General features: G+C 47.1%; 54 protein-coding genes and 1 riboswitch (1 of these 55 running past the window's edge). Of the genes, 11 read left to right on the top strand and 43 right to left on the bottom strand.

All coding sequences use genetic code 11. The features are described 5' to 3' along the window. Positions 1 to 109: 109 nt before the first annotated feature. From groL to MMB75_RS14695, 7 genes are all read right to left on the bottom strand, one after another. Positions 110 to 1,738 carry a chaperonin GroEL gene (gene groL, locus MMB75_RS14665; protein ID WP_016821196.1) on the bottom strand — a complete coding sequence of 543 codons (1,629 nt, stop codon included), beginning with the start codon at positions 1,736 to 1,738 and terminating at the stop codon, positions 110 to 112. A gap of 73 nt (positions 1,739 to 1,811) precedes the next feature. Beyond that, positions 1,812 to 2,093 (bottom strand): co-chaperone GroES, encoded by a 282-nt coding sequence (gene groES, locus MMB75_RS14670; RefSeq protein WP_007429271.1) that lies wholly within the window; start codon positions 2,091 to 2,093, stop codon positions 1,812 to 1,814. Between the two features lie 288 nt (positions 2,094 to 2,381). Next, positions 2,382 to 3,149: a twin-arginine translocase subunit TatC gene (tatC, locus tag MMB75_RS14675; RefSeq protein ID WP_016821197.1), complete on the bottom strand. Its 768-nt coding sequence runs from the start codon at positions 3,147 to 3,149 to the stop codon at positions 2,382 to 2,384. Between the two features lie 112 nt (positions 3,150 to 3,261). After that, positions 3,262 to 3,510, bottom strand: coding sequence for a twin-arginine translocase TatA/TatE family subunit (locus tag MMB75_RS14680; RefSeq protein ID WP_103042279.1), 249 nt, complete (start codon positions 3,508 to 3,510; stop codon positions 3,262 to 3,264). Positions 3,511 to 3,612: 102 nt separating this feature from the next. Further along, on the bottom strand, positions 3,613 to 4,095 hold the full coding sequence (locus MMB75_RS14685; protein ID WP_013369877.1) for a MogA/MoaB family molybdenum cofactor biosynthesis protein: 483 nt from the start codon (positions 4,093 to 4,095) through the stop codon (positions 3,613 to 3,615). Between the two features lie 113 nt (positions 4,096 to 4,208). Continuing rightward, complete coding sequence (moaC, locus tag MMB75_RS14690) at positions 4,209 to 4,697, bottom strand: cyclic pyranopterin monophosphate synthase MoaC (protein WP_017426496.1); 489 nt, start codon at positions 4,695 to 4,697, stop codon at positions 4,209 to 4,211. Between the two features lie 38 nt (positions 4,698 to 4,735). Continuing rightward, complete coding sequence (locus MMB75_RS14695) at positions 4,736 to 5,389, bottom strand: 5-formyltetrahydrofolate cyclo-ligase (protein ID WP_103042278.1); 654 nt, start codon at positions 5,387 to 5,389, stop codon at positions 4,736 to 4,738. Positions 5,390 to 5,658: 269 nt separating this feature from the next. On the opposite strand from MMB75_RS14695, the gene MMB75_RS14700 reads away from it, so the two are divergent. After that, positions 5,659 to 7,623 (top strand): ABC-F family ATP-binding cassette domain-containing protein, encoded by a 1,965-nt coding sequence (locus MMB75_RS14700; protein WP_153794655.1) that lies wholly within the window; start codon positions 5,659 to 5,661, stop codon positions 7,621 to 7,623. Between the two features lie 544 nt (positions 7,624 to 8,167). On the opposite strand, the gene tsaD is transcribed toward MMB75_RS14700, so the two are convergent. The 4 genes from tsaD to tsaE are packed head-to-tail and all read right to left on the bottom strand — an operon-like array spanning position 8,168 to position 11,080. Next, complete coding sequence (tsaD, locus tag MMB75_RS14705; protein ID WP_090888029.1) at positions 8,168 to 9,232, bottom strand: tRNA (adenosine(37)-N6)-threonylcarbamoyltransferase complex transferase subunit TsaD; 1,065 nt, start codon at positions 9,230 to 9,232, stop codon at positions 8,168 to 8,170. Continuing rightward, entirely contained in the window at positions 9,229 to 9,744 is a 516-nt protein-coding gene (gene rimI / locus MMB75_RS14710) for a ribosomal protein S18-alanine N-acetyltransferase (RefSeq protein WP_103042276.1), read from the bottom strand. Before rimI ends, tsaD begins: the two co-directional genes overlap by 4 nt. A gap of 16 nt (positions 9,745 to 9,760) precedes the next feature. Further along, positions 9,761 to 10,597, bottom strand: coding sequence for a tRNA (adenosine(37)-N6)-threonylcarbamoyltransferase complex dimerization subunit type 1 TsaB (gene tsaB, locus MMB75_RS14715; RefSeq protein WP_044785772.1), 837 nt, complete (start codon positions 10,595 to 10,597; stop codon positions 9,761 to 9,763). 3 nt (positions 10,598 to 10,600) lie between these two features. Continuing rightward, positions 10,601 to 11,080: a tRNA (adenosine(37)-N6)-threonylcarbamoyltransferase complex ATPase subunit type 1 TsaE gene (tsaE, locus tag MMB75_RS14720; protein ID WP_045244068.1), complete on the bottom strand. Its 480-nt coding sequence runs from the start codon at positions 11,078 to 11,080 to the stop codon at positions 10,601 to 10,603. Between the two features lie 135 nt (positions 11,081 to 11,215). Here tsaE and MMB75_RS14725 point away from each other — a divergent pair, with 135 nt between their 5' ends. From MMB75_RS14725 to MMB75_RS14745, 5 genes are all read left to right on the top strand, one after another. After that, positions 11,216 to 11,746 carry a cysteine hydrolase family protein gene (locus tag MMB75_RS14725; RefSeq protein ID WP_016821206.1) on the top strand — a complete coding sequence of 177 codons (531 nt, stop codon included), beginning with the start codon at positions 11,216 to 11,218 and terminating at the stop codon, positions 11,744 to 11,746. A 666-nt stretch (positions 11,747 to 12,412) separates the two neighbouring features. Further along, positions 12,413 to 13,597 (top strand): acetyl-CoA C-acetyltransferase, encoded by a 1,185-nt coding sequence (locus MMB75_RS14730; protein ID WP_016821208.1) that lies wholly within the window; start codon positions 12,413 to 12,415, stop codon positions 13,595 to 13,597. A gap of 55 nt (positions 13,598 to 13,652) precedes the next feature. Beyond that, positions 13,653 to 14,393, top strand: a complete 741-nt coding sequence (locus tag MMB75_RS14735) for an acetoacetate decarboxylase (RefSeq protein ID WP_031463089.1) — start codon at positions 13,653 to 13,655, stop codon at positions 14,391 to 14,393. 38 nt (positions 14,394 to 14,431) lie between these two features. Further along, a complete protein-coding gene (locus MMB75_RS14740) occupies positions 14,432 to 15,100 on the top strand; it encodes a CoA transferase subunit A (RefSeq protein ID WP_016821212.1) in 669 nt (222 codons plus the stop codon). Then, positions 15,093 to 15,749, top strand: a complete 657-nt coding sequence (locus MMB75_RS14745) for a 3-oxoacid CoA-transferase subunit B (protein ID WP_045244069.1) — start codon at positions 15,093 to 15,095, stop codon at positions 15,747 to 15,749. Before MMB75_RS14740 ends, MMB75_RS14745 begins: the two co-directional genes overlap by 8 nt. Before the next feature lie 130 nt (positions 15,750 to 15,879). Here MMB75_RS14745 and MMB75_RS14750 read toward each other — a convergent pair whose 3' ends face one another. Next, entirely contained in the window at positions 15,880 to 16,059 is a 180-nt protein-coding gene (locus MMB75_RS14750) for an H-type small acid-soluble spore protein (RefSeq protein ID WP_045244070.1), read from the bottom strand. Between the two features lie 53 nt (positions 16,060 to 16,112). Next, positions 16,113 to 16,352: a hypothetical protein gene (locus tag MMB75_RS14755; RefSeq protein WP_031463088.1), complete on the bottom strand. Its 240-nt coding sequence runs from the start codon at positions 16,350 to 16,352 to the stop codon at positions 16,113 to 16,115. Positions 16,353 to 16,560: 208 nt separating this feature from the next. Between MMB75_RS14755 and ku the strand changes: the two genes are divergently transcribed. After that, positions 16,561 to 17,475, top strand: coding sequence for a non-homologous end joining protein Ku (ku, locus tag MMB75_RS14760; protein ID WP_019686435.1), 915 nt, complete (start codon positions 16,561 to 16,563; stop codon positions 17,473 to 17,475). A gap of 187 nt (positions 17,476 to 17,662) precedes the next feature. Here ku and MMB75_RS14765 read toward each other — a convergent pair whose 3' ends face one another. The 9 genes from MMB75_RS14765 to MMB75_RS14805 all read right to left on the bottom strand — a co-directional run bounded on the left by MMB75_RS14765 (position 17,663) and on the right by MMB75_RS14805 (position 28,449). After that, positions 17,663 to 18,994: an erythromycin esterase family protein gene (locus tag MMB75_RS14765; protein WP_103042272.1), complete on the bottom strand. Its 1,332-nt coding sequence runs from the start codon at positions 18,992 to 18,994 to the stop codon at positions 17,663 to 17,665. Between the two features lie 659 nt (positions 18,995 to 19,653). Further along, on the bottom strand, positions 19,654 to 21,513 hold the full coding sequence (locus tag MMB75_RS14770) for an ABC transporter ATP-binding protein (RefSeq protein WP_103042270.1): 1,860 nt from the start codon (positions 21,511 to 21,513) through the stop codon (positions 19,654 to 19,656). A gap of 20 nt (positions 21,514 to 21,533) precedes the next feature. Further along, positions 21,534 to 23,060 carry a nucleotidyltransferase family protein gene (locus tag MMB75_RS14775; protein ID WP_277508396.1) on the bottom strand — a complete coding sequence of 509 codons (1,527 nt, stop codon included), beginning with the start codon at positions 23,058 to 23,060 and terminating at the stop codon, positions 21,534 to 21,536. Positions 23,061 to 23,117: 57 nt separating this feature from the next. Beyond that, complete coding sequence (locus MMB75_RS14780; RefSeq protein ID WP_242210626.1) at positions 23,118 to 23,603, bottom strand: lasso peptide biosynthesis B2 protein; 486 nt, start codon at positions 23,601 to 23,603, stop codon at positions 23,118 to 23,120. 1 nt (position 23,604) lies between these two features. Beyond that, the gene (locus MMB75_RS14785) at positions 23,605 to 23,907 is read right to left on the bottom strand and encodes a lasso peptide biosynthesis PqqD family chaperone (protein WP_016821221.1); all 303 of its coding nucleotides are present in this window, start codon (positions 23,905 to 23,907) and stop codon (positions 23,605 to 23,607) included. Then, positions 23,894 to 24,952 carry a dephospho-CoA kinase gene (locus MMB75_RS14790; protein WP_277508401.1) on the bottom strand — a complete coding sequence of 353 codons (1,059 nt, stop codon included), beginning with the start codon at positions 24,950 to 24,952 and terminating at the stop codon, positions 23,894 to 23,896. The genes MMB75_RS14785 and MMB75_RS14790 overlap by 14 nt, the downstream gene beginning before the upstream one ends. A 128-nt stretch (positions 24,953 to 25,080) precedes the next feature. Next, a complete protein-coding gene (locus MMB75_RS14795; RefSeq protein WP_013369856.1) occupies positions 25,081 to 25,209 on the bottom strand; it encodes a paeninodin family lasso peptide in 129 nt (42 codons plus the stop codon). Between the two features lie 53 nt (positions 25,210 to 25,262). Beyond that, positions 25,263 to 27,188, bottom strand: coding sequence for an asparagine synthase-related protein (locus MMB75_RS14800; protein WP_016821223.1), 1,926 nt, complete (start codon positions 27,186 to 27,188; stop codon positions 25,263 to 25,265). Continuing rightward, on the bottom strand, positions 27,163 to 28,449 hold the full coding sequence (locus MMB75_RS14805) for a sulfotransferase family protein (RefSeq protein ID WP_031463081.1): 1,287 nt from the start codon (positions 28,447 to 28,449) through the stop codon (positions 27,163 to 27,165). Before MMB75_RS14805 ends, MMB75_RS14800 begins: the two co-directional genes overlap by 26 nt. A gap of 212 nt (positions 28,450 to 28,661) precedes the next feature. On the opposite strand from MMB75_RS14805, the gene ligD reads away from it, so the two are divergent. Further along, the gene (gene ligD, locus MMB75_RS14810; protein ID WP_016821225.1) at positions 28,662 to 29,564 is read left to right on the top strand and encodes a non-homologous end-joining DNA ligase; all 903 of its coding nucleotides are present in this window, start codon (positions 28,662 to 28,664) and stop codon (positions 29,562 to 29,564) included. Between the two features lie 68 nt (positions 29,565 to 29,632). Here ligD and MMB75_RS14815 read toward each other — a convergent pair whose 3' ends face one another. Together MMB75_RS14815 and cls are read right to left on the bottom strand one after the other, a co-directional pair. Then, positions 29,633 to 30,577 (bottom strand): YitT family protein, encoded by a 945-nt coding sequence (locus MMB75_RS14815; protein ID WP_013369852.1) that lies wholly within the window; start codon positions 30,575 to 30,577, stop codon positions 29,633 to 29,635. 194 nt (positions 30,578 to 30,771) lie between these two features. Further along, complete coding sequence (gene cls / locus MMB75_RS14820) at positions 30,772 to 32,202, bottom strand: cardiolipin synthase (RefSeq protein WP_017426475.1); 1,431 nt, start codon at positions 32,200 to 32,202, stop codon at positions 30,772 to 30,774. A 122-nt stretch (positions 32,203 to 32,324) separates the two neighbouring features. Between cls and MMB75_RS14825 the strand changes: the two genes are divergently transcribed. After that, on the top strand, positions 32,325 to 33,356 hold the full coding sequence (locus MMB75_RS14825; protein ID WP_031463080.1) for a M23 family metallopeptidase: 1,032 nt from the start codon (positions 32,325 to 32,327) through the stop codon (positions 33,354 to 33,356). 45 nt (positions 33,357 to 33,401) lie between these two features. Further along, entirely contained in the window at positions 33,402 to 33,866 is a 465-nt protein-coding gene (locus MMB75_RS14830; protein WP_031463079.1) for a bactofilin family protein, read from the top strand. Positions 33,867 to 33,905: 39 nt separating this feature from the next. On the opposite strand, the gene MMB75_RS14835 is transcribed toward MMB75_RS14830, so the two are convergent. From MMB75_RS14835 to MMB75_RS14910, 16 genes are all read right to left on the bottom strand, one after another. Continuing rightward, positions 33,906 to 34,991, bottom strand: a complete 1,086-nt coding sequence (locus tag MMB75_RS14835; RefSeq protein WP_025364270.1) for an AI-2E family transporter — start codon at positions 34,989 to 34,991, stop codon at positions 33,906 to 33,908. A 260-nt stretch (positions 34,992 to 35,251) separates the two neighbouring features. After that, on the bottom strand, positions 35,252 to 36,034 hold the full coding sequence (locus MMB75_RS14840) for an ABC transporter permease (RefSeq protein WP_031463078.1): 783 nt from the start codon (positions 36,032 to 36,034) through the stop codon (positions 35,252 to 35,254). Further along, complete coding sequence (locus MMB75_RS14845; protein ID WP_103042268.1) at positions 36,027 to 36,947, bottom strand: ABC transporter ATP-binding protein; 921 nt, start codon at positions 36,945 to 36,947, stop codon at positions 36,027 to 36,029. The genes MMB75_RS14840 and MMB75_RS14845 overlap by 8 nt, the downstream gene beginning before the upstream one ends. 115 nt (positions 36,948 to 37,062) lie before the next feature. Continuing rightward, positions 37,063 to 37,560, bottom strand: coding sequence for a hypothetical protein (locus tag MMB75_RS14850; RefSeq protein WP_031463076.1), 498 nt, complete (start codon positions 37,558 to 37,560; stop codon positions 37,063 to 37,065). Between the two features lie 117 nt (positions 37,561 to 37,677). Beyond that, complete coding sequence (locus MMB75_RS14855) at positions 37,678 to 38,655, bottom strand: LCP family glycopolymer transferase (RefSeq protein WP_016821232.1); 978 nt, start codon at positions 38,653 to 38,655, stop codon at positions 37,678 to 37,680. Positions 38,656 to 38,668: 13 nt separating this feature from the next. Beyond that, on the bottom strand, positions 38,669 to 40,009 hold the full coding sequence (locus MMB75_RS14860; RefSeq protein WP_031463075.1) for a UDP-glucose dehydrogenase family protein: 1,341 nt from the start codon (positions 40,007 to 40,009) through the stop codon (positions 38,669 to 38,671). A 52-nt stretch (positions 40,010 to 40,061) separates the two neighbouring features. Next, positions 40,062 to 40,871, bottom strand: a complete 810-nt coding sequence (locus tag MMB75_RS14865) for a WecB/TagA/CpsF family glycosyltransferase (protein ID WP_025364267.1) — start codon at positions 40,869 to 40,871, stop codon at positions 40,062 to 40,064. After that, positions 40,849 to 42,090, bottom strand: a complete 1,242-nt coding sequence (locus MMB75_RS14870; RefSeq protein ID WP_277508419.1) for a glycosyltransferase family 4 protein — start codon at positions 42,088 to 42,090, stop codon at positions 40,849 to 40,851. The genes MMB75_RS14865 and MMB75_RS14870 overlap by 23 nt, the downstream gene beginning before the upstream one ends. Further along, positions 42,087 to 43,301, bottom strand: a complete 1,215-nt coding sequence (locus tag MMB75_RS14875) for a glycosyltransferase family 4 protein (protein WP_045244084.1) — start codon at positions 43,299 to 43,301, stop codon at positions 42,087 to 42,089. Before MMB75_RS14875 ends, MMB75_RS14870 begins: the two co-directional genes overlap by 4 nt. A 743-nt stretch (positions 43,302 to 44,044) precedes the next feature. Continuing rightward, positions 44,045 to 45,313 (bottom strand): zf-TFIIB domain-containing protein, encoded by a 1,269-nt coding sequence (locus MMB75_RS14880; protein WP_045244085.1) that lies wholly within the window; start codon positions 45,311 to 45,313, stop codon positions 44,045 to 44,047. Continuing rightward, complete coding sequence (locus MMB75_RS14885; protein WP_045244086.1) at positions 45,300 to 46,643, bottom strand: flippase; 1,344 nt, start codon at positions 46,641 to 46,643, stop codon at positions 45,300 to 45,302. The genes MMB75_RS14880 and MMB75_RS14885 overlap by 14 nt, the downstream gene beginning before the upstream one ends. A 122-nt stretch (positions 46,644 to 46,765) precedes the next feature. After that, complete coding sequence (gene gmd, locus MMB75_RS14890; protein WP_016821239.1) at positions 46,766 to 47,755, bottom strand: GDP-mannose 4,6-dehydratase; 990 nt, start codon at positions 47,753 to 47,755, stop codon at positions 46,766 to 46,768. Between the two features lie 20 nt (positions 47,756 to 47,775). After that, positions 47,776 to 48,714 carry a GDP-L-fucose synthase family protein gene (locus tag MMB75_RS14895; protein WP_045244087.1) on the bottom strand — a complete coding sequence of 313 codons (939 nt, stop codon included), beginning with the start codon at positions 48,712 to 48,714 and terminating at the stop codon, positions 47,776 to 47,778. Between the two features lie 34 nt (positions 48,715 to 48,748). Continuing rightward, complete coding sequence (locus tag MMB75_RS14900) at positions 48,749 to 49,447, bottom strand: sugar transferase (RefSeq protein ID WP_016821241.1); 699 nt, start codon at positions 49,445 to 49,447, stop codon at positions 48,749 to 48,751. A gap of 84 nt (positions 49,448 to 49,531) precedes the next feature. Next, positions 49,532 to 50,209 (bottom strand): CpsD/CapB family tyrosine-protein kinase, encoded by a 678-nt coding sequence (locus MMB75_RS14905; protein WP_016821242.1) that lies wholly within the window; start codon positions 50,207 to 50,209, stop codon positions 49,532 to 49,534. After that, positions 50,190 to 50,939: a YveK family protein gene (locus tag MMB75_RS14910; RefSeq protein WP_016821243.1), complete on the bottom strand. Its 750-nt coding sequence runs from the start codon at positions 50,937 to 50,939 to the stop codon at positions 50,190 to 50,192. Before MMB75_RS14910 ends, MMB75_RS14905 begins: the two co-directional genes overlap by 20 nt. Positions 50,940 to 51,267: 328 nt before the next feature. Here MMB75_RS14910 and MMB75_RS14915 point away from each other — a divergent pair, with 328 nt between their 5' ends. Further along, the gene (locus MMB75_RS14915) at positions 51,268 to 51,636 is read left to right on the top strand and encodes a helix-turn-helix domain-containing protein (protein ID WP_016821244.1); all 369 of its coding nucleotides are present in this window, start codon (positions 51,268 to 51,270) and stop codon (positions 51,634 to 51,636) included. Positions 51,637 to 52,183: 547 nt separating this feature from the next. On the opposite strand, the gene MMB75_RS14920 is transcribed toward MMB75_RS14915, so the two are convergent. From MMB75_RS14920 to MMB75_RS14930, 3 genes are all read right to left on the bottom strand, one after another. Next, positions 52,184 to 54,478, bottom strand: a complete 2,295-nt coding sequence (locus tag MMB75_RS14920; RefSeq protein WP_031463068.1) for a hypothetical protein — start codon at positions 54,476 to 54,478, stop codon at positions 52,184 to 52,186. 48 nt (positions 54,479 to 54,526) lie between these two features. Beyond that, on the bottom strand, positions 54,527 to 56,128 hold the full coding sequence (locus MMB75_RS14925; RefSeq protein ID WP_031463067.1) for a glycosyl hydrolase: 1,602 nt from the start codon (positions 56,126 to 56,128) through the stop codon (positions 54,527 to 54,529). A gap of 13 nt (positions 56,129 to 56,141) precedes the next feature. Next, positions 56,142 to 56,223, bottom strand: a riboswitch (cyclic di-GMP riboswitch). A gap of 155 nt (positions 56,224 to 56,378) precedes the next feature. Continuing rightward, positions 56,379 to 57,671, bottom strand: the 3' portion of a protein-coding gene (locus MMB75_RS14930) for a sugar phosphate nucleotidyltransferase (protein WP_016821248.1). 84 nt of this gene lie beyond the right edge of the window; the window shows 1,293 of its 1,377 coding nt (coding positions 85-1,377); its start codon lies off the right edge, out of view; the stop codon is at positions 56,379 to 56,381.

The raw sequence follows: 57,671 nt of genomic DNA on the forward strand, positions 1-57,671 counted from the left end.
CAGCGAACTAATGAGAGCCTCAAAAAAATCTGATCAGAGTTAACAAATTGTTAACAAATCAATATAGCAATCACCTAAACCCTTGCTGTAACAAGGGTTTTTGGCTTTATTACATCATGCCGCCCATTCCGCCCATGCCGCCCATGTCAGGCATTGCAGCCTTTTCTGGTTCTGGCTTGTCAGCGATCACTGCTTCAGTAGTCAGGAACATAGCCGCTACGGAAGCAGCGTTTTGCAATGCATAACGAGTTACTTTCGCAGGGTCAACGATACCTGCGTCAATCATGTTTACCCACTCGCCAGTAGCTGCGTTGAAACCAACGCCTACTTCTTCGCGTTTCAGACGCTCAACGATAACAGAGCCTTCTTCGCCTGCATTAGCAGCAATTGTACGGATTGGAGCTTCCAGAGCGCGCAACACGATGTTGACGCCTGTTTGCTCGTCGCCTTGCAGTTCAACAGCAGCAACTGCATTGTATACGTTCAGGAGCGCTACACCACCACCGGATACGATACCTTCTTCAACCGCAGCACGGGTTGCGTTCAGAGCATCTTCGATGCGCAGTTTGCGTTCTTTCAATTCTGTTTCAGTAGCCGCACCGACTTTGATTACTGCTACGCCGCCGGACAATTTAGCCAGACGCTCTTGCAGTTTCTCTTTGTCGAACTCGGAAGTAGTTTCTTCCAGTTGCGTGCGGATTTGGCTAACACGAGCGTCGATGTCGGCTTTGTTTCCAGCACCGTCAACCACAATCGTGTTTTCTTTTGTAATACGCACTTGACGTGCTGTACCCAGTTGGTCCACAGAAGCTGTTTTCAGGTCCAGACCCAGTTCTTCTGTGATTACTTGGCCGCCTGTCAGGGCAGCGATATCTTGCAGCATTGCTTTACGACGGTCACCAAAGCCAGGAGCTTTAACAGCTACAGCATTGAATGTACCACGCAGCTTGTTGACAACGAGCATAGCCAGCGCTTCGCCTTCGATGTCTTCAGCGATCAGAACGAGTGGCTTGCCTTGTTGTACGATTTTTTCAAGCAATGGCAGGATTTCTTGTGTGTTTGTGATTTTCTTGTCAGTAATCAAGATATATGGATTGTCCAGTACAGCTTCCATTTTGTCCGTATCTGTAATCATGTACGGAGAAATGTAGCCACGGTCAAACTGCATACCTTCAACTACTTCCAGTTCTGTTGCAAAACCGCGGGATTCTTCAACAGTGATGACACCGTCTTTGCCCACTTTTTCCATAGCTTCAGCGATCAGTTCGCCTACTTCATCATCAGCAGCGGAAATACCAGCTACTTGAGCAATGGATTGTTTGCTTTCGATTGGTTTGGAGATAGCTTGCAGTTCAGCAACTGCTGCTTTAACCGCTTTGTCGATCCCTTTACGGATACCGATTGGGCTTGCGCCAGCAGTTACGTTTTTCAAACCTTCAGTGATGAGGGCTTGAGCCAAAACAGTAGCCGTAGTCGTACCGTCACCAGCTACATCGTTTGTTTTGGTTGCTACTTCTTTAACCAGTTGAGCGCCCATGTTTTCGAACGCGTCTTCCAGCTCGATTTCTTTTGCAATCGTTACACCGTCATTAGTGATGAGCGGGCTACCGAATTTTTTCTCCAGTACAACGTTACGGCCTTTCGGTCCGAGTGTTACTTTAACAGCGTTAGCCAATGCATCTACCCCGCGCAGCATGGAGCGGCGAGCGTCTTCACTGAATTTAATGTCTTTAGCCATTTGTGATAAACCTCCCTATGGATTATGAATGATTTGTTTCAATTCCTATATTTAGGTCTTGTCCGGGTTCCGGTTAACCGATGATCGCGTGAATATCGCTTTCTTTCATAATCAAATATTCTTTACCTTCATATTTGATTTCCGTTCCAGCGTATTTGGAGAAAATGACACGGTCGCCTTCTTTTACTTCCAGAGGAATACGGGCACCGTCTTTCAATGCGCCTGCGCCAACCGCGATAATTTTGCCTTCTTGCGGCTTTTCCTTGGCAGAGTCAGGAAGTACGATTCCGAAGGAAGTCGTTGTTTCTTGCTCAATTGCTTCCACCAATACGCGTTCACCCAAAGGTTTGATCATGAAAAATAGCCTCCTTATTAAGTGTTTATCCTGTAATTTGGTTGTTATGTTGTATGTATTAGCACTCAACAGTCGTCAGTGCTAACAACCAACTTTATGATACTCAACTTGAGATTGAATTTCAAGTCCCTAATGTATTTTTTATGGGAATTTTTATGGGCAGCCATTCTCGATTATATCCACCTATCCTAAAAATAACCGTTAACTCAAGGCTAATGGTTATTTTTAAGACAGCTATGTTGATCAATTTTAGAGAAATTAGTTATTGAGCCGTTCAGGCCCTGCTTATTATTCCGCAGCTACACGCAATTGGGCCTCCCGTTCCTCCTGTGCACGCAGTTGCTTGCGGTACACGACTGATGACAAATATACACTCGCTTCATACAGCACCAGCAACGGAATCGCCACCAAAAAATCGGATATAAAATCCGGCGGAGTGATAACAACGGCGACAAAAACAAGCAGGAAATAAGAAATCTTCCGCCATTTGCGAAGCCTCATCGGGGTTAATACACGAATCCCTGTCAGAAACATGATTAGCAGGGGGAGTTCAAATAGCAACGCTACAGGCAACACAATATTAAACATAAAGGTGAAATATTGTGCAATACCGTACGTTTCCTGTAACCCCATACTTTTGGTGACGGACGAGGTAAACTGAATCGCCATCGGGAAAATAATGAAATAAGCAAAAGCTGCGCCAATAATGAACAAAAGCAGCACATAAGGCACATATCGCAAAGTTGCACTCCGTTCTTGCGGCCTTAATCCCGGGCTGACAAACTTCCACAATTGGTAGCATGCAAATGGTAACGCCACTGCAATCCCAATGATCATGGCGATCTTCATGTAGATACCGATTCCGTCCCAAAAGGAAAATGCATTTAACTGAAAAGCTTGCGCCGAACCGGAGCGAATAAGCCAGTTATAGACAGAACCAGCCGCGAACAATCCACCAACCAGCGCCAATACAAATACAATCAGCACATAAATTATTCGTCGACGAAGCTCACCCAGATGTTCCATTAGCGGCATTTCATGCTCTGATGGGGTCAAGCCTATTCCTCCTTTCTGAACGGAACGCAGCAGCGCCTCCTAAAAAATAAAGCCCTTCACTGAAGAAGAGGCTCATGTTTGTTATACAAGCAGCAAAAATGAATAACTAAATCTATGACAAGCGTTTATCCTCAGGCTGAGGTTGAACTTCTGACGTCGTCTGTGATGCTTGGACCACACTATCTTTGCTTTCTTTACACCCAGTCCGTTCATCTTCAGATAAAATATCGCGTGCCCCGTTTTTAAATTCACGGAATGTACGCCCTACAGCTCGGCCCAGCTCAGGCAGCTTGTTCGGACCAAATAGCAGCAGCGCCAGAATAATTAACAAAATATAACCCGGTGCTCCAATATTGGGCATGTGTAGTAATCCTCCTTATGTTGACGGACAAAATGAGAACCTCTGTCCATATACGGCCATATAAATTCTTACAGGTATCATACCACACACACGGGCTGCCTTCTACCGGAACTGACCTGTCACCATGAGCAGCGCTTCCGGGAGCTGATCCATAATCGCTGCCAAGTTTTCATGCACGCCTTTGGGCGTTCCTGGCAAATTAACAATCAATGTACGTCCGCGTATCCCCACGATTCCACGAAAAAGCATGGCCGCCGGATTTTTCTGCATCACGATCATTCTCATGGCTTCCGCCATACCTGGCACTTCCCGCTCCACGACCCGTCTGGTCGCCTCAGGTGTCACATCACGGATCGCCAGTTCGGTTCCGCCCGTAGTTAGCACCAAGTCTGCATGAAAATAATCGGTCATTTCGATTAAAGCCGCAATAATCTCATCCGGTTCATCGGGAACGATCCGGTATTCCACAATCTCTCCGCCCAGTTCTTCTTCGACGAGTTCCCGGATGACCTGTGCGCTTGTATCCTCACGCTCTCCCCTTGCCCCTTTATCACTGGCTGTTAGGATCGCCGTTTTCCACACCATAAGATCACCCTTCTCCTATCATGAAAGAATACTTTCTCTTCTGAAAATCAGAAACAGCCACGCTGCATCCTCCATCACATCACAGTACCCTCTCGGCGACAATGTTGTCTATGTCAAGGTTTCCGGTGGTCCTCCCTTTGAAAATCCCCATGCTTGCCACCCGTTTTGGATTGCAGCATGGTAGGGCCGATGATCATATCTTTTTGCAGCGCCTTGCACATATCATACACGGTTAACGCTGCGGCTGAAGCCGCTGTCAAAGCTTCCATTTCTACACCCGTCTTACCCTCGGTCTTCACTTCAACTTCAATATGAAGTACATCATGTCCATTATCGGAAAAAGTAATGTTCACGCCTGTCAGAGCCAGCGGATGACACATCGGTATCCAGTCTGACGTTTTTTTCGCGCCTTGAATCCCCGCGACCTGGGCCACAGCAAGAACATCACCCTTGCCGATTCTGCCTTCTTTTACAGCCGTCAATGTAGCCGGGTTCATCGTAATCTGAGTCACAGCGACTGCTGTACGAACCGTAGACGTTTTGCCCGAAATATCTACCATACGAGCTCGTCCCTGTTCGTTAAAATGAGTAAAGGAATCCACGACTCCCTCACAGCTCCTTTCACATACCCAACTTTACTTCATTCATCATTTGTCGATTTTGCATGGTTACAATCTAAACGTCCTTCAGATGTAAACAGCACGTCCACTCGCAAATCTCCTGGCTCCATGGGTACTTGTGCCAACAATTGTCCCGGCAGCAGCAGCGAGACATAAAGCGGACCTAAAGAGCCGTTTTTACACTTCTCTGCCTCTACCTGTGCGGTAAAGCGATCATAGTAGCCTCCGCCATAGCCGATTCTGCCTCCACGACGATCAAAGGCCAAGCCGGGCACAACAACCCAGTCGATTCCCGTCCACATTTCAGGCAACCATTCCTTGCATGTCAATGCAGGCTCAGGGATGTTCCATACGCCGGGCACCATATTTTCATACTGATCCATCTCCCTCAGCTCCATGGTTCGGGTTACCGAATCCACTCTCGGGGCCAAGACACGATCTCCCTGTGACCAGCAATGCTCAATGAGGGGAGTCGTAGAAATCTCGCTGCCAAAAGAGAGATAACTAAATAATGTTAGCTTATCCCCGTTTCTGTCTATTCTAAGCTGCTCCCATGCCTCGATTGCATGCCGACAGGCCACAGCCGATGCCTTCTGCCTTGTCAGCGGGTCCATGGAGTCACGCGCTTCCCGTTGCTGTACACGCAGCGCGTTCTTCACATTACAGACATCCACACATCCGCCCTCCCGCACAATCGTCGATAATCATCAAAACGTTGCAATTGTCCCATTTGTCAGTAAGTGCTGTACGTTGCAAGTTTTTTTCATTCTTTTTCACTTCTCGTTTAAGTTTATCATTGTTTATACAAATTGACTATACGAGGCTCAAGGGTTTAGGGGGTGAAAGCAGTGCAATAGTGGGTAATTTCATGTAAACTGGAAGGAAGGTACCTGCGAAAAAGGCAGGAAGAACTGTGCAAAATGTAATGGAGGAACGATACGCTATGCTATTGCAAGTAACCGGAATTACTAAATCCTATGGAATTGAGCCCGTTCTGGACGGGATTAACCTTCAAATATTGGAACGTGAACGTATTGGGCTGGTAGGTGTGAACGGTGCAGGCAAATCGACCCTGCTCAAAATCATTGCTGGTGAAATATCCTATGACAGTGGACAAATCTTTAAAGCGAAGGAAACCAGCATCGGTTATTTGGCGCAAAACAGTGGCTTAAATTCTGACCGTTCGATCTGGGATGAAATGATGCTGGTGTTCACACCGCTGATTGAAGCAGAACGGGAACTTCGGCAAATGGAGCAGGAAATCGCCGATCCGGCCAATGCGCAGAACGAAAAGCGTTATGCCGATCTGCTCGAACGCTATGCACGACGCTCAGATTGGTTCAAGGATCACGGTGGTTATGAAATGGAGACCCGTATTCGCAGCGTGCTGCACGGCATGGGCTTTAGTTCATTTGCACCCGAAACGCCTGTAGCCACCCTAAGCGGAGGTCAAAAAACCAGACTTGCGCTAGCGCGCATCCTACTGCTCGCTCCAGATGTCCTTATGCTCGATGAGCCTACCAACTATCTGGATATTCAAACACTGACGTGGCTGGAAGACTATTTGCGCGGCTACTCCGGCTCGCTGCTGGTCGTATCACATGACCGATATTTTCTGGATCGACTGGTGACGACGATTATTGAAATTGAGCGCCATCGCTCCACCCGCTATACAGGCAACTACAGCCGCTATATGGAACTAAAGGCTGCCGAGTATGAAACAAACATCAAGCATTACGAAAAGCAACAAGAGGAAATCGCACGGATGGAGGCATTTATACAACGCAATATCGTGCGAGCCTCTACAACCAAACGTGCCCAGAGCCGCCGCAAGCAGCTGGACAAAATGGAGCGCATGGATCGACCTATGGGCGATTTGAAAAAAGCCCACTTTTCTTTTGAAACTGCCTATATGTCGGGTAAGGAAGTATTAGAGGTGCGTGACCTTTCCGTAGCGTATGAGGGGAAAAAGCCTTTATTTCAGCATGCATCCTTTGACTTAAAACGTGGAGATACGGTGGCACTGATCGGTCCGAACGGGATCGGAAAATCCACTTTGCTCAAATGCCTGACTGGCTCACTTAAACCTGCTGCTGGGTCCATCCACTGGGGTACGAAAATCAAAATCGGTCTGTATGACCAGGAGCAGACAAACCTGAACCCCGCCAATACCGTACTGGAGGAGTTGTGGAGCGAATACCCTCATATGGAAGAAGCACGGATTCGGACAGTGCTGGGTAATTTCCTATTTAGCGGTGACGATGTACTGAAAAAGGTAGCTTCATTAAGCGGAGGAGAAAAAGCCCGCGTATCCCTGGCCAAGCTAATGCTGCGCGAAGCCAACGTATTAATTCTCGATGAGCCTACCAACCATCTGGATCTATTTAGCAAGGAAGTGCTGGAAGCGGCTTTGATGGACTATGACGGTACGCTCTTGTTCATCTCCCATGACCGTTATTTCCTTAACAAAATGGCTGAACGTGTCATTGAGCTTCATCCTGAAGGAATAGAACATTTCCTGGGGAATTATGATGACTATGTAGCCAAGAAACAAGAGTTGGAGGAAATCGCACAGGAAGCGCTCGAGGCAAATCAGAGCAATCGTGGCAAGGCCCCATCTGCCTCTGCGTCCGTAGCAGACGAGACCACTCCCAAATCACGCGCGGCCACCTATGCGGCAGACAAACAAGCCAAAAGCGAGGAACGTAGTCGTCAACGCAAGCTGGAGGCATTGGAAAACAAGATTAAAACGCTGGAAGAACAAATTGTAGGCTTGGAGGAACAAATGACCATGCCTGAAATTTATCAGGATTACACGGCACTTCAGGATATTCAGGCACAACTCGACACCCATAAACAGGAATTGACTGAAACCTATGCATCCTGGGAGGAACTGCTTGAGGCATAAAGCTGCTGCATAAAATCTTAGCCATAAAAATTTCACATTTCCCTCTTCTATTTTTTGTACACAAGAATATCCACAACATTTGTGTATGGACGATATTGAAAAATGGCCTTCTAGGCCATTTTTTTATTGATAAAACGCCACCTTCAAATGAAAACCAAATTTATCCACTCTTTTATCCACATTATCCACAGATTTCACAATCAATATAGCTATGAAATATCCCCCATTCTACTATCACCTAAAAGTCTTAGCCTGCTTGCTTCGAGCCTGTTTATCCACATTTTGAACGGTATATGTGGATAACTTTGTTCACAACTTGACAAATCACATCATTATTCGGGCAGTATAAAATTTTCATGTTTTTTTGGTGGAACATGAAAAATCGTGAACAATTGTGACGAATCATGCGAGGAAATAAGATGCTGGCAATCATTCGCTCAAACTCCTGTATTTTATCCTCTTGAAATTCTATTTATATATATGTATAGCGCGGAATAAAAAAAGACACGACCCTGAATGTGTCGTGTCCTTCCTATTCGCTCAATTAAGTTTGAACAGACCACTCTTCCAGAGACAGCCCTGGATCAGCTTTCATGTCCAATGAGGTGAATTCTCCGCGCTTCCACTTGGCGTATGCCGCGGCACCGATCATCGCTGCGTTATCTGTACAGTATTTCATGGAGGGTACAAGCAGTTCGATGCCTTCACGCTCACAGCGTTCCCGCAATGCTGTACGTAGTCCACGATTAGCAGCAACACCGCCGCAAAGCAGCAGCTGCTTCGCACCGTATTCACGCATAGCACGAATCGCTTTTTCCACCAGCACCTCTACGACCGACTCTTGAAAGCCTCTTGCAATCGCTCCCGCATGAACGGTTTCTCCGCGCATTTTCGTCTGGTTAATTACATTCAGCACCGCCGATTTCAAGCCGCTAAAGCTAAAATCATAAGAATCCGGCTCCAGCCATGCACGCGGCAAAGTAACCACTTCCTCCGATTCATGGGCTACACGATCCACATGCGGACCGCCGGGATATGGAAATCCGATGGCTCGCGCTACTTTGTCGTAGGCTTCTCCAACCGCATCATCCCTTGTACGACCAATAAGTTGAAAATGACCTTCGGACTCCATCAGCACTAGCTCGGTATGCCCTCCTGACACCACGAGAGCAATGCATGGATATACAATATCATGCTCCAACTGATTTGCATAAATATGTCCCGCAATATGATGCGTTCCGATTAACGGTTTGCCGAACGCCATAGCAGCGCTCTTGGCGGCGACTATACCAACCAGCAATGCGCCAACCAGTCCTGGTCCTTGCGTCACGGCAACCGCTGAAATCTCACGGGGGCTGATTCCCGATGTTTGCATAGCCTCGTCCAGCATATAGGTAATGCTTTCTACATGTTTGCGCGACGCTACCTCTGGCACAACACCGCCAAAGGCTTTGTGTGTTTCAATCTGACTGGAGATCAGATTCGAAAGCACCTCTGTGCCATTTTTCACGACAGAAACAGCCGTTTCATCACAACTCGTTTCCACTGCCAGTATATAACAAGGCTCTCCCGAGGCAGAGCCTGTACCTGCTTTTTCCGCTTGCGTCATTGCTCCTGCACGCTTCCTTCCTGTTCACCAGATGCCCTGTGTGCGGGAAGATCCGCCCACATAATCACGGCATCCTCGTTATTATCCGAATAATAGCCCTTGCGTACACCTGCAGGCTTAAAGCCCTTTTTCTCATACAAGCCCTGAGCGATCCGGTTCGTTACCCGGACCTCTAGGGTCATACGCTCCATCCCTAAATAGGAGGCAGTCTGCATCAGCTCATCCAACAGCTTGTCTCCAAGCTTGCGTCCACGATAAGCCTCACGAACCGCAATATTCGTAATATGCGCCTCATCCATAATCGTCCACATGCCTGCGTAACCAATAGCTCGTCCATTAAGCTCCATAATCATATATTTAGCGAAATGATTCATCGTCAGCTCATTGCGGAAGGCTTCCTCCGTCCACGGCAGCGTGAACGCTTCATGCTCAATCTCCAGCACATCGGGGATGTCATCCAGTTGCATTAAGCGAAACTCAAGTTTCTCTTCCCGCTGTATGTTCTTTGCCATGTTGCTCACCGCCTCTTCAGCGCTGACGAAGCAGATTGGCTTCCGCCTCCGCCAGCTGGGTATAATTCGGAACCAGCGTATGTAGCTCGTCATATTCCTGACGAAGCAGCTTATCCGCCCCAAGGCGGCCAACCCATTTTCCTTCCAGCTCATACGGTACAATACGAAGCTCGCTCCATGCACGCAAGCGCTCCGCTGTTTCGGCGTGAATCGTCGTTTCACCGACGAGCCAAATCACCGCAGGACGCTCTTCGACAGACAAAACCTCCAAACGTTGCAGCAGATCATCGGTCCACGCAGTCATCAACCGGATAGCATCCGCCTCTAACCGCTGCGGGCTACCGCTATCGTTAACTGAATTCGCAGTGAACAGCCCCGTGTACACCTGACCACGGCGGGCATCCAGCACAGGCACAATCCAATCTGCTGCCTGCGTCCCAGACGAGTCGTTATTCGCAGACTCATGTTTACCTTCTTGCCCCTTCATTTCGATACCATGATTCCATCCACCCCAAGCCAAAGCCTGCAAAGTGGAAATGGATGTCACCGGAACCCCCCAGGCCCAAGCTAGTGTCTTGGCTGCGGTCACCGCGATTCGGATGCCAGTGTAAGATCCCGGTCCAACACCTACTGCAAGACCGTCCACATCATCGCGTGTCAGTCCTGCTTCGCTCAAAAGCCGTTCCAGCTCAGTAATGACATGCACCGAGTGATTGCGTTCGCCATAAACATTACTTTCTCCCAGCAGCTCTTTTCCGTTCATCAGGGCGGCCGCCATTACAGTCGTCGCTGTATCTAACGTCAAAAACCGCTCACGCGGCTTTTCATTTACATCTGTATGCTCTCTTTGCATGGTTCAAACTCCATTCTCCCGCAAGCTGCGGCACCATTGTTCATAAGGCTCGCCGTACCCGGTCAGGTGAATCAAGCGCTCCCCTACATCCGTTGTTTCTATATACATGTGAAGCCGCTGATTCGGCAACATATCCGGTATAATACTACCCCATTCCACCAGACATACTCCTGTCCCGTAAAAGTATTCGTCCAGCCCCAGATCCTCCGCCTCGTCCTGAGAGATACGGTATACATCCATATGATACAAAGGCAATCGGCCCTCGTACTCCTTAATGAGGGTGAAGGTTGGACTATTTACGATACCCGGCACCCCTAAATGGCTGGCAAAAGCCTTGGAAAAAGCAGTCTTGCCCGCTCCCAGATCTCCATCCAGCACAATCACGGTTCCGGGAACCACTTGGGCTGCCAAAAAGCCTGCTAATGTCCCGGTCTGTGCCTCTGAGACAGAACGGAATACAAACTGTTCCTGCGAAATTGTCATCTCTTTTAATCACCTTTCGTCCGAATCGGACCGTTCCAACTTGTTCTTTATTATATAGTTCACCTTATGTCGCCGCAAGGCATGAAGACATGCTATTGTAAGTTAAGTGTTACACATAGGGAGGGAATCGAACTGATGGGACAAACCGTTTTACTCTTGATTGATGTTCAGCAGGCTATGTTCATGTATGATGAGAAGCTGTATCGTGAACAGGAAGTTGTAGCGCATTTGCAGCAGCTTTTAACCGAAGCCAGAGCTTCTGGTACACCGGTCATTTTCGTGCAGCATACCGATGAAGCGGATGAGGATTTCCGGGAAAACAGTCTAGGCTGGGCCATCGCAGACGTGGTGCGTCCTCTTCCTCAGGAACGAATTGTCCGAAAATCATCCTGGGACAGCTTCTACCAAACTGAATTGCGTGATGTGCTCCAGGGATTGGGGGCAAGCCAGCTGATTATTGCCGGAATGCAGACTGAATTTTGTCTCGACACGACTTGCCGAAGTGCCTATAGTCTGGGATACCAGAACAACGTGCTCGTATCGGATGCGCATAGTACATTTGATAGCAAGGTACTAAGCGGCGAACAAATCGTAGCTCATCACAATGCAGTGCTAGGTAATCGTTTTGCGCGTTTGCTCACGACGGCAGACGTACATTTTTCGTGAGCTGTTGAAGTAAAATTTTTACGTTCCAAGCCGATTGCTTTCAAGCAGTCGGCTTCTTTTTTGTTCACCCGAGCAAATAAAAAAACACTGACGTTATAACGTCAATGCTATAGGTGGCCCAGACATATATGGATTGATATTTATCCGAATTCCAAATGTATTCATTTGGATTGGCAACCTACTTTGCTTTTTTAGATGCTATAAGTCGGTTGCGAATTTACATATAGAGGGAGTTTTCCCCTGCGATGAGCTAAATGAAATTTACCAAGAAATTTTTTTCACAGATTGATTTGCACTTTCGTATTTAACATAAAATTCAATTTTTGATCACTATTTTCAGAAAAATCAAGAAATTAACAGAAAACATTAGAATGACCTACTTAATGTGGACGATATGGCTCTATAAACATCTGTATTTGGATCTATGTAAAGATTTGAACATTGAGCAAAATCTGTATTAGAACTATGATAATTCTGGTTTTAATTTCCAGAAAGGAAAGAAGGCGATCGGACCGTCATACTCACTGTCTTAGGCACCATGATATGCCCGCATGTAAATGTATCTTGCAGTTTTTACGTTTCGTAGGTTAGGACCGGAATTACGAATGGAAGTGCAGTCATGGATGTATTGTGTCCTTGAACACAGCGAAAGGAATGTGAGTTTTTATGAAAAAAGTAGCTATAGTAAGCCCGTTGAGAACAGCGGTCGGTTCATTTAATAAAGCTCTTGCCCCCCTGAGCGCTCCTGAACTGGGAGCAACCGTGATGACAGCATGCCTTCAGCAAAGTAAATTAGAGCCTTCTTTGATTGATCAAATTTTTATGGGAAATGTTCTTCAAGCGGGCAATGGTCAAAATCCTGCCAGACAGGCGGCACTAAAAGCCGGTATCCCCATTGATGTACCCGAATCAACGATAAACACGGTTTGCGGTTCAGGACTTCATGCCGTCGCGTTAGCTTACGATTCCATATTGGCAGAACAAGGAAACATCGTCTTGGCCGGTGGCATGGAGAGCATGTCGAACGCCCCTTATCTGCTAAAAAATGCTAGAAACGGCTACAAGCTCGGTAACGGTGAATTGGTAGACTCCTTGGTGGCCGATGGCCTAACATGCCCGATCAACCATTACCATATGGGAATTACCGCTGAAAATGTTGCCGAAAAATATGGAATTTCAAGACTTGAGCAAGATGCATTTGCTTATGAAAGCCAGATAAAGGCTGTCGAAGCAAAAAACAACAAGGTTTTTGAAGAGCAAATTGTTCCGGTTATGATCAAAAACAAAAAAGAAACTACTTATTTCACAGAGGACGAACACATAAGAGGAAATACGACGAAAGAAAAACTTTCTCAGTTAAAACCTGCGTTTAAAGAGAACGGAACGGTTACTGCGGGAAACGCTTCGGGCATCAATGATGGTGCGGCGGCTATGCTAGTCGTGTCGGAAGACAAATGTAAGGAACATGCGTTAAAGCCGTTGGCATATATCAAAGGTTATTCACTTGTGGGCGTTGACCCTGCATATATGGGAATGGGACCTGTAAAAGCCATTTCGTCACTGCTGAAGAAACAGGGAATGTCTATAGATGACATTGATCTCTTTGAAATTAACGAAGCGTTCGCTGCACAAGCTCTAGCGGTGCAAAAAGAGCTTGGAGTTAATCCAGAGAAAGTCAATGTCAATGGCGGCGCGATCGCAATTGGTCACCCTGTTGGTGCAAGCGGTGCTAGGGTATTGGTTACGTTGGTTCATGAAATGGTACGCAGATCTTCACGTTATGGCGTAGTCTCGTTATGCATTGGAACGGGAATGGGAATAGCCATGCTGGTTGAAAATGCTCTCATTTAAAGTGCTTGTTCAAGATAATTGTTGAAATACCTCTTAAAAAGGAAGGGAGATCGCTATGAATCAAAAAGATGTACTTTCACTCCAATCCATGCCTGCGGCCAGTGGTAGTTATGGACGTCCCCCATGCCGGTTCATCAACCGGGAATTCTTTATTATTACCTATGAATCCGATCCCGCGGCGATTAGACAGGCGGTCCCTGAACCTCTCCAGCCGGATGGAAGTAATACGGTTTCCTATGAATGGATCAAAATGCCCGATTCATCCGGTTTAGGAAGCTATGAGGAAAGCGGCATTGTCATTCCGTGTACTTATAATGGAGAACCGTGTAATTTTGTTGCCCAAATGTATCTGGATAACGCACCTGCTATTCTGGGGGGACGTGAAATCTGGGGATTTCCGAAAAAATGGGCGAAACCTCGCCTGATCGTTGAGGATACAGAGACGCTGACGGGTACCTTGCATTATAATAACGCCCTGGTAGCCATGGGAACCACCCCTTTCAAATATAACGTTCTTGATGAAAAGGAAACGGCTAAAGCCATTGCAAAAACGCAAGTTAATCTGAAATTAATTCCTGATGTGGACGGTACCCCTAAAATTGCTCAGTTAGTGGCGTATAATCTCGAAGATATTACTGTAAAAGGCGCCTGGTCAGGACCTGCTAGATTAAGCCTGATCCCCCATGTCAACGCTCCGGTGGCAGATTTGCCGGTTAGAGCTTATGTTGGCGGAAAACATTTTATTGCCGACCTAACACTTCCATATGGAAGAGTCCTCTACGATTATCTCCAATAAAGTATGCTTTCCTAAAAAATAGATAAGGAGACGGAACCATGAATAAAAAAGTAAACTCCGCTGAAGAAGCTGTTAAGAGAATCAAAGACGGAGATACGGTGATGGTCGGAGGTTTTCTGCAAGGAGGCATTCCGGAAGAACTGGTGCGTGCGCTTGTCGATACAAATTCCGCTGACAATCTTACGATTATTTCCAATGACACAGGCACAACGGAATTATCTATTTATAGACTTGTAAAAAGTGGTAGAGTCAAGCGGATTTTTGCATCCTATATTGGCTCCAATCCCGAAACAGGAAGGCTCTTGATGACAAAAGAAGCGGAGGTTCAACTCTTCCCACAAGGGACGCTCGCTGAAAAAATACGCGCAGGCGGAGCCGGTTTGGGTGGATTTTTAACACCTGTAGGCGTAGGCACCATTGTAGAGGAAGGAAAACAGAAAATCAAAATTGACGAAAGAGAATATTTGCTCGAACTACCGCTCAAAGCCGATGTGGCGCTCATCAGAGCCCATAAAGCTGATGAAGCGGGGAACCTTGTCATCAACGGCACTTCACGCAACTTCAATATGGTGATGGCTACCGCAGCCGAGTATGTAGTTGCTCAGACAGACGAATACGTAAAGGCAGGAGAAATTGACCCCAATCATATCAATGTTCCCGGAATATTTGTCGACGCGATTGTAAAGGTGGGTGGAGACAATGAATAATAGAGAATTGATTATTAGAAGAATAGCCCAGGAATTCAAAGACGGCGAAGTGGTCAACCTGGGTATAGGATTGCCTACCATGGCAGTGGACTATATCCCGGGAAATATTAATATTATGCTGCAGGCGGAGAACGGAATTGTCGGCGTTGGTCCCAAAGCAGCTCCGGGAAAAGAAAGACTTGATTGTATCGATTCAGGCGGAAACTACGTTACAACCGTGAAAGGAGCCTGCTATATTGACAGTGCGCTTTCATTTTCCATTATACGTGGAGGGCATGTGGACGTTACCGTTCTGGGTGCTCTGGAGGTCGATGAGAAAGGCAACCTTGCAAACTGGATGATCCCAGGGAAAAAGGTGCCGGGCATGGGCGGAGCCATGGATTTGGTGGTTGGAGCCAAGAGAGTGATTGTAGCTATGGAGCATGTGAACAAAAATGGGGCGCCGAAAATACTGAAACAATGTAAGCTGCCCCTAACCGCTGTAAATGTGGTAAAGACCATCGTAACCGAAAAGGGTGTCATCGATGTTATTCCGGGTAAAGGGCTGATGCTCAAGGAAATTGCTCCAGGTTTGTCGGTGGAAGATGTTCAAATGGCAACAGAGGCTGAGTTGATGGTTTCTCCACATTTGAAGACCATTGCAGTGTAAAAACCTGTTCCACCTTCAAATTAACTTGTCTGGCGTTTAACTTGTCTCCACAATGCACTTATTATATAAAATAAGGTTCGCTAATTGCTCATTGAGCAATTGCGAGCCTTTTTAGGTTGGATTCCCTCTCCTATTGTTCTTCCAATCGATCCACACGAACGGTTTGTGTATTGCCGGGTCTGCTGCCGATCTGTATCGTTGCCATACCGTTCGCTTCATCTACATGCTCAATCCAAATCGGTTTGCCATCCAATTGGACGGCAATCGTTTCGGATGAATCATAAATGGCTTTTGCTCGTTCCAGATTCATACTGTGCTCCTCCTGCTCCTTGTTTTTGTGCAATATTTAGAAATATAGGTCACCTAGTCTTCGTCTATAATCCGTTCCACATCCAATGAAGGAAAGCTATGAGAAGGCGAAGTTGAAACTACAGCCTCCAAATCCACATGAGCGACAGCTACGGGAAAAGGCGGCGGCGTTCCATGTGAAAGAGCAAACTCGGGTGGCAATGCATCCTGTTCGCCTGCAACAGGCCCTCGAAAGGCAATCTGACTTTGCCCCACACGATGACTGATCTGCTGAGGATAAGGTTTTCTAGGCATCAATGGTGTACCTCCTTTTGAATCGGATATGACTTAACATTCACCAATAAAACCGAAACCATGCGCAAGTGAAAGCAATTCGTAGCCTACATTTGCACCTCATACATTCCTTTGTGCGAAGCATACTAAGTGAAAAAGAAAATGCTCACAGCCCGGGTGTTCGGAATCGAAATATGAAATATGCGGGTAAAAAAGGAGGACTGGCGGTATGCATACAGTCTGGAAAGGCGCGATCAGCTTTGGGCTGGTTCATGTGCCAGTTAAAATGTTTTCAGCTACTGAGGACAAGGATATTTCCATGCGTTATATTCACAAGGAATGTGGGAGTCCACTGAGCTATGTACGGAAGTGCCCTGTTTGTGATAAGGAGGTTGAATGGGAGGAAATTGGAAAAGGATACGAATATGAAAAAGGAAAATTTGTCATGTTCGACAAGGAGGAACTGGAGCAAGTTAGCGGACAAGCCGATAAAAATATCGTGATTTTGGACTTTGTGGATTTACAGGAAATTGATCCGATCTACTTTCAGAAAACGTATTATTTGTCCCCGGATCAGGCCGGCTCCAATGCGTATAAGCTGCTCATGAATGCAATGAAGGATACCGGAAAAATCGGGATTGCCCAAATCTCCATCCGCTCGAAAAGCAGTCTGGCAGCCATTCGCGTGCTGGATGAATGCTTGGCGGTGGAGACCATGTTTTACCCGGACGAAATCCGTCCCATTGCTCAAGTTCCCAACTTACCTGGACAGGAGGAGGTTAAAGAGAAAGAGCTGACCATGGCAAAAATGTTGATCGAGCAGCTATCTACCCCTTTTGATGCAGCAAAGTATACGGATCAGTACCGCGAGCGTCTGCTGGATCTTATCCAGCATAAAGTAGCTGGCGAAGAGGTGCGAATTGCCCCAACACAGCCTCAGACCAATGTGGTTGATTTAATGGCTGCCCTCCAAGCCAGTATTGAGGCAGTGAAGCCTGTCGTTACCGATCCTGGTCCTGCTGCGAAAAAACGTCCTGCGCGTAAACCAGCAGCCGTGACAGCACAACAAGCTGTGGCAGGCGACGCCATCTCTCCTGCTCCAGTCAAAAAGAAAAGGAGCCCTGCTAAACGTAAAGAAACGTGAGCTTTACAGGAAAGGAAATAACTAAATGTAGAGACAGAAAATTTTCATTTAGGGGGGATGGCGAAGTGTTTCTATCCTACATCCCCTTTAATGGAATAACATGACTGACATTTTTAATCAACTCTATTGACACTTAACACTACACTACAATCAATACTACACTTCGTTGAGCCACATTATTACAAATTTATTGATGTAGTTGAGATGGACTCACTTTTTGAATTTGAACAAGTATATCAAACGATTTACCTAATGATATATCAACAGTTTTTGGTATATTAGGGCCTTCCGTAGTTATTCCAGCGAAAATTGGATGTTGTTGGTTTAACCAAGTTTTTGTCACTCCGTTCGTCTTACGTAAATCTATAATAAATTGATCTTTTTTGACATGTCCAAAGATGTAGTTATAGCTGTTGGGATCATCTGATTTTAATGTTCCATATGGGCCAAATTCACCGTCATTATTGTAGACATTATATTGCCCTTCGTAAACTGATGTTCCAATAGATACATACCGTTCCCCATAATACTCCGCTAAATGCTGCCCAGCTACTTTAGGGTATATAAAAGGAATCATATTTGTTTTCGAAACGTGTCCGTTATGTCCCCAAACAATGGTTTTTCCTAAATGTTCTTCAGTCCACTTCGCATTTTCATACATTGCAATATCATGTTTCAAAAAAAGGTCGGATGGTTTATCAGGTGGTGACGCTAACATTGTAGTAAATTGTTCAATAATACGGGCATTTTGTTTTATCCATGCGAACTCTCTGGATTTTCCATTTAGATAGCTTTTATTTTGTTCTAATAAAGCACTGATTTGTTTAGCATCTGAAATATACTTTTCTTTTTCCTTTTGCGTAAGGCTGCCAAAGGTATCCATATCCTTTGTTACAGGAATAAGCCCTCTTATCTTCTTTTCGACTCTAGGCACAAGATCTGAATTGTTTCTTTTTATATATTCTACTATATTATTATAAACATCCTCGTTTACTGATTGAATATCCATCCCAATGACACGCACTTTAGATTTATGTTTTGGATTAGCATTATATTGCCGAATCCAACTAAGTAGATGTAACATTTCTTTCGTCTTAAATGCAGGTGATAGATGTTGGCTTGGGTTTCCCTTACCAGTAAGAACATATCGATCAAGTTCCAAAGCTCTGTCCCATCCCTCTTCTAAAACTAAGTTGGTAAAGCCCTTTTCAGATACTAAATAATTAACAATGCGGTGTTTCATTGTATAAACTTCATGAGCCCCATGTGTAGCTTCACCTAAACCTACAATTGAAGCTGAACCTACCATATTCTTAAGTGGTTTTAAATCATTAAGAGGTGCAGTTGGATTCGTTGTTTTTAAAGGCTTTGCATGCGCTTCTAACCATTCTGCTATTTGATTTGTATTGTAGGGAGCTGTAACAGGAACTACTGTTTTCGAATCTGCATAAGTACTTCCTACAAAATTAGCCAGCATTATAGCAGAAGCACCAAGTGCAATAATCATTTTCTTTTTCATAAAAACCTCCTGAAATACTTACTTATTATTTTTCTAAATCCCCTAAAAATCCCCTTTAACCATCAATTTAAAATTCGGCATTCACCTCATGGATTTTTTTGAAGTGCGACTCTTTCTGCATACAAGCATATTGGGTCGTCTTCAGTAATCCAATTGTCACTCACTCACTATCATTTAAGCTAGTTACAAATCTTCACTATTTCACGTGACATGCAATGTTCGCTAACGTATTGATCAGCGCCAACATGTCACAAAGAAAATGATGACATGTTGATGACAAAGATGACAGCTGTGCGGTTAGTATGGAGCAGTACCATCAATAAAGGCGTGCATCGATATTAATATCGATGCACGCCATTTGTTAAAAAGGGGGGTTGTTATTTAGCTTTTTGTCATTTTCCGTATTTTAAAATCATTTATCAAGTTTTTATAAATCGTCTTCATTTCTTGTGCGAAAAGATCCCCGTGAGGCTTACGGATTAGACATTGGTATGCCAAAATGGATAAAGATTTGACCTCATTAATTTCAATACTCTTCAAACTAAAGCTTTGTTTTCTTATTACTTTATATTCAGGAACATAAGGATCAGAATATAAAATATTAGCGCCTTTTTGTTGAAAAATTTTTAGTATATTTATGGAGGGTGACTCTCTTATGACTAAGGGGCGGCGCTGACAGTGCTTTGATACGAAAGTAGCTGACTGAACGCCCCCCGCTCCTCTTCTACCAGTTGGTGGTAGTTCCCCTGCTGTATGACCTCGCCTTGATCCAGAACAACAATTTGATCTGCATGTCTGATCGTTGACAGACGGTGAGCGATCACGATCAACGTCATTTGACCTTTCATCCGTTCCAATGCTGCCTGAATTGCAGCCTCGTGCTCACCATCCAGCGCACTTGTCGCTTCATCCAGGATGAGTACAGGAGGATGATGCAAAATAGCCCGCGCTAATACCAGCCGTTGACGCTCTCCCCCGGACAGACGAATCCCGCGATCACCAATGACTGTGTCCAGCCCTTCTGGCAGTCTGGATACAAAGTTGTCTGCAGCTGCAAAATGTAACGCCTCCCATAGCTGTTGTTCACTAGCATCCTTATCGGCCAGCTTCAAATTTTCACGGACGGTCGCATGGAACAAAAACGGGTCCTGTGACACATAGCCAAACGACTGCCGCCACAGCGGCAGCAATTTGTCGTCCAGCACATGATCATCGATTTTAATCTGTCCCCCCGTTGGGCGTAAAAAACCCATTAGAACATCGACCATTGTGCTTTTGCCTGCTCCTGATTTCCCTACAATGGCGGTCATTCCCCGGGCAGGTATCAACAAATTAATATGACGTAGTGCAGGCACTGCTGCACCCTCGTAGCAATAATCCAAATGGCTGCATTCTATTCCATTACGAAGGGATAGGGGTTGCCGTGCAGATGTAGATGACAAATGATTTACCGATGAATCGAATGGGACATGATTCTCAGAGGATGTAAGCCCAATTAAAGAAGGATCTGAGAAAGCCTCGCATTCCCGTTGCACTTTAGTTACACTCTCAAAAGCAGAGATCATAGACATAATATATTCCAGGCTCGCTTGAATAAGGGCAAACCTGGGCCATAAGCGGGAAAATATAAGGATGAGCACGATCAGTTTTTCAGGTGTAACATGCAGCCATTGGAGCGACACAAATAGGACACTAACGACAAAAACAGCTGCCGCTATGCGATGAAAAAACTGTGTGGTCGCATTTTGCCGAACAAACTGAGTCGTATTATCCTCCATCCGCTGCGTCAGGGAGCGAAACCAATGGATATTCGCTGCTTCCAGCAGATTGCTTTTAATATCTTTCATCCCGTTCATATGATCCGTAATTCCGGCAAAATAAATCTGTGACAGCTCAGTGGTACGGTCACCTAATTGTTTGGCATTTCGGATGGAGCGACGGAACACGACAAACAACACCAAGCCACTCAGAAACACCAGCCCGGTTAAAGAAGGGGATAGCCAAAAAGCCAGCGCAATCTGGATTAGCGTAAACATGACGGCCGTGGTCAGTTGAAGAAGCAAATTCGTTCCCTGACTGACACGCGCCAGCTCGGTCGTCATCACGTGGCTAAAATCAGATTTACGCTGACGCAAATAAAAAGCCCACTGCGCCTTCATAAAGGAAGTGTATACGTCTATTCGAAGGGAACGCATAAAACGCTGCTGAATCCGTGAGTTAAGAATGGACTGGTAACGCTGAAGCCAAGCCTGCCCGGTAAGCAGCATGACGAAAAACATTAGCATCCCCGGCAACAGCCAGCTTTTAGGAATGTACGGCAAAAAATAATCAAATCCATCCGACAGAAATGGCATCTCTGAATGACCGCCAAATACGCCGATGGCCGCCAGCATAGGAACAAGCATATAAATGCCGACACCCTCCAGTAGACTGACGATCATCATACATCCAATATTAAGAAATAACGCCCCGCCGTTCAAGCTATACAGCTTGGTCATATATAATCGCAGATGAGTCATCATGTACACTCCTTATCGGGTTAGTGCTTTGAAAATCGACGTTTTAGCCAAAGAAATGGACGTAAAGGAATATACAAAAAATGCAGCTGGCGAGGCAGTGGGCAAATGACTGAATCCCTCGTAGAAGGAAACAAACGGCTGATGAGATACCATAGTCTGTGTCTTGGCTCCTTTAAGGAAAGCAGGTAAGCGCGGCTAACCGGTTGAGGAGTAAACGCTGTTGTTGTAGCTCCAGCAATGGCTGGACTGGAGGCGACTGTAGCAGCACCTACAGGCTTGGCAAGGCTACTTACAGCAGTGTTCACTGTATTCACCGGGTCACCAAGGATGCTGCTGGCATCTTTCGATATGCCAGCAGCACTACTGACGGCGTACAGAACAGCTTCGCCCGAGGTTCCGTTAGCTGAAATACCGCCATCCGAAGGGGCGGTATTCATTGACTCGGTCAAAGCTACGTTAGGCAATAGCTCTGGCCGAACGAGTCTGCCTGTACCCGCCCCATTGGCAACCGGGTACGGCGCAGGGACGCTGGCCTGCATAAAAGCCAGCGCGCTCAGCGCAAGCCTGTGCGCCTGCCGGGTAGCCGATATCGGACGCATCGGCTCCGGGATCGGCGTACCGAACAGCGCAGCGGCCAGTGCCCAAGCCTGCCCGCCCGCGGGCAGGCCTCCGTAACGGCGCATTTGCGGCAGTAGCGCCCTCCAATCGACAGCACGTACCGCAAGCCTGTCGATGTCAACCAACCAGCGCAGCCTGAACCAGCCGTGACGCGCTCCGTGTGCGCTGAGGTACAGAAATTGATGCTCGCTGCCAAGCGTATACATGCAGGATGTCGTCACATTCCTGCTGTCGGCAGACGTCGCTGGTGCCATCTGACTGGCTCGAACTGCTGGGGCTTTACCCATTTGCCGGCAGTCCCAAAGCTCGTCAAAGGAGGGCTCCCGCCCCCCATCCGGGTGAAGCCGCCAGTGCAACTCGACTTCGACCCTCTTTTGCGGATGTAAGAAGGAGGCATGATGATCCTTCCACTTCCAGCTGCCAAGGACGCGCACTTCTCCGCTTTTGGACGCATACCCAGCTTCCTTCATCCAGTGCTCCGCTTCATCCATGTCATCCGGGGCAATAAGTAAATCAATGTCTTTAGAGGTACGCAGGGAAACATCCCCGTACAATTGCTGCGCCAGAGCAGGACCCTTCAACATCAGCACACGAATTCCATGAGCTGTGAGCAGTCTGGTCAGACGCTCGGCTTCTGCTTGAAGATGGAGCATGCGCAGCGTGTTTCGATGATATTGCGCCTGAAGGTTTCGCAGCAATTCTGCGGGAATGAACGGGTGATTCAACGTTTTCAGCTGGAGATACACCGTAGGTATCACACGATGGTGTTCTGTCAGACGCAGCAAGCGGGACCAATCGATCTCCTGCAACTGGAAAGCAGTCATCGTATTCTGCCATAGATTGACGTCTTTACGAAGTAGAGAGAGTAACAACGTTAATTCTTGATCCTCATTCCAATTCGCAAGTTCCAAAATAGACTTGGTGGTCATGGATTCTTCTCCTTCGATTCTTTGAACGTTCTTTGTTCCTTTTATATCGCACTAAAACTAAAACAGAGAACTGCCTTTATCCGCTGTCCTCGTATTTGTAGCTGTCCCAGCACGTCTCCCGAATATTCCCACCACGGTAAACGCTCCCATCTCTCGTTCTCCCGTAACATAGATCGGCCCACTCCGTACCCATGCATGTGCTGCCAATTGTCCCGCAGCATTTTTGGCTGTGCCCAGATACAGTGTACAGTCCAGTTTTCTGCGTACCAGCAACGTCATAGCGGCAGCGGCTTGTACAAGACAGCTACTGCGCCAAGGAGTATAACGGCTGGCTACATCCACAGCTTGTGAAATGTGACGGATAGACTTCTCCTGCCCGATCTCACACTGCCAAGAAGTTTCTTCCATACATATACCCCAAGCCCCTGAGTAATCTCCAAAAGAACGACGCTGGCGAAATCTCGCGCATCCCAGCTCCAGCCAGGCTTCCGGCAACAATATCCTGACCTCCGGAGACAAGAGAAGAAGCCGTTGTATCCGCACGTTAGTCCAACTCCCGTAGGAGCCTCAGCAATCCTTCCCGCTCCAATTCAGCTACAAAGGTATGTACCTGCTGTCTGCACTGTTCCTCGTCCACTTCATATTCATTCGTCAGGACAGTTACAATATCTCCAAGTGAAGGACTGGATTCAGCCAGTTCCCAGATCCGTCCTCCTGTGAAGCCTAAATTATAATACTTTCCAGTATGAATACTCATCATCACTTTTTCTCCGTCCATATCACTTACATAGACTTCTTCACCATACGTGATGCGATAATGATCCTTAGCTGGATTAATGGCTGCCATAACTCTTTTCCTCCTTATGAATGAGTTCAAGTACGCGTTGTACAACCTCGGACGCCGTAAAGAAGGAGCTATCCCTCAGCAGCCGCCAGCCTTCCACTTTCCGAGCCATCCGGGCCGCTGTATCAAAATACCATTCACCCAAACCCATTCGCGGAATGATCGCCCTACGATATGTATGCTGTAGTAATGTATGCAAGCACTCCAGTTTGTTCAAGGGCTGTTCCGTAACCACCACTGGCTCCCCTTCACGCATCGACTCACGGTTTGGAGAATCGCTCACAAGCTCGAATACACCGCCCAGGGGAAGCGGATCGTTATAAAATTCGTCCACAGCAGGCACGGCATATTTATTGAGCTCACCTGCAATCCTACGCAAATCTTGGTATTGTGCCCTTACAGGATTACCGTCAGTTAGGGAAAGAACATGCTTTCTTTGCCGTACATGCTTCTTGTTCTCCCGTAATGCCTCCAATTGAAGCAAGCTTTCCAGTCCCAGCTTCTGCTGCGGATATGCCGGATATACGATGGCTGCGGAAGCTGTCACGTTTATAGCAATCACATCATCACTGATCATCTGATAGCCAGCCTGTCTAAAGGCGGCAGCCAGCGTCGATTTTCCCGTGCCGGATTCACCTACAAATGCGTAGGCCCGACCTCCGATGACGACCGCACTTCCGTGAATAGGTAAAACCCGTTTTTGCAACAGTAGAACACCCATGCATGTGCCCAGTACAAACAACCGCACGGTGTCAGGATCAGCCCCAGGCAACATACTTACCTCGATTTCCTTGCCTCCCCTGATGGCATAAATGGCCGTGTCCGGTATTAGGAACATAAAGCGTTCACCCTGCATTACAAAATTGGCCTGCTCCAGTTGGTCCCTCCATGCTGACAAATCAACCTGCCGGATGACCACATCCTCTACCAATCCCGGTTCTGCTGGGATCAGCTCAGGCAGAGTTAGCTCACTGGCAATCCTGAGTCCAAAGGCTGTATATTTCACCCAACTGTTATGGGCACTCCTGTCATGCGCGATAGGACTCACTCCCTGTTCTTAAAATTCCGTCTTTATTTCTTCCGGTCCAACCTAACCCGAATGAAATAAAGACGGCTCGTGATCAGTAAGCTATCTGGATCTCAGCCCAACATCGGCTCATGTATAATTATCTTCCGTTAGCTCGGATTATACAGATCGGCATCATGGTCTGACACCCAATCAATCTGTTTCCAGCCTTTACCCGCCATAGTCTGGTTAATATCCAGCACCTCAATCGTCGGTTCCTGCCATTCTTTTTTACTCATCTCATCACCTCCCCTCCCACGAATGGCACGCCGTCTGATCGGTTAGATCCAAATCAGTTCAAACCACAGAGAAAACGGTACACGATCAGGCTGTGCATGAATAGTCGTATATTCGGATCGGATGCCTGGTCCGGACGGGGATGTCGGTATTTCGCCATAGCCGTCTTAATGTAGTCCATATTGAGATATTCGGCAGCTCGTAAATCATGACACATCACTTGCAGCTCTCCCATAAACGTGTCCCAGCAAGGAAGCATACGATGTAGCCAATCCGCAGGCTGTACGCCGCGTACTCGCTGGTTCAACCGAACATCATCGGGGAGATGATCACGCATAGCTTTACGAATGAGGGCACGGTCCCGGCCATTTTGTACATATTGTTCAAAAGGTACCGATAAGCAAAAGCGAATGACACGGCTGTCCCCGGTCGGATCACGTTCCCACAGGCCATAACGGAGTGAAAGTTTGGTCGCCATGACACCATTTTTGTTGGCAATCGCCAAATTTGAAAACTTCTCTTTTCTTGTCTGATCGGCATTTTTTCTCCAGCCAGTTCCACTCAATACGGGAATATCTTCTACATTCATCCGCTTGGCAAACTCCGGGTGAATCAGTGAAGGAATCGGACTTTGCTTGCCACGTCCCCACCATGTGCGAGCGTCAAGTGAAGTGGCTTTTTTCAACATCACGGGCAGTAAATGAGACATACGACTGCCTGTAAGCTTGCTATACCGCCTCACTCCCTGCCAAGATTGCAGCCAATGCAAACGGCGAAACTGACGGGCATAATAGTCCAGTGCAGGCCCCCACGATACGGTAAAATTGCCCCGTGCCCCAGTCAACAGAACTCCGACATTATGTTCCTGTGCTTTCTCATAAAAACCTCTAATCCAGAAGGAGTTTTCAAAATATTTGTAGGGAGCCTCCATCAACTCCAGCCAAATATCAATTTCAGAAAACGGACTTTTCCCCTCAAAATCCATATAATTTTCACGAATGTTGCCCACATAGCGAGCGGTGGACTGAATATAGCTGCGTTCATTTGCCAGCAATGTAGGCGGTGTCCAATCTGTAAAATCTTGAACAGGTACATAGCTGTAGGCATGTAGCGGCTTGTGTTGTAAGTGCAGCGATGGCGCGGCAAAGCTGGCAACCGCTCCGGAATCCAATCCCCCACTCAGGGCAGCCCCTACAGCGCGATGCGTCCGTAATCGGGCAGTTACCGCCTGGGAGAATACCTCGCGGAAAGCTTCTATGTATTCGCCGCCTGTTTTGAGCCGCAACGGCTCTACCTCATCCAGACATGCATATTTACAGAGCGATTGCTTTCCCTCTTCCATAGTGAACCAATGTGCAGGAGGCAGCTGGTTGATATGCTTGTAGGCGGTTGTCCCGATATCGACGGATTCCTGCATTGCACGGATAGATAAGAATTCGGCCAGCCATGGTTCATGCAGTTCTTTTCGCAGAGAGGACAGAACCAATAGCGGAGCGACTACCGTGCTAAACGCAAATCCTCCGTCATGTTGGTAGGTGTACAGCGTACGATTGCCTGTCATATCTCTAGCACCATATAACCGATGTTTCTTAGCATCCCAAATGACAAAGGCAAAATCACCTATCAGATAACCTGCTGCATCAACACCCCATTTGTCGTATGCCAGTAAAATCAGCTCGCTGTCCGTGATATCTATCCGCCGCCCCTGCTCAACTGCTAGTCGTTCAAACAGCTCAGAACGGTTGTCAATGATCGCATCGGCCGTTATAGCCAAATCTCTTAGCTCATCATAAAAGGGAAGACGCTCATGAACAGATTCTGGGGTCACATGCTGGGCATGACATCCCAAAAAAATGGAACCTTCACACCAAGCGCACACGCGGTCAGCGGGATATTTTTGCAGAGTTTGCATCATTTTTTCGCCTTCTTCAGCATATACAGACTCATGCCCAAATCTATAGATTCCGGCAATTGCACTCACGTTCTCCCCCCTTTTCTTTTCCGATACTTGATAATACTTCAGACGCCCAGCGCCCGAACTTACGGGCCAATAAATGGGACCGGAACCCTTGGCTTGGGCGCTGATAGCTTTGGAGCTGTGCGATCAGCCGGTTCCGTTCCTCAAAGCTATGTGCCAGTCTGTTTTCCAGTGATTGAATTCGTCGATCACTCACGATCTGTGCCATATCCATCCTTGCCGGGTTGTGAGGTGCAGTATGACAGGTTGCATTTGTCATGAATTCTTTGTTATCTGCATCCCGATCTTCCAGCATCCGATAATCTGCCTTCCATTCAAAGCCACTTTGTTGGAGGAACTGGTGTGTACGCCGACTCAACAGCTCTACATCCGGGTCATCCTCAAAGCGGACTCCAGTCATCTGCTCAGCCTGTTCCAGCGCTTCTCCGTAACCAAGCTGCCTAAACAAGCGAGCTCCAATACTTCTGCAATACAGTTCAATTTCCATTGTACTCAATAGATATTGCCAACTATGTACCGAATTCTGATGCGCCTGTTCATGCTCCATGACAAACGGATCACCCGCTCCCATGCTATAAAAAAGATTGGATTGGGGCGTATCCGCAAAGTTCCCGTACCTTTCCATCCCAGGCTCATAATAGATCTCCAGAAAATGACACAGCTTCTCAATCTCCATCCTTGGATTGGCTACGAGCTGTTCATACATCAGCGGGTATGCAAGTGGATGAGGTGTGGCAAAATAATGAGCGTACCGGAACAAACCAACCGTAATATCTGTCATTTTCATATTAAAATGCGGACTTCCCAGTTCCTTCAGCAGGTGAAAGTTCCCATTTCGGAGCTGATTGACCTTTTTAAACGAGGCCACGATGGACAAAGGATTGCGGATAAGCCACACTCGACGGGCAGCCGGGAACAAACGGTCTACAAATTCAAGCACTGTATAGTAACGCGGTGATTTGTCGATAAGCATATCAGCGGTCGTCCCTTGAAGCAGGCCATTATATATTTCAAGTGCATACGAACGAGCGGCCTGCTCCAATACATGTGGAGGGACCATACCTTTAAAAAATTGCCGGAGTATTCCTGTTCCTCCATATGGCCGTGCATGTGACTGAGGAAGATCATATAAACTGAGCAGAAACCACATTTCCTGCGTGGCAAACAGACGGGAATGGTTTTGCAAAATGGCAGTTAGCAGCGAGCTTCCACTTCGAGGGACACTCAACAGAAATACTAGCTTTCCGCCCTGCTTTTCAATCAAGCACACTCCTCCTCTACCTCTGCTCAAGACGTTTTAATAGATACATATCGTATTTTTATTATAATTTATGATACATAATGTATCTTGTCAATCCCTTTGATGGATAAATTCTGTGCTGCACGCTCATGTTAAACCTTATGTAGATGTAGAAATGCTGCCAGTTGTCTGTAAATAATGATCTTGCTGCATGTTAACCAAAGGAGCATAGCACTATGGGACGAGCTGTTAAAGGTACGATTACGATTGAAGGTCATGAAATTGCGATCACAAACCCGGATAAACCGCTGTGGCCCGAAGCAGGTGTAACTAAGGCGCTATATCTTCGCAAGCTTGCGGTATTGGCCCCCTACCTGCTCAAATATTGTCATCAGCGTCTATTGACTGTCATCCGTTGGCCACATGGTATTCATGGGGATTTTTTTTATCAGAAAAATGCCCCACATCCTCGGCCAGACTATATTGAAACCGCTCTGCATGATGGCATTGAGTATATCGTGCTTGGCAAGCTGCCCCAACTACTCTGGCTCGGTAATCAAGCTGCGTTGGAATTTCATCCCTCTCTGCACAGAACAGGAAGCCAACTGCCCTGTGAATGGATGATTGATCTAGATCCATCCAGAGAAGTCGAGCCACGTATTATGGAGGCCGCCTCCATTGTAGGGGAAGTATTGGCTTCGCTTGGGTTGGACTCTGTCCCCAAAACCTCCGGGGCCACAGGTGTACAAATTATCGTCCCGATCCGTACAGGCATCACCTTTGACGAGCTACGCAGCATCGGACTGTTGGTTGGACAATTTGTGACGGAAAAGCACCCGCATCTGTTCACACTGGAACGGTTAAAGAAGGATCGTGGAACAGCCATCTATTTTGATTACTTGCAGCATTATCAGGGAAAAACCCTAGCCGCTCCTTATACTCCTCGGGCACGTCCCGGTGCTACGGTCTCGACTCCGCTAACCTGGGAAGAGGTACGGCAAGATGTGTCACCACTTGATTACCATTTGCTAAATATTGAGGAACGGTTAAACCAGGTAGGCGACTTGATCGACAAGGTGCCTCCCCAGCCCGTAGAGGACCTCCTCAAACATATGCGCTCCAAAACACACCCAACCTGATCCATGCTTTGAAGCACAAAAAAGGGGACGAACCCCGCAGCCATAGGCTGAGAAATTGTCCCCTTGCGCTAGTGTATTCCTTTTTTCTTAAAACGTCCGCCCTTCACATCGTGAATATTACCAATTGCAATGAAGGCGTGCGGGTCCCAATCCTCAACGATGCTCTTGAGCTTCGCTTCCTCCAGTCGGGTAATGACGACGAAAATCACTTTTTTGCTCTCGCCTGTAAAGCCGCCTTCACCTTCCAGGTAAGTTACCCCCCGTCCAAGACGGTCCGTCAGGGCATCTCCGATATCACGGTATTTATCACTAATAATCCAGACCGATTTGGACTGATCCAGACCCTCAATTGTAATATCAATCATTTTCATAGCAATATAATAAGCAATCATGGAATACAGGGCATTCGGCCAACCGAATACAAAACCCGCACTTCCCAGAATGAAAATATTAACGAACAATACGATCTCACCGACCGAAAAAGGAGTTTTTTCGCTGACGAGAATAGCCACGATCTCTGTCCCATCCAGCGAGCCGCCGGACCGAATCACAAGACCCACTCCCACGCCGAGAATGACACCCCCGAAGATAGCGCCAAGCAGCGGTTCCCCAGGCGTCAATGCACTTACATTGTGAAGTAACGCAGTTCCGATGGACATAACGACGATGCCGAATAATGTGGATAAAGCGAAGGTTTTACCGATTTGTTTGTAGCCGATAAGTAAAAATGGAAGGTTCAACAGGGTCAGGAAAATACCGAGCGGATAACCAGTAATCTTGGAGGCCATAATGGAAATACCTGTAACGCCGCCGTCAATAACGCCGTTAGGAACTAGGAATATTTCCAATCCCACGGCCATCAGCGCTGCACCAACCACGATCATGGCTGCACGCTGCAATAAGCGTTTTACTTTGTTCTTTGGATTAGCTGGAATTTTGCTGATCTTGGTCAACTCTCCGGTTACATCTGTGATCTCAGACAGATTTTGGACTTCCTTGCTCACTACACTCATATATAAATCCCCCCGTTACAGTATGGTATATTGGACCGAAAAAGGGGCTGCTCTCCGCAGTCCCCTCTCCTTTACGGCGCTTAGTTATGTGATTAGTATATCATAAAACTGTGATTTTGCGCAAAAAAGTTAGCAAAGAGCACATAAATCACAATAAAGCGGGATTATATTGATAAAAACGGCGAAAACCGGCTCTAAAGGAGGGGAGAGAGCATGCGAGTTAGAATTTCAGCTATTTTTTGAGATCGAGGGCGTCTGCGGAACACGTTCAAATCTATTTTGGAAGAGTTGGAAATGTCCTCTACAAAATCTGCCGAAAGCCGTTCCAACGCCGAAGTTGCAAAAAGTACAGCGGTCAACTCAAAATTATAGAAAAAGCTACGCATGTCCATATTGGCGGTCCCAACCGAGCCGAGCAAATCGTCCACAATCACCACTTTAGCGTGAATAAATCCTTTTCGATATTGGTAGAACTCCACTCCTGCCTCCAGCAGTTCTTGCACATAGGACAGTGACGCCAGGTGTACCAGTTTCGAATCTGATTGGTAGGGAATAATAATTTTCACATCTATGCCGCTGACGGCCGCCAGCTTCAGTGCCTCATAAATCCCCGGATCGGGAATAAAATACGGCGTCGTTATCCAAATCCGCTTTTTGGCAACCGTAAGCGCTCCAAAGCACAATTCCTGAATCGTATCCCATACCTGATCGGGCCCACTGCTCAAAATCTGTACTTCCTCATCCCCTGTGCAGGTATGTGGAGGAAATAAATTCACGTCCATTAGCCTCTCCCCCGAAGCCAGCTTCCAATCGCTAAGAAACACATTTTGCAGAAAATAAACGCCATCTCCTTCAATCTGCAAATGCGTATCCCTCCAAAATCCCACTTTGGGGTACTTTCCGAGATAATCGTCGCCTACATTGATTCCCCCCACAAATCCGATCGTGCCATCCACCACCACGATTTTCCGGTGATTGCGATAGTTAATCCGGCGGTCCAGCGTGGCGAAAAACGGCGGTAGAAAATAATGAAATTCGATCCCAGCCTCATTACAAGTGCGAATAAACGAATAGGGTAAATGGTAGCTCCCTACGCCGTCCACAATGAATCGTACCTTAACTCCCTCGCGTGCCTTACGGATCATGACCTCCTGAAATTTTTTTCCGATTTCGTCTGCCCGAAATATGTAAAACTCCACATGGATATGATGTTGTGCCTGTTCCATCGCTTTCAGCATGGCGTCGAAAGTCTCTTCCCCGTTCGTCAGCACACGTGTACGGTTGCAGCCAGTCAACGGGTTTTCCGACATACGAATTAACTGGTTAAACAGACGCTCCTGATGCTTGAAATGGGGATTGTGCATTTGCTCTACATTTTCAATCACCTTGGTTTGCGCCCACAGATGTTCACGGAATTCACGAAATAGCTGCGATCCTGCTTTACGAACCACTTTACGCTTCTGGTAATCCTGAGCAACAAAATAGTACACCACAAAACCAATAAGCGGGAAGCAAAACAAAATAAAGAGCCAGGCTACCGCTTTGGACGGCTTGCGAAATTCAAAGAGCAGAATCGTCCCGGTCTGAAAAATAAAAATAATTAAAACCAACAGCAACCACAGCATGTCTAAGCCTCCTTATATATCTACGTTTTATACAAAGCTCCAATTTTTTTGACATGTTTGCCTCTTAAGCTGAATAGATAGTAACCAAGCACTATAGGAGCGATGTCCGGAAAGGAGCGATTATGAAAAAAGGAAGCCTAAATCGCCGGATGACCCTGCTTGTCATTCGGGATGCACAGCAACCGCCCAAGCAGCTACAATGCTCCGCAGCCGCTGTCATTCTCGTCCCGACCCTTGTGATCGCATCAATCTCTACGCTCGTGATCGGGCTGCAAATCCGTTCTTCCCATATTATTTCCCAAATGGAAACCAATCTTGCTGTCCAGAGTTTGCAGATGGAGGTTACGGTAGCAGACAAAGACGCAGCCATTGGGCGACTGCGGCAGGAAGTCATGGAGCTGACGAATCAAGCCACCAGTATTCGCGAACGTCTCCAGCGTGTAACTGAGCTGGAACAACAAATGCAGCAATTCATTCGTAAACACGGAAATTCCTCCAGCGCAAGCAGTAATAAATCAACCATCACCCCCCTCTCCTGGGATGCTTCCGGCCATACCGGCGGTGAATTGATCGCAGTGCATGAAAATACAGCTCTTCTAGCCCGCCAGGCCATGGATGATTTTCAGGAAATCGAAGCTCTGCTGGACACAGTGGAGCGCACGGTTCCGCGCTCTATTCAACAGGCAAACGCCGTACAGCAGAACCTGGAGCGCCAACAAGCCGCGCAGCTGCTCCAGACCCGAAGACTGGCACTTGCTGAACAAGGCAAGCCCTCCATTTGGCCTGTTGGTTCGCGGCGCATGACCTCCAGTTTCGGCTATCGCAGCGACCCATTTACAGGGAAATCCGCTTTTCACTCAGGCGTGGACATTGCCGGTCAATCCGGTGATCCTGTCTATGCAGCAGGGGCAGGCACTGTGCTGGAGGCCGCTTCCAGCGGAGCTCGCGGCAAGTGCATCATCATTCAGCATCCAGACGGACTCCAAAGCTGGTATATGCACCTAAGCGGTATGCAGGTGGCTCCGGGGGACCGTGTTCACAAAGGACAGACCATTGGCCTGCTGGGAAGTACCGGGAGAAGCACAGGACCTCATCTTCATTTTCAGATCGTCAAGCATAACCAACCTGTTGATCCATTGCTGTATGTACAATAAGGGTTTTGCAAAATACCGACAATAAAGGATTGGAGGAAAACGATCATGTTCAAGGAATCCAAAAAAAAGCTCTCCACCCCGGCGACGACGGATACACTGCTCGCGAACGGCACCAGCTTTGAAGGTACGATTGAGGCAGAGGCCAACATTCGCATTGACGGTCATTTTCAGGGCGATATCTACAGCACTCGCACTGTCGTCATTGGAGAATCAGCAGTTGTACGTTCGGACATTATTGCACGGGACGTCATTCTTGCCGGCAAGGTATTCGGCAGCATCACCACAGAAGGACGGCTGACCATTACATCGACAGGCGAACTGTACGGAAATACGGCGACCCCTACATTGGTCATTTCTGAAGGCGGCGTACTGAACGGCACAAGTCAAATGAACCAAACTATGGATGCAGAGTCGCCAGCTGCTATAGAGAAATCAGAGGATGAAAATCAATCCAGTTTCAGCCAAGACATAGAGGACAGCCAAGCCTCCCTACAACCTGAAGCGGGATAGGGCCGGCTTATACTCCTATATATCCAGTACATCCTCCAATCACTCCATAATATCCTCCACTCTGCGTTCCAAAAATAAATGGTACACCTTGCGTATGACGATTTTGCCGCACATATATAATGGAATAACCAAAATGATACCCAAGATCCCGAGCAGGTCGCCACCAACTAGCAATAAAATGACGACAGTCAACGGATGAATGTCCAGCTGCTTGCCAAAGACAATCGGCGACAGCCAATTATCCTGAATTTGCTGTGCAACGATCACCACCACCAGCGACCAGAGCGCCATGGAAGGCGATTCGAGAAATCCAATGATAACCACAGGTATAGAAGCAGCTACTGCCCCCACATAGGGAATAAAATTAAGGAAAATCGAAATAACGGCAAGCAGCAAGGCATAAGGCAAACCAATAATCAAAAATCCAAGGAACATCATCAAGCCCAACGCGACATTGATCAGCACTCGACTGACGATAAAGCTGCTGAGCGCACTATCAATATCCTCCATAACTTCCAGCGCGTCCTTATGATACTTTTTAGGAAAGAAGTTAAGCATTTTGGGACCAAACTTGCTCCCTTCCTTCAACATGTAATAGAGCAATATGGGAAAGGTAGCCAATACGATAAAAAAGTAGGATACGAACGATACCAACTTTACCGAGTAATCTGACAGCGTTGAAAAAGCTTCGTTTAACGTATCTGACAGTTGTGACAGCGGGTCTTCACCCGGAGGCAGTACTTGTCTCAAGGATTGATTATGCCGCCATTGGCTCAATTGATCAACCAGACTTTTAATAAGCTTCGGCGCGTTCTCAAATAAATTGGTTACCTGATCACGGAGCGTAGGCCACACTCCCCATGAGAAGAGGAACAGTAACACGCCAATAACCAAATAAATCAGCAATATGGAAATCGATCGTTTGATTTTTCTCCGTTCCATGACATCTACAATCGGTCTCAATAAATAATAGAGGAAAAAAGATAGCATCAACGGTACAACCAGCAAGCTGACCAAGGATACAAGAGGACTGAATATAAAGCTTACTTTGGTGCCCAAGTAAATGATGAGCAATAGCATGACGATTCCTGAAGTCAGGCGAAAAAAACGATTATTTTGCAGCATATCATACGCCCCCCTGTTCTGTTTCTCTCTACTTCTTTAAACGCAAACCGACCCTATTGATTGATTCTTGCTGAAAATAGATTACAATATACCCACACTTACAGAATATGTAGCAAAAATGACATAGATACTGAATAAAACAGTGCCAACATAGCAAAAAAGGAAGTCCAAATGGCTAGGCATTGGACTTCCTTTTTGTGATCTCAGCATTTTGCCAAAATCCTCGTGTCATTCAATCACACATGCTAAGAGATACGTGTTTAGGTGGAGACATCGCGTTTTACGAAAACCACCCAGGCAATCGCGATAAAAACCACATAATAAGCGGCCAGCACGGCGAGCGAAAAGGTTAGATTGGAACTTACTGTACCCGGCGGCATATCTAGATATTTTTTCAGATCCATATGCGTAAAGAGTACGTATTTGGTCCATTCAAAACGATCTGTGCTGAACAAGCCAATAGAGTTATAAATCGTTTTGGTGAACATCATAAACAAGGACAAACCAATCGCCAAGGCGCTCGAACGAAACACCGCGGATAACATAAATGCAAAAGCCATGGTCACGAATAAGGCGATATAGCTATACAAAAAGTTCAGCGTTTCGTAAGATATCGGATCACTGAACAGCGGAACAGAGCCCGCTGGTGCGTCCTTAGATAACATCAGCCAGGAGGACAGCGTAACCATCAAGACCAAAACGATTGTTCCAAGCAAGCTGAACAAAATCACCGATATATACTTGGACAACAAAATTTTGCTGCGAGTCCAAGGACGGATGAGCAGCAACTTAATCGTTCCCCATGTAAATTCGCCAGCCACCGAATCAGCAGCTACAATGACCGTAAACGTCGTATTGAGGAAAAATGTAAACAACGTTGTCAATGCGATGCCATCCCACACACTAACCTGATCAGAAACTAGAGAAATCAGCATCGGAATCACAGCGGTGATGACCGCCAGCAGCCCCAGCATGATCCATGTGCGCACACGCAAGTAGATTTTAAGATTTTCATTATGTACCAGCTTGAAGAAATCAGCCAATGGACCCGCCTCCCGTCACTTCCAAAAATTGATCTTCCAACGTACGGGCAACCGGGCGAATCGCATACACCTTGACTCCATTTGCAACCAGCAGACTGTTCATCTCTGCAATCTGTTCCCGCTCCAGGTGAAGCAGTAGTTGATTGCCTTCGACGCGCCCTGCTCCAGCAAGCGTATAAGCTTGCTCAGCATCATTGACTTCAAAAGCAATTTCCGCCGTCTGCACTTCTCCCTCTGTATTCTTCAACTGCTTAATATCAACCAATCGCCCGCTCTGAATAATGGCCACGCGATCGCACATCAGCTCCATTTCGGACAACAAATGGCTTGATACAAACACGGTAATTCCTTCGGTACGGGTCAATTGACGCAAATAATCCCGCAGTTCACGAATACCCTGCGGGTCCAAGCCATTGGTCGGCTCATCCAGCACGAGCAGCTTCGGTCGATGCAAAATCGCCTGAGCTACCCCGAGTCGCTGACGCATCCCGAGCGAGTAGGTTTTGACTTTATCATGAATTCGGTTTCCGAGTCCCACCAGACGAATCGCTTCATCTATACGTTCTTGGGTCACCCCAGGCGACATGCGCGCAAAATGCTGCAAATTTTGATAGCCTGTCAAAAACTTGTACATCTCCGGGTTCTCAACAATCGCACCGACATGGGAAACAGCCTTTTCGAAATCGGTATTAATGCTGTCTCCGCAAATATGAATATCACCCTTGCTGATCGAAATCAGGCCAACCATCATACGAATAGTGGTCGTTTTTCCTGCACCGTTCGGTCCGAGGAAACCAAATACCTGTCCTGCCGGAACCTCCAGTGTCAGATTGTCCACGATCGCTTTTGAGGAAATGATTTTACTCACACCCTCCATCCGTATGACGGGAACCTGCCCTGTCGCTTGCTGCATGCTATGAAACTCCTTCCACCCGGAGTGAAGCTGTCATCCATTTTACTGTACATTTCCGGTTTTGGAAGTATTGTACCATATTTATCCTGTCAGAAACACCTTTGGGAGCACCTTATCACGTCGGTTCCTTCTCCTTGTATATCCAAAGCACTCTCCACTCCTCATCTTCCTGCGTCACATAACAAGGCTGTACGATATCAAAAGTACCGAATCGGGTCTTGTAGTGCTGAGTGACTGTAATACGGTAGACCTTCCCTAAATCTTCCCCATTCGAATCGGTACGAATGTCATATTCAGCCTGCGGCTCCCCCAGTTCAAACGTAAACGTATCCGTCCCCATATCCTGCATAAAAACGTGCGCACGCTGCTGCACATACGTGGACTTCTCGAATTTCTTCTTCATTTGTGAATGAAAAAGCTCCCATGAGCCGCCAAAATTCCCCGATTGCTCCATCGTGTAGAACTCGTTCAGCGCTTCTACGGCTTGATCCCCTTCCCCTGTAGACATCACCCCACGCAGACCCATCCACAGTAGCCATAGCAATCCACATATGATTGCAAAATACAGTAGCTTACGGACGAACGCCGAAGCCGCTCTCCTTCTAAGCAGCACACCTGTCCCTCCCTCTGTCGGACTGTACCGAATACTCTACAGATGTATGTGGGACAAGAGAAGTTTAGAAGAGAATAACAGGTCTCCCTAAAGGACATTCGCCTATATAAGGGATGCCTAAGGTGATGCGGGAGTGGTGAGCAAATGCTTCTCCAGCACTCCATGGATACGTTGGCGTTCCTGCTCATCTACGATGTAATAATACACACCGTTAATTTTGCTCCCATGTCCCTTTATCTCAACGGTATCCGTCTGCTTAAGAGACGGGCCGATCCGGGTCAGGAAGGTCTTCATATCGTCAAAGCTAATGTCTGTGCGAATCTGCTCCCCCGCTGCCTCTAGTATCGGTTTTACTCGCAATAGCCCTTCCTTGCTGATGGACTGGGCAAGAATTTGCTTGAGCAGCTCTCGCTGGCGAGCGTTCCTTCCGAGATCCCCACGCGGATCATCAAATCGCATACGGGCATAGGCCAATGCTTCAGTTCCGTTCAAGTTCAAATTCCCCTGCGCAAAATGATGCCCCTCATACTGAAAATCAAGTGGATTGTAGACCTCCACTCCTCCCACAAGGTCCACCATTTTCGCAAACCCTTCCATATTCATTTGTACATAGTAATCTATCGGGTGATTCAAAAAATGCTCTACCGTACGGATCGACATATCCACGCCCCCAAAAGCAAACGCGTGATTGATTTTGTCCTCACGCCCTCTACCGACCAACTCTGTTCGCGTATCACGCGGAATGTTGAACATCAACATCGAACCATTGGCGGGATTCACAGATAGAACGATCATCGTATCCGATCGTCCTGGATCGTGCGGTCGCCGATCAACACCCAGCACCAGCACGGTGAACGGCTTGAACTGAGAGATGGCTGCCGGATTGGGTGTACTTGATCCAGTGTCTGTACCTACGGAGCGCCCTGCTCCGCCCGTTGCAAGGGTAGAGACCGCTCCGGGCTGCACGATGCTGCGCGGATGATACATCGCATTTGCCGCTGTTTTAAAGGAATGATACACATAGACGGTATAGGCGGCACCTCCTACAACCAATAACGCCACAGCCCCCAATGTCACCTTCAGCCATCGTTTCATACGCAGCCTCCCTTTACGGATTCACTACAGACTGATGACGATCTATATCCAGATTGTTCATCTGTGGCCTGCCGACAGAATAGTATGCAAAGGCAGATTGTCTGATTTGTTCTTCGCTGTACACATTGCGCCCGTCAATCATAATGGGATACTTCATCAGCTCGTTCAGCTCACCCAGTCCGACCTCACCAAACTCCTCCCATTCCGTCAAGAGACATAATGCATCGCATCCTTCTGCTGCTTCTCGTGCGCTATCGGCCCACTTTATTTCCGAGCTGTCCAGTAATCGGCGGAAGTTAGCGGTAGCGATCGGGTCATATGCACGAATGTGTGCCCCTGCCTCCAGCAGCGACTGTATTATATCCAGCGCCGGGGCATCTCTTACGTCATCTGTATTTGGTTTAAAGGCCAGCCCCCATATGCCAATCGTAGCCCCTTCCAGCTCACCCAGTGCCTCTTTCAGCTTGCGAATCACGTTAAAACGTTGTCCCTGATTCACCTCTACCACGGATTTCAGCAGCTTAAATTCATAATCCACGTTGCCTGCAATTTGAATTAAAGCCTGCGTATCCTTGGGAAAACACGAACCACCATAGCCGATACCAGCAGACAAAAAGGAGGAACCGATCCGCTGATCCAGTCCCATACCGTGTGCCACGCGTGTAACGTCTGCACCCACCTTTTCACAAATATTCGCAATCTCATTAATGAACGAAATTTTGGTCGCCAAAAAAGCATTCGACGCATACTTAATCATCTCGGCCGAATGGATATCCGTGGTTAAAATATTCGTTGTCAGCGGCTCATGCAGAGTAGTTAGCACTGCGGATACATGCGGATCGGAAGCTCCAATGACGATTCGATCAGGCTGTAGGGTGTCCATGACCGCCGAGCCTTCTCGTAAAAATTCAGGAACCGAAGCGACACCAAAAGGATAGTTCGTGCGGCTAGCGATCCAATTTTGAATACGCTCGTTCGTTCCGACAGGCACCGTGCTTTTGGTAACTATGATCTTGTAGCCATTCATGGCAGCTGCCACCTCGCACGCTGCTTCTTCAATATAAGACAAGTTGGCTTCGCCGCTCGGCAATGAAGGCGTACCCACCGCCAAAATAACAATTTCAGCTGCCTGCACTGAAGCTGCGGTATCTGTTGTGAAGCTTAGCCGGCCCTGCTCGACATTATCTTTAATTAGAGCCTTTAAGCCTGGTTCATAAATCGGTACTCCACCTGCACGCAGCTGACGAATTTTGTCTTCATTCTGATCGATACAGACGACGGTATTGCCAAGCGCGGCAAAACAGACCCCTGACACCAGTCCGACATACCCGGCACCTATAACACATAGTTTCAAACCAATTCCCCCTTTTACATGCTGTCTCATTTCACTGTACTTTTGCCCTGCTTCACTTCTCTACGCCTCTCCCTGTATGCCGATTATGATAGAGCGTGAGCCTTTTATTATGCCGATAGGATTTGAGAAAACGATAGATATACATTGGATTGTTATAGGCATACCTCTTCCATAAACGCTTTGGCTCACAGAGCAGACGGTACAGCCACTCCAGTCCCAACCTTTGTATCATTAGCGGCGGTCTGCGAACCTTGCCTGTAATATAGTCAAAGGCAGCCCCTACTCCAACCATCACGCCACGGATACGATCCTTGTTGCGATGCATCCAGATTTCCTGCTTCGGACAGCCCAGACTGACGAATATGAGATGCGCACCTGAAGCATTGATTTCCTCAATGATCCGCTTCTCCTCCTCTGGCTGAAGTTCACGAAATGGCGGTGAAAAGCTGCCCGCGATACGAATTCCAGGGTAATCCTGTCCTACCCTGTCTTTTAAGCTATCCAGCGTATCCGGCGTACTGCCGTAAAAATATACGCTCACCTCCGTTTGTGGCGCACGTTCGCACAACTTGAGCATCAAACTGGGACCATCTACTCGATCCTGACGCTCGAACCCATACAGCTTAAGGGCCCAAACCAGTGGCATACCATCTGGAGTACACAAATCAGCCTGAGTGAGCGCTTCGTGGAACTCGGGATGATTCCCGGCCGTGACAATGGAGTGGGTGTTGCAAATACATACATAGCTGTCCTTTCGTCCGACTGCCCATCGTTCCAGAGTATGTACCGTCTCCTGAAACGTCAGCGCTGCAACATCTGTGCTCGCAATCCTTCCGACTCTATACTGGGGCAGCTGCTTCATAATCACATTCCTCCATGGCCTCGCTATATATCGCCAGCAGTTGCTTCACATTCACTTCTTCCGTATAGTGTGCTGCATAGTTTTCCGCCACTTTCTGTCTCATAGCTGCATAGTTCTCATAGGCTACTGCACGGCGAATCACGGTCTTTATATTTTCCAGATCATCATGTTGAAAATGGAAACCCGTCACTCCGTCCTCCACGATTTCCTCCAATGCGCCGATTCGGCTGCACAATACCGGCGTTCCCACGGAATAGGACTCTACAATCGTCATCGGAAAACCTTCATACCAAATGGAAGGCACCATCACATACATGGCTCGGCTCATACAATCCAGCACCGTGTCTCCATCCTGCTTGCCGAGAAACCGAATGTCTTCCTGCGAATAAGCAGCAGCCAGTTCAGCCTTTTGCGGACCATCGCCAATGATGACCAGTCTCAATCCACCTCGATCTTCCAGCTGTGACCAGGCTTGCAACAGATTGCGAACCCCTTTTTCAGCTGAAATCCGGCCCACGAACAACAAATAACGATCATTGGGGTCATACTTGGCTTTGACTGTTTGATGATGGATAAAATTCGGTTTTACTGCGATGCGATCCAGCGGAATGCCACTTTCGGCAAATTTGTCCCGTGCAAACTCCGTCAGCGCAATATAGCGACTTACCTTGTGCTGCCATGTGCCGATCAGCTCGTTGAACTTAATCATCGCCGCCACCGGAATCGTCTGCAGCTGTGAGCCTCGGTAACATCCATGACGGATGGAGTGCAGCAGCGTGCCGTGCAGGCATTTTTCACAAACTTCATTCCCTCGCATAAAGGTTGCCGCCGGACAAATCAGCCTGTAATTATGCAGTGTCTGGACAACCGGAACCCCCAGCCGTTCACAGGCATGATAGACCGATGGGGATATGACCGGGAAAAAATTATGCACATGTACCACATCCGGTTTCACTCGCAAAAGCAGCTCTTTGATTCTTTTGAATTCTGGGAAGGACCAGGCTGCCTCTACCGCCAGCTTTGCCATGTTGGCCAATCCTTTGCTTTGAATGCTGTCGTTATGCACATAGTAATGCTCCGTCTCTATTCCTCTGGAACGCAGCATAGCCGATTCCTGCTCGACAACCTTGTCTTCTCCCCCACTTTGCTGGTAAAAGTTATGGATGATCAGTACTTTGCTTACAGGCGGGGTCATTCGTCTGCTAACCTGTTGACTCACGTGGCCGCCCCACTTTCCTGTGTTGATTGCATAGCGTGATTGGAGCTTATGGGTTTGATCCGCTGCTGGCTTATGATTTCATCCGCAATCCGATCCCACGACATACGCTCGAGCGTAAGAAACGCTTTCTCGGCCAGACTTCGTCTAAGCCCAGCATCATCCAGCAATGTGCCTATACGACCAGCCCATTCCTCCTCCGAAAAGCTTCTCAGCATCACTCCGCTCACTCCGTCCTCAATCAAGGTAACCGAGCCACCGTTCATCGAAGAAATAATCGGGACACGGAACAGCATGCTTTCCAGCAGCACCATGCCAAAAATATCGTATTGGGTCGGAAACAGCATCACATCCGCTGCTCCGTAAATCTGCCACAGATGACGTTGCTCCACTCTTGGAAAATGTATAATACTATCCGTCAACCCCAGTTGCTCAGCATAAGCCCAATAACGATCCGTATCTATCTTTCGTCCATCCCCAACCATTAACAAAAGGCAGCCGGGATGCTTTTGGAGTACTCTTTTGAACGTATTCAGCATAAAACGTATATTTCTCCGTTCCTCCAGCACACCGACATACAGCAACACCGGGCGATTACCGATCCGACGCAGTTCATTCGCAACCTCACGGTTTTCCTCACGCTCTCCGCTTTGGTCGTCACTGTTGAATCCTTTCTCTACATTGCTGCGGTCCAGTCCGACCCCAATCGTTATCACGTTGTCAAAGCCTTTATTCTCCAGATAGCGCTTGGCAAGATCGGATTTGACATAGGTTCGGCGTAGAGACTTTGTCACCTTAGGCAGCAGCATAACATCGTACAGTTTGCGGATCAGCGCATGCGTATTATCCCGGTATGGACCGTGATACAGCGCCAGCTTATCGGGACATTTGCGGGAAAGCAGGTAGGTCATGATCTGGTTGTATTCTGTAGTAATAACCAGATCATAAGCTGCCAGAAAAGAATCTTTGAGAACATCTCTGTAGATGCTGTTGCTTAAAAACTTGAAACCGTGCAGCCAGATAATGCGCAAGGTGCAGCCTGCGTGACGATAGACTTGTTCCAGATGGGTCTCCTTACGATCGTTGTAGTAAACAATATCGCAATCGTAACCTTTACGGACGAGCGCTTTGCCCAAGCCGACTTCCTGCAAATTGTATGAGGCTCCATTCACCTTGCTGGCAAAGTTGCGAAGATACAATATTTTTGGAATCATCATCAGTACTCCTGCCATTTCATATTGGGTGAGTTATGGCACGCGGGGGTTAGAGTCCGCTACGCGGATGGATCATTCTTCCGATCGCTGTTATCCCCGGATTTCATCTGATTTATATAAACCCTTTAAAGGGTAAAATCCGGGGATAAAGGCGAACGCTATCGCTTCTTCAGAACGATTCCATCCACTCCGCTGCTGACCGCCGTTTCCATAAAGTCACCCCATCTTAAAAAAGGGAATGCTGTGCATGAAGTGCCATCGCTGCGGATATACGCGTGCGAATGCATGCAGGGCGTTGACTTCGTCAAACGACTTGTAAGCTTGGCACGTTATGGCACGCTCACAAGCAAGCATGGCTATACTACTGCTAGGCTGACCAAGATGCCCTAACTAGGCTTGATTTTGCATGCCGTAAGCACTTATTCATCAAACTCTTTCAGCTTGAGAGAGGACTATACAGAGCATTAATACACCGGCATACATGCCCGGCGTGAAGTTCGCTGCGATAGGGCGAAGCTATTGCCAGGCGGCTCTTACCCTCCCCCACCTTATAGGCTGGGGGAAAATCTTTTTTGGCGGCGGTGGGTAGCGGAGGGTAAGGATTTGAAGCTGGAGAATCGTCAGCGTTCGCCTCAAAGCTTTCCGAAGGAAAGCTCGCTTCGAAAGCATATTCCCCGTGGGATTCCGCTCTCTATAGGGCTTTATTCAACCTAAGGAATCCCTCGTCAACAGCGATCGGAAGATCAAATCCTTCCCGTAGCGGCCTTTCCCCTCCAACTTGAATGTTCCCCCTGCCGTTGTCTTTCCTCCATCATCTGCATATTAAAATGGTCTGCCCCTTTAAGCTGGGCGGCTGCCATAGCCGCTACCAAGCTCACGCTCGATTCCATCGGTACAAAGCGATATTTGTAGGCTGTAAGCCGATGATCCGTTTCGTGAAATAAAATGTCCTGGGCATAATTGCCCCATCGGTCTTTAGGCATCAAATCAATCGTCATACCTGCATGTGCAGAAGGCAGCAGCATATTGGAGCCATGAATACCAATGACTAATCGGCTGGCTGCGTATACCTCGCATACCCGCTTTTCACTATCCCGATCGAAGCGTGAGACGCGCTCGTCAGCAATCCATGCTGGGAAGCTTCCCGTGCGCCCAAGTCCCGCAACTGTAAAGCAATGATCAGGGAAGCTTTCTCTCAGTTTGCGGAACAGTCCAATGATTTTGCTGCGTTGATGATAAATTAGCGGTTTCAGGCCACGTTTGAGCTTCGGAAATTTTTGCACTGCTCTGGCAATATGATGGCTGCCGCTCCACAAGCGGTCTTCCCTCCATACAAAGGTAATGCGTGGCTTCCGCTCACGTTCCTCGTCATAACGGGAGACCCCTGTAAATTGTTCAATCTCAAATTGGCTGGGATGTGAATATGCCGGACTGACATACACCTCATCAAAACGTATCAATTCCTCAATCATCCGATGATGTAGCAGAGGATAAAAGTTTCGCGCCTTGTTGAACGGGACATCGACAGTCCAAATTTCTGACACATATGCCGGCACCATCCACTCCAGCGACTTTTGCACAATAACGATGATCCCCAGTTCCGGCGATTGCTCATATTCACGCTGAACATTCAGCAGCTTGAGCAACGCATGACCATATAAATAATCTATAGTGTTGACAATGATCACCCGTGAAGAAGCTTTCTTTTTATGCACGGTCATACCGACTGCCAAATCATAGGAAGGATTCATCAACGATTGCCGCAGAGGCTCTCCGAGCCATTTTCTTGACTTCGCATTACCGGTCAGGATATAGTCAGGCATTTCTACACGATAAGGTGAATACGTCGCATGACCAACCCTCATGTCCTCGAGATATTCACGTCCGCAACCCTCACACTTAGTACTGACACATACGTGGATTCCCTGCCACAGCACCTCTCCAGCACGTAACGTGTCTCCACAATGCGGGCACTGTTCCTCATGCCGAACAAATGGTTTAATCGGTATCATGATTGTTCTCTCCAACTTTCGGTACTGTAATATGAACATGCCAGAAGGTCAGGATTGACTTCATCATCCAACCCAAATTGGCTTTGACTTCCTTAAACAACAAATCCAATAGAAATACAGATATCGTAAAGGACAAAATCGTCGCCACTAAGGACCCTCGGACACCAAGCCATGGAATCAGCGCGTAATTGAAGGCTATATTCGTAACCGCACCTATTATCGAGGTCAGCAGCGTGTATTTGAACAAATTTTCATTGGTGATAAACAAGCTTTTGGCGACACTAAAGTTGGTGAAAAATAGACGAATCGCAAACAGTGACAACAGCGAGCCTGCTTCAGCAAACTCTCTCCCATACAGCACAACGACTACCCATTGGGATAGAAAAAATAAGGGGACTGAGGTCACAAGAAAGCATATAAACATCAGCCGATACACGTTAGACAACGTCCGTCTGTATTCGTCGCTTCCTTTCTGCTTGGAACGCGTCACCACCGGGGCATAAGCTGTCGTTAGCACGACCGGGATAAAGCCCAGCACCTCGATGAGTCGGAGTGCAACGGAGTATTGCCCGACAGCCTCGTTTCCCAACAATTCTCCGATAATGACCTGATCAATCCGTGCCTGTACATATACAGCGGAGGAGGACAAAATAAGCGGCCAGCTGTGATTCATGATTCGCCGAGCAGTTGCGAAGCGGAACGTCCACTTGTTCACACGCCGCCCTTCCTTATGGAAGAAATACAGCAGCAGCAGGCTTCCCAGCAGAAACTCTCCATGAGCACACAACGCCACTGCCCAAACTGGAATACCGGACAATAATAGAATGATTTTGACGGTGGAACCGAGGACAAAGGCGGTATTCTTGGCAACAACCGTATATTTGGACAACATCTGCGCACGGAACCAGTAGTCGATAATATCAAACAACTGAAATACCGAGGCCGTAGCCAGGATCAGATTGATTAGCCGTACTGAACTGTCTTCCGGTCTGAGCAGTGAAATAAAGGAATAGGACAGTACAATGGCTACCAAAGTACCTAACAACTTCAGCAGAACCGCCGTACCCAATAGTTCGTGCTCATCCTTGGGGTGTTTGACAAGATCGCGTACTAATATAGAATCAAAGCCAAGGGTCGTGAAAATCAGGAACATCCCGAAAAAGGATTCCGCATAATTCCATTTTCCCAGTTCCTCTGGTCCCAACACTCTCGCCATGATGATGCTGACTGCCAGCCCGAACACCATGCGAATCATTTTGTCACCGAATAGCCAGGATGTATTCACCAGCAAGCTTCTGCGCGGTTTGGCACGTTTCTTGACTAATGTCATAGGTTCTACTCCATCTTGAAAAATGACCTTAAACATTGCTTTATGATCTGTTGATCTGTCATACAGCTGAAATCATGTACAACGAAGAGACCCCCCGGCCAGGCGGGCGGCCTCTCCACCTCTTACACGACGACAGAAGCTTCAACTGCAGCCTGCCTTTTTACACGCTCCAAGTCTGCATCCACCATCATACGAACGAGCTGGTCGAAGCCGACTTCCAATCGCCAGCCCAGCTTTTCTTTCGCCTTGGCACAATCGCCAAGCAATAGATCTACCTCTGCCGGTCGAACAAATTGCGGATCAATCACGACATAATCTTCGTAATTTAAACCTGCATGAGAAAAAGCAATTTGCAGCAGTTCACGCACAGAATGCATTTCTCCTGTAGAAATCACGTAATCATCTGGTCGATCCTGCTGAAGCATCAGCCACATCGCCTTTACATAATCCCCTGCAAAACCCCAGTCTCGCAGTGAATCCAAATTCCCCATGCGCAGCTCCTGCTGCAATCCCAGCTTGATACGAGCTACTGCATCCGACACTTTGCGTGTTACAAACTCCAGCCCTCGGCGAGGTGATTCGTGATTGAACAAAATACCGGAGCAAGCAAACATATCAAAGCTTTCGCGGTAGTTGACTGTAATCCAATGGCCGTACACCTTGGCTACACCATAAGGACTACGTGGGTAAAATGGGGTCGTTTCTGTCTGCGGCGTCTCCAGTACCTTACCGAACATCTCGCTGCTTGAAGCCTGATAAAAGCGTGCATCCGGCTTGGCAATTCGAACCGCCTCCAGCATATTGGTAACAGATAATGCTGTGATTTGCCCTGTAGCCAAGGGCTGCGGCCATGAGGCCGCTACAAAGGATTGAGCAGCCAAGTTATAGACCTCATCCGGGTCGGACTGACGGACGGCTTCGATCAGCGAAGCCAGATCGGTCATATCACCGGAAAGCCAGTGAATGTCATTCTGGATATGCGCTACATTTTCAAAGTTCGGTGTGCTGGTTCGTCTGCGCACCCCGTACACCTCATAATCCTTGGACAGCAGCAACTCAGCCAGATAAGACCCGTCTTGTCCGGTAATCCCAGTGATCAGCGCTTTTTTCATTCCAATTCCCCCACCGTTATTTATTGTTCAACCAGATCCAGACCTTGAAATGCCTGGTATACAGACCTTAATCCTTCTTCTAGTGAAATACGCGCCGACCAGCCCAGCCCGGAAATCCGGGATACATCTACCAACTTACGCGGCGTTCCGTCAGGAACGGATGTATTAAAAGTAATTTCGCCCTCAAAGCCGACTACATTTTTGACTCGTTCAGCCAGCTCACGGATGGAAATATCCTCACCCACACCGATATTTACAATCTCATTTCCCTCATAGTTATTCATCAGAAATAGACAAGCATCAGCCAAATCATCCGAATGAAGAAATTCTCGCCGAGGCGTACCGGAGCCCCACACTTCTACAGTCGGAGATTGATTCAGCTTAGCCTCATGAAACTTGCGGATCAGCGCAGGCAGCACATGAGAGGTTTGGAGATCAAAATTGTCGCCCGGACCATATAAATTCGTAGGCATCACCGAAATAAAACGGGTTCCATACTGACGGTTGTAGGACTGACACATTGTAATCCCGGCAATTTTAGCAACCGCATAGGCCTCATTGGTAGGCTCAAGCTCACCTGTAAGCAGATATTCTTCTCGCAACGGCTGTGGAGCAAATTTGGGATAGATACAGGTAGAGCCTAGAAATAACAGCTTACTTACATTCTTCCGGTATGCCGCATCAATCACATTTGTTTGTATAAGTAGATTGTCACGGATAAAATCGGCCGGATATTCGTTATTCGCCAAAATCCCGCCTACCTTGGCTGCTGCTAGAAATACATAATCCACGGGCTCTGTATCAAAAAAATGATCTACGGCCTCTTTATTGCGCAGATCCAGCTCACGGCTTGTGCGAGTAATAATATGACGATATCCCGCTTTCTGAAGCGCTCGAACAATAGCGGAACCCACCAGCCCATTGTGTCCTGCCACATAGATGTTAGAATGTAGCTCCATCCTTCTCTCCTACCCCTCTTTATTAAAATTGACTTTAATAAGCATCCTTGGAGCCCAGCAGCACACGAAATGTTTTCAGCATGATGATCATATCCGTGCGGAAACTGCGTCTAGATATGTACTCCAAATCCAGTTCTACCATCTGGTCAAAGCTTAGATGATTGCGACCGCTGATCTGCCATAGTCCGGTGCAGCCCGGTGTAACCGTCAGACGCAGCTTATCCCTCATGGTGTAATCATGGACTTCTCTTGGCAATGGGGGTCTGGGTCCTACAAGGCTCATATGCCCACGCAGTACATTGAAGAGTTGCGGTAGTTCGTCGATGCTCGTTCTGCGAAGAAAGCGACCCACACGGGTAATTCGGGGATCGTCCCGCATTTTGAACATCGCACCCTCAATTTCATTTTCCACCAGCAATGCAGACAATCTGGCTTCGGCATCAGACACCATGGAACGAAATTTGATCATGCGAAACGGTCGCTCATGTTTACCGATACGTATTTGATAAAATAATGCACTTCCTTTGGGGTCCTCCAGCTTGATCAACAAAATGACGAGCAGAAATACCGGGCACAGTACGATGATTCCAATAAAAGACAGGATAATGTCCATACTTCGCTTCACGAACGGATATACGCTCCATCCTTGTCGTCGTTCAAGCCCATGAGCGACCGAATATACATCTACTGACGCGCCCAGCACTTTGGCCTCGTTCGAGCGGGAAGAAGACACGTCTCATCACCTCACTCCTTATTTATAAATATTATTTATTCATTGTTAAAAGAATTTTATATACTTTTATTTTCCCCGATTTATTCATGTCAGATTGCGTTCCTCCATACCACGCTCGGCGCGACGCTTCACGTTATTGAGCACTACACCCAGAATGCGCGCCTTAACTCTTTCTAAATTTGCCTTCGCCTTCTTAACGACATCCTTTTTGACCTTCCCTGCCTGTACTACCAAAATGACACCATCACACATGGCACTTACAATGAGGCCATCCGGAAAAGGCAGCAGGGGTGGCGTATCCATCAGAATCACGTCATAATGTTCTTTTAGCTCAACTAGTAGAGCCTTCATTCTACGGGAACTGAGCATCTCGGACGGATTGGGTGGATTCGGTCCAGCTGTGATTGCATGCAGATGATCAATCCCGGTTTCCTGAACCACATCCTGCCATGTCTGTTGATTGGCAAGTACCCGTGTCAGCCCTGTATGATTGCGCAAACCAAACATATGATGCAAGGAGGACCGACGCAGATCCATATCCATAACCAGCACCTTTTTTCCCTCTTGCGCATAGGTTACAGCCAAATTGCTAATCGTGACTGTTCTGCCTTCACCCGCCTGAGCGGACGCCACCATCATCACCTCAATCGGCTCGTCTATAGAAGAAAACTGGATGTTAGTGCGAAGCATGCGGTACTCCTCCGACACGGAAGACTGAGCATGCAAGGATGTAACGAGCTGATTATTGATTAATCGCGGCATATTGTCCCTCACCTACCTGTTTAGGAGTTGTAGTAGAGCTGTCAGAGCGTCTATCTTCTTTTTTCATTTTTGTAATCAGGGATAGGGTAGGCAGACCGAGTTCTTTTTCAATATCCTCCTCATTTTTAAATGTATCATCCAATACCTCCAGCAAAAACGCCAAGCCTATGCCCAGTAATAAAGAAATGGTAAAAGCAATAAAAATTTGTATGGCGGGATTATTGTTCACGGGAACTGCTGGGTCATTCAGACTGGCTTCGCTTAGGATGGTGACATTGTCCATTTTCATGATAGAGGGGATTTGCCGTTTAAATACTTTGGCTACCGCATTGACGGTTTTCACAGCCTTCGTATACGATAAGTCGCGGACTGTAACATCCATGACCTGTGAATCACCTGCGGTGTTTACTCTTAATTTTTGCGCCAAAGCTGACGGAGTAACCTTAAGATCGGGGAAGCTGGCGACCACCTGATCCATAATCGCCGAGGAGATCATAATTTGCTTATAGGAGTTCGTTAGAGCTATATTGGTTTGCACCACACTGTAATCGACGACACCTGCACGGTCCGGTCGTGGCGTCTGATTAATAATGAGCTTGGCGGTAGCTTCATAAACCTGCGGGGTAAAATATACATTTTTTATGCCTACTACAGTACACACCAGCAGTACAATGCTACCAATCAACCACATTCTTTTGCGGATCAAACGGATGTACTCTTTCAACTGCACAAGACCAGTCCTCCCTGCTTGACTTGTTTTCGATGAATAACGCTTGTACTGATCCTCTGCATGACGGGGAAAAGAACGATGCATGACCCTCTAATCTATAGTAAAATGTTGTATAATAGCGCATAGAAGGTCTAGCCAGCGAATAAGCACACAATGCTCAATCATCGTTGGCCTCTTAAGGGTATATAAATGAAGATATAAGTGAAAACTATGAAATAAGGATACGTTATGTAACTTACATAATTAATTTATGATACAAATTGTATCTTGTCAAGCGCAAAATTGCTTTTCTTACCTTTCTTAACCTTGCCTTCAGGAGGAAAAACAGATGAATTATGGAACCCGCATCGCTGAATTACGAGAACATAAGGGATTAAAACAAGAGGAATTAGCGCAATCCCTCGGAATTACGCGGGCGGCTCTTTCTCACTATGAAAAAAATAGACGCAAGCCAGACTTTGAGACCCTGACCAAGCTCGCTGATATTTTCGAGGTAACCATCGATTATTTGGTGGGACGTACGAGCCACCCGACAGCCATATTGGATTCAGATGTGAGGGAATTTGTGGATCAGCTTGAACTGTCAGACGAGGATATCCTGCAACGTTTTAACCTGACGATTGACGGACGCACCTTGTCTGAGGAAGAAGCCAAACGTTTTATCGCGTTTGTTCGAATGGAACGAATGATGGAATAAAGAAAGCGCCGCTGCTTGATGTTTGGCTTAAGTAGGACCAGCAACCGAAAATTACACGCGCTTGTCCTTCTGGCACTTAGTTCTATCAGCGTCGCCCTCCAGCCATTCTGGTGTCGTGATACCACATTGGAGCAAAATGTTCCGGATGTCCAAGTGGATGGCTGCTTTGCCTGCTTTCCGTGCGTTGTCTCGAAGAAGAGGGCCATTCCCCCCTAATTCTGTTTCCTTGTTCATTCAGCACTAACCTCACTTTATTAGTCTTGGTCGCCGGAAAGAAAGAGATTCCCTACAAACCATGTATGTATAGTCATGAACAAAACTATTATATATGAATACATACCTGCAATGTTGTCGTCTTATGACGAGAATATTAAAGGATTTTCTTATTTTTTTCTCCATTATACGTAAAGTATTGGCAATTCAGAACGATTTACAAATAAAAAAGAACCTGTCAGGTCCTATTTTCTCCTGATAGGTTCTTTTTTGCTTTCTTTCGGAATGGTGTTAGATATTCATTAGGTAAGGTCCTACATGCATTCCGGTGTAACTAAGCGACCTCGGCTGCCTGAGAAACCTGAGTACCTCCGGTCGCTCGGACTTTGTAGACGTAATGACTTCCAGCTTTTACAGTGCGGTCCGTATACGTGCTTCCTTCTACTTGCGAGGCAATCACCTGATAGGCACCGTCTGTCCGGTCAGCACGCAGCACATCATAGGAAGATATGCCTTCTGCTTGAAGCCAATTAATCTTTACCACCCCATCCTGAATAGAGGCTGCTTTCACCTCAGTTGGGGCAGAGGCCGTGGTTTGATCTGTACTTTTTAATTCCAAAATATATTGTACCGATTCGCCAGGGCCCAGCTTTTCTTCAAAATCAAGGGCAGGAGAAGCCTTCAGCCCTGATATGGAACGCTGCGCCTGACTGTAGGTGGAACCCGCCCCAAAACGTTCCCCCGTGTACAAGCCAGCTTTCGGCATCGTCACCCGTACACGAACGGTCTGCGTAGTGGATTCGAAGTTCACTAGGTTCACCAGCAATTTGTTCGAGGTAGCGCCGCTACCTGCCAGCGGTTTAAGCTTGGACGTATCCACCGCGCGAACATAGACCATCTTGTCCTTGGTCTCCTCTGGATTCAACATTGTATAAGTCAGCGGTTTACCATGCGTGGCATAGGCTAGACTCAAGCGTCTCATAATCTTAACGCGAGTGTCCTGTCCTTGCCCAAACGGATAGATTTCCGTGTTAGCCGGGTTGTGACTTTGCAGATCAAAACCCGTTTTAAACAGTGTGTAATCCTTATAAAAAGCAGCGTGCTGGATAAACATATCGGCAAACCCGATTTGCGATCGCATAATCCGATCGAATGCAGCTGCTTGTGGCTGACTAGCCCCGTAATCAGGATTGTCTCGATGCGTATCGTTAGTACCGAACTCTGTGTTTAGCATCTTTTTCGCCAGTCCGTTGCTCGAACCACCGAAGGTTTTCAAATTCTGAACGAAGCTGCCCCCGCCCTCTTCATTATACGATTCACCGTAGGCGTGTCCGTTGGTCAGGTCGGTGACTTCCTCTAGCTGTTTACGCTGCGCTGGGTCCCGTTCCCATCCATCCGGATCACCGCATTTTTGCGTACCTCCGGTTTGATTTTTGCACGCCTTGGTAGAGTATGTCGGCCAGTAGGCCCAACCCGGCGCTACGGTTTTGAGATGCGGTGCCAATTGCTTGCCTTCCGTATTCAACCATTTAGCCACAGCCAGGTCTACCGCCTTGGAGCGATTAAACAATCCAGGTTCGTTATCTACTTCATAATATTGAAGGTATGAACCGTATTTTTTTACATAATCACGCAACTTTTGCTTGGCCGTCTCTGGCAGAGTACCATCTTTTTGCAGCTTAATATCACCTGTGTATAGATACAAAGCAGACGATTGCATATTATACTGCTTTAACGTTTGATAGTAATCATCCACGTCTGTGCATGCCTTCCCTACATTACTGGCACAGGTTACCCTCATGACGTTGCCGCTATAAGCAATTCCCAGCCATTTGAGAACGTATGGTAGATGCTTAACTGCACCCTGATCATAATAAAATTCTTTATTATTCACATTCGTACCAGTCATTATATATTTCCCATGTACCGGTTCGGCCGCAGGGGAAGCTAACGTCTCCAAGCTCAAGTCATCCCAAGTCCACCACACATTTTTATCTTCCGCAGAGGAGCAGTATAGGCAGCGCGCTGTCTTTAGCTTGAGTACGTTAACACCGCTTTGCAATTGTTCTTTGGGGATATACAGCTCGTAGTTGTTTTTGAAATTATAGGTACTCCCAGTACCGGATACCCCGGCAATCTGAATGATTCCGGACAGCTGATGATTTGAGAAGACAGCCATCTGCGGCACAGCTTTGCCCGCATCCAAAATCCGAACACGGAATATCATACCATTGGGAGGAACCTGATTCAGCTTATATTGAAGTGTTAGTTCTGGATTTGTGGATGCATTCAAACCGGGAGGAATATCTCCACTGCTGAGCAATACCGGAACTGTTGTACTCTCTGCTTCCGACAACGCCGAAAATGCTGCTTTAGCAGATGATTCGGAAGAAGCTGATGCTGCAGAAATATCGATATTATCCCTACCGACCACTCCTTTAAATTCCGCTGAGGAGTCATCCCTCTGACCCAGCTTCCATACTGGACTGGCCGCCGCTACCTTATCTGTCTGCAATTCTACACTTTTTGAAGGCGTGTATATAAACCAAGCGATCATGGCTAGAACTGCGACCCCTAGTAATCCGGATAATACGACCGTATACCTATGGGTCAACCATTTTTTCATCATATGATACACCCTCTCTCCTCAAAATTTTTGACCGGGAAAGAGTATCTATCAAGGAAGAAACAAAGCGTTTCCGGGAACCACCGCTTTCGCTTCATGCTGACTTTCCCACATCAGACGTGCCATCGCATCGCCTTTTTCATCATAGTATTCCACTTTTAGATCTACCATTTTACCTGCTTCCAAAGCAATACTGCCTTTTCGCTCTGTCCAGCTTTGTTTGAACCAACTATCGATCACTAACTTGCCGTCTACCCATACACGAATACCATCATCGGATATGGTTGTGAACGTATAGGTCTCGCAGTATTGTGGCTTGATTTTACCCGTCCAGCGAACCGAGAACTGGTCGGCATTTACCTTTGGATCAGCAGCAATGGCGCGCCAGTTGTAGTCCAGCTTGCTGTCTGTACGGATCAAAACAGGACTGCCGCTCAAATTCATATTGTTGAAATATTCGCCCCGCAGCCCGTTCACATATACTTCATCAGGAACGGAAGGAGGAGTCGGAGTTGGAGGAGCAATCACTACTGGTGGAGCTGGGAGAGGCTCACTTTGTCCCTCATCCGGTAAGGTCGGTACATCTGTTCCAGGTTGTTGGATGGCCTCCAGCCCATTTTTCACATCATCCCGTGTCAAACTCTTCGCATCGTTCATATAATCCTGTATTTGAGTGGTTGTGTTATTCTCGGTCAGCATCTTGCCCCAAGTCATGGAATACACCCATTTTGGCTGAGCCTGCAACACCTCAGAACTAGGTATCTCACCGTGCTCGCCAATGGCAATCGGCTTATTCCGTGCCAACTCGAGCAGTCCTTCATAATGACTTTGCTTAAAATCATTGTTGTAGATGTCTACTGCCAAAATATCCACTTTGTCATCCCCCGGATATTTTGGGGTATACGGGACAGTGTAAGAATTGGGAGCATTGGGACTCCACACCCACAACAGATTGTTCAATTGATGCGTGTTAACAAAACGGTCGTACATGATATTCCATAGCTGATTGAAATTGTTTTTGTTTCCCCACCAGAACCAGTCACCATTCATTTCGTGGTAAGGTCTCCACAATACCGGAACCCCTGCATCACGAAGCTGCTTTAACGATACAGCGACCTTATCCAGATCGGCAATGAGGAGGTTATACTGCGTAGTGCCTGGCGTGACGTATTTATTGAACTCCGCCTGACTTACTTTGGCCTGCACATTGGCCCAAGTCAGCGGTCTACCCGGCAGCGCTTCATGAAAAGTCATCGTCACAATGCCACCTGCTCTGCTCCAACGAATAGCGCTATCGACGACATTTTTACGTTGTGCTGCTTCTGTAGCGTCAGATTGACCAGAGATGGCTCCCATCTCATAGCCGTGCAGACCCACATACGCCTGGCTGATTTTTTGGACCTTGTTGCTTAATTCATCTGGACTTTCCAAATAATCATGCTGACCAGTGACTGTTTTCTTTCCAGAGATGCTGAGTAAATAATTGTATAGTTCACGGGCCTGAGTACAAGCGTCCGAATTAACAGGTTGTAATGAAGCGGCATTCACCACAGACAGAGAATCACCAAATCCGACGGGAAACAAAGAAAAAATTATAACTACGGGGAGTACATGACGTATCAGTCGATACAGAGGAATAAAATTGAATCTCACTTTTGCTCTTCCTTTCGGTAGCCAGGCTGCCATCCTTACGGGAAGGCCCTTTAGCTTTGCGTACCTGCCTTTCGACAGGGCTGCGTTTATCGTTGGAAGGAGTTTGGATTCCTTCTTAACCTAAGTATCGACTTTTTTTTACCAAAATTTAATAGGTCATGTTCATGAATTTACAGGTTTTCGCCCAATTTCGACAGTTTGGGCTATAAATTTTCATCAAATCTTCTTTATTTCGTTTTTACGAAAACGATTATGAGATAAATTGATGACGGGCAATTTCATTCCAATCCATGCAAAAGCGTACAATATCCTCTTCAACCAACTCAGAGCCAGTCTGCACCTCTATAAAATCCACATCGGTTACAGCCAAAATACTATGCTTGGTTCCTTCAGGGATACGGACTACGTCACCGGCCTTCACTTTGTGCAGCTTCTCATTCAAAATAATTTCCGCTTCGCCGCTAATAATGGTCCAGATTTCGCTTCGTTTGAAGTGAAGCTGGTAGCTGATATTTTTACCTTTGTGTACGCGGATTCGTTTGGTCAGTACCTCATTACCCTCGTCATACTTTACATAGTCTACAACTCGATACTGCCCCCAACGACGTTCTTCATACATTGGACGCTGATCATGAGCCTTGAGCACTTCCTTGATGCGTGGGCTTTCTGCCTTATTGGTCACAAGAATACCATCTGGGCTAGCGGCTACAATCAGATCATTCGTTCCAATGATCGCTACCGGAATGTCCAGCTCATTAATAAGGCTTGTATTAACACAATCCTCCGTTACTACACCTCTGCCCACTTGCTGATTAGACATTTCTTCTGTGAGCGTATTCCAGGTGCCCAAATCCTTCCAAAAACCATCATAGGGAAGAACAACAATGTCTTTTTCCTTCTCGACTACTTCGTAGTCAAAGCTGATTTTTTCCAGAGACGCATATTGCTTTTGCATTTCTTCATAATTCAGCGGCAAACCCTTGGATGCCAGGATATCCAGCAAATAGCTTAATTTGAATGCAAAAACCCCGCAGTTCCATAGAGCATTGCGTTCAATCAGACGCTCCGCCTGCTCCCGGTCGGGTTTCTCTTGAAAATGGCTCACTTCGCGGTAGCCTGTGCTACCTTGAGTGGCATCATTTTTTGGAATAATATAACCGTATTTCTCTGAAGGATAGGAAGGGACAACCCCGATTAATGCAAGCTTGCCTTCACTCTCCTGAAGTGTATGTTCCAGTTGGGCAACGGAAGCAAAGAAAGCATCCTCTACATAAGGATCTACAGGCAATATAGCTATAATTTCATCAGGCGAAACACCCGCAATGGAATATAGATAAGTCGCTGTCAGCGCAATCGCAGGAAAGGTATCTCTGCGTTCCGGCTCAACTATGATGCGCGTATTCGGTCCGACCTGACTCTGGATCATTTCAACCTGCGCTCTCCCTGTCGCAATAAACGAGGATTCGGATAATCCGTTGTCTCCCAATTGTCTCCATACCCGCTGCACCATGGATTCCGAAATCCCTTCCGGGCTCTCCAGTAC

Origin of the sequence: Paenibacillus sp. P2(2022) (assembly GCF_029522175.1) — a bacterium.
Classification (GTDB): Bacteria; Bacillota; Bacilli; order Paenibacillales; family Paenibacillaceae; genus Paenibacillus; species Paenibacillus polymyxa.

Bases quoted from the DNA above. Each gene is read 5' to 3' on its own strand.
- groL (WP_016821196.1), bottom strand. From the start codon at position 1,738: ATGGCTAAAGACATTAAATTCAGTGAAGACGCTCGCCGCTCCATGCTG.
- groES (WP_007429271.1), bottom strand. From the start codon at position 2,093: ATGATCAAACCTTTGGGTGAACGCGTATTGGTGGAAGCAATTGAGCAA.
- MMB75_RS14680 (WP_103042279.1), bottom strand. From the start codon at position 3,510: ATGCCCAATATTGGAGCACCGGGTTATATTTTGTTAATTATTCTGGCG.
- MMB75_RS14685 (WP_013369877.1), bottom strand. From the start codon at position 4,095: ATGGTGTGGAAAACGGCGATCCTAACAGCCAGTGATAAAGGGGCAAGG.
- MMB75_RS14700 (WP_153794655.1), top strand. From the start codon at position 5,659: ATGCTATTGCAAGTAACCGGAATTACTAAATCCTATGGAATTGAGCCC.
- tsaD (WP_090888029.1), bottom strand. From the start codon at position 9,232: ATGACGCAAGCGGAAAAAGCAGGTACAGGCTCTGCCTCGGGAGAGCCT.
- rimI (WP_103042276.1), bottom strand. From the start codon at position 9,744: ATGGCAAAGAACATACAGCGGGAAGAGAAACTTGAGTTTCGCTTAATG.
- tsaB (WP_044785772.1), bottom strand. From the start codon at position 10,597: ATGCAAAGAGAGCATACAGATGTAAATGAAAAGCCGCGTGAGCGGTTT.
- tsaE (WP_045244068.1), bottom strand. From the start codon at position 11,080: ATGACAATTTCGCAGGAACAGTTTGTATTCCGTTCTGTCTCAGAGGCA.
- MMB75_RS14725 (WP_016821206.1), top strand. From the start codon at position 11,216: ATGGGACAAACCGTTTTACTCTTGATTGATGTTCAGCAGGCTATGTTC.
- MMB75_RS14730 (WP_016821208.1), top strand. From the start codon at position 12,413: ATGAAAAAAGTAGCTATAGTAAGCCCGTTGAGAACAGCGGTCGGTTCA.
- MMB75_RS14735 (WP_031463089.1), top strand. From the start codon at position 13,653: ATGAATCAAAAAGATGTACTTTCACTCCAATCCATGCCTGCGGCCAGT.
- MMB75_RS14740 (WP_016821212.1), top strand. From the start codon at position 14,432: ATGAATAAAAAAGTAAACTCCGCTGAAGAAGCTGTTAAGAGAATCAAA.
- MMB75_RS14745 (WP_045244069.1), top strand. From the start codon at position 15,093: ATGAATAATAGAGAATTGATTATTAGAAGAATAGCCCAGGAATTCAAA.
- MMB75_RS14750 (WP_045244070.1), bottom strand. From the start codon at position 16,059: ATGAATCTGGAACGAGCAAAAGCCATTTATGATTCATCCGAAACGATT.
- MMB75_RS14755 (WP_031463088.1), bottom strand. From the start codon at position 16,352: ATGCCTAGAAAACCTTATCCTCAGCAGATCAGTCATCGTGTGGGGCAA.
- ku (WP_019686435.1), top strand. From the start codon at position 16,561: ATGCATACAGTCTGGAAAGGCGCGATCAGCTTTGGGCTGGTTCATGTG.
- MMB75_RS14765 (WP_103042272.1), bottom strand. From the start codon at position 18,994: ATGAAAAAGAAAATGATTATTGCACTTGGTGCTTCTGCTATAATGCTG.
- MMB75_RS14770 (WP_103042270.1), bottom strand. From the start codon at position 21,513: ATGACTCATCTGCGATTATATATGACCAAGCTGTATAGCTTGAACGGC.
- MMB75_RS14775 (WP_277508396.1), bottom strand. From the start codon at position 23,060: ATGACCACCAAGTCTATTTTGGAACTTGCGAATTGGAATGAGGATCAA.
- MMB75_RS14785 (WP_016821221.1), bottom strand. From the start codon at position 23,907: ATGGCAGCCATTAATCCAGCTAAGGATCATTATCGCATCACGTATGGT.
- MMB75_RS14795 (WP_013369856.1), bottom strand. From the start codon at position 25,209: ATGAGTAAAAAAGAATGGCAGGAACCGACGATTGAGGTGCTGGATATT.
- ligD (WP_016821225.1), top strand. From the start codon at position 28,662: ATGGGACGAGCTGTTAAAGGTACGATTACGATTGAAGGTCATGAAATT.
- MMB75_RS14815 (WP_013369852.1), bottom strand. From the start codon at position 30,577: ATGAGTGTAGTGAGCAAGGAAGTCCAAAATCTGTCTGAGATCACAGAT.
- cls (WP_017426475.1), bottom strand. From the start codon at position 32,202: ATGCTGTGGTTGCTGTTGGTTTTAATTATTTTTATTTTTCAGACCGGG.
- MMB75_RS14825 (WP_031463080.1), top strand. From the start codon at position 32,325: ATGAAAAAAGGAAGCCTAAATCGCCGGATGACCCTGCTTGTCATTCGG.
- MMB75_RS14830 (WP_031463079.1), top strand. From the start codon at position 33,402: ATGTTCAAGGAATCCAAAAAAAAGCTCTCCACCCCGGCGACGACGGAT.
- MMB75_RS14835 (WP_025364270.1), bottom strand. From the start codon at position 34,991: ATGCTGCAAAATAATCGTTTTTTTCGCCTGACTTCAGGAATCGTCATG.
- MMB75_RS14845 (WP_103042268.1), bottom strand. From the start codon at position 36,947: ATGCAGCAAGCGACAGGGCAGGTTCCCGTCATACGGATGGAGGGTGTG.
- MMB75_RS14855 (WP_016821232.1), bottom strand. From the start codon at position 38,655: ATGAAACGATGGCTGAAGGTGACATTGGGGGCTGTGGCGTTATTGGTT.
- MMB75_RS14865 (WP_025364267.1), bottom strand. From the start codon at position 40,871: ATGAAGCAGCTGCCCCAGTATAGAGTCGGAAGGATTGCGAGCACAGAT.
- MMB75_RS14875 (WP_045244084.1), bottom strand. From the start codon at position 43,301: ATGATTCCAAAAATATTGTATCTTCGCAACTTTGCCAGCAAGGTGAAT.
- MMB75_RS14880 (WP_045244085.1), bottom strand. From the start codon at position 45,313: ATGATACCGATTAAACCATTTGTTCGGCATGAGGAACAGTGCCCGCAT.
- MMB75_RS14885 (WP_045244086.1), bottom strand. From the start codon at position 46,643: ATGACATTAGTCAAGAAACGTGCCAAACCGCGCAGAAGCTTGCTGGTG.
- gmd (WP_016821239.1), bottom strand. From the start codon at position 47,755: ATGAAAAAAGCGCTGATCACTGGGATTACCGGACAAGACGGGTCTTAT.
- MMB75_RS14895 (WP_045244087.1), bottom strand. From the start codon at position 48,714: ATGGAGCTACATTCTAACATCTATGTGGCAGGACACAATGGGCTGGTG.
- MMB75_RS14905 (WP_016821242.1), bottom strand. From the start codon at position 50,209: ATGCCGCGATTAATCAATAATCAGCTCGTTACATCCTTGCATGCTCAG.
- MMB75_RS14915 (WP_016821244.1), top strand. From the start codon at position 51,268: ATGAATTATGGAACCCGCATCGCTGAATTACGAGAACATAAGGGATTA.
- MMB75_RS14920 (WP_031463068.1), bottom strand. From the start codon at position 54,478: ATGATGAAAAAATGGTTGACCCATAGGTATACGGTCGTATTATCCGGA.